Below are 57,671 nucleotides of genomic sequence, written 5' to 3'. Positions count from 1 at the left end.
AGCTGGCCACCACGCTGAACTTCGTGCTGGACCTGCTCAAGGACTACGGCCTGGACGACTTCTACCTGGAGCTCTCCACCAAGGACCCCGAGAAGTACGTGGGCTCCGACGAGGTCTGGGACGAGGCGACCCGCACGCTGGAGGAGGTCGCGACCGCCTCCGGCCTGGAGCTGGTCCCGGACCCGGGCGGGGCGGCGTTCTACGGGCCCAAGATCTCCGTGCAGGCCCGGGACGCGATCGGCCGGACCTGGCAGATGTCCACCATCCAGCTGGACTTCAACCTGCCGGAGCGCTTCGAGCTCGAGTACCAGGCCGCCGACGGCTCCCGGCAGCGCCCGGTGATGATCCACCGGGCCCTGTTCGGCTCCGTCGAGCGCTTCATGGGCGTGCTGATCGAGCACTACGCCGGCGCGTTCCCGGCCTGGCTGGCCCCCGTGCAGGTGCGCGCCGTGCCGGTCGCGGAGGCGTTCAACGACTACGTGGCCGACGTCGTGGCGCAGCTGCGCGCGCGGGGCATCCGCGCGGAGGCCGACCTGGGCACCGACCGGTTCCCGAAGAAGATCCGCAACGCATCGAAGGACAAGATCCCGTTCACCCTCATCGCGGGCGGCGAGGACGCGGAGGCCGGCGCCGTCTCCTTCCGCTTCCGGGACGGCAGCCAGGACAACGGGATCCCCGTGGAGAAGGCGATCGCGCGGATCGTCGCGGCCGTCGAGAACCGGGAGTCCTAGGCGTGGCGGACGCGGGAGGCGGCGCCGCCTGGGGCGGCCCGGCGGGGGAGGGCCCGGCCGGCGACCAGGCCGTGACCGACGACTTCGCGACCGGCGGCGTCCCGGACCACTTCCAGCGGCTCTGGACGCCGTACCGGATGGCGTACATCAAGCGCGGCCAGGGCCAGGTGACGGGCGAGGACGACTGCCCGTTCTGCGTGGGCCCCACCCGCAGCGACGAGGACGCCCTGATCGTGCACCGCGGCCGGACGGCGTTCGTGGTGCTCAACCTCTTCCCGTACAACTCGGGGCACCTGCTCGTCTGCCCGTACCGGCACGTGCCGGACTACACCGACATCACGGAGGAGGAGACGGCGGAGATGGCCGCGCTCGCCCAGCACTCGATGCGGGTGCTGCGCGCCGTGGCCAACCCGTCCGGCTTCAACCTGGGCATGAACCAGGGGGTCGCCGGCGGCGCCGGCATCGCCGCCCACCTGCACCAGCACATCGTCCCGCGCTGGAGCGGCGACGGGAACTTCTTCCCGATCATCGCCCAGACCAAGGCGATCCCGGCCACCCTGGGGGCGGTCCGCGACGACATCGCGGACGCCTGGGACAGCGTCTGAGCCCATGCTCAACCGGCACGCCCGCGGGCTCTTCACCGCCCTGCTGACGCCCCTGGCCCGCTGGCTGCTGCGCCGGGGCGTGACCCCGGACGCGGTGACCGTCGGCGGGACGGCGGGCACGGTCGCCGCGGCCCTCGTGCTCTATCCGGCGGGCCAGCTGTTCTGGGGCACCGTGGCGATCACGGTGCTCGTGTTCGCCGACCTGCTCGACGGCATCATGGCCCGCTTGCCCGAGGCCCCCGAGCGCGGCGACGGCCGCTGGGGCTCGTTCCTGGACTCGACGCTGGACCGGATCGCTGATGCCGCGGTCTTCGGCGGGCTGGCCGTGTGGGGCTTCGTGACGGCCGGCAGGGACGACGTCGGCGTCGCCGCGCTCGCCTGCCTGGCCACGGGCTCCCTGGTCTCCTACGCGCGCGCCAAGGCCGAATCGCTCGGCTTCGACGCGAACACGGGCATCGCGGAGCGCGCGGAGCGACTCATCGTGGCCCTGGTCTTCGCTGGCCTCGTCGGGCTCGGCCTGCCCCCGGGGGCGCTCTCGGTCGCCCTCGCCCTGCTCGCCGCGGCGAGCGTCGTGACGGTGGGGCAGCGGGTCGCGGCCGTCCGGCGCCAGTCGCGCGCCTAGGCGCCCGCCGCGGCTGCGGGCGTCCCGGGACGTCGCGCGGGGGCGTGCGCCACGCCACGTGGCATAGGATGGGGTGGTTCCCCGAACGCCCCATACCGTTTCCCCGAAAGGATGCGCGTGTCCCAGCACGAGAACACCCCCGCCCCGACGACCGGCAGCTCGCGCGTGAAGCGCGGCATGGCGGAAATGCTCAAGGGCGGCGTCATCATGGACGTCGTCACCGCCGAGCAGGCCCGCATCGCCGAGGACGCCGGCGCCGTGGCCGTGATGGCCCTCGAGCGCGTCCCGGCCGACATCCGCGCCCAGGGCGGCGTCTCCCGCATGTCCGACCCGGACATGATCGACTCCATCATCGAGGCCGTCTCCATCCCGGTCATGGCCAAGGCCCGCATCGGCCACTTCGTCGAGGCCCAGGTGCTGCAGTCGCTCGGCGTCGACTACATCGACGAGTCCGAGGTCCTGACCCCGGCCGACTACACCAACCACATCGACAAGTGGGCCTACACGGTGCCCTTCGTCTGCGGGGCCACGAACCTCGGTGAGGCCCTGCGCCGCATCAACGAGGGCGCGGCGATGATCCGCTCCAAGGGCGAGGCCGGCACCGGCGACGTCTCCAACGCCACCACGCACATGCGCCAGATCCGCGCCGAGATCAAGCGCCTCTCCTCCATGCCCGAGGACGAGCTGTACGTGGCCGCGAAGGAGCTCCAGGCCCCGTACGAGCTCGTGCGCGAGGTCGCCGAGACCGGCAAGCTGCCGGTCGTGCTGTTCACCGCCGGCGGCATCGCGACCCCGGCCGACGCCGCCATGATGATGCAGCTCGGCGCCGACGGCGTGTTCGTCGGTTCCGGCATCTTCAAGTCCGGCAACCCGGCCCAGCGCGCCGCCGCGATCGTCCGGGCCACCACGTTCCACGACGACCCGGAGACCATCGCGAAGGTCTCCCGCGGCCTCGGCGAGGCCATGGTCGGCCTGAACGTCGACGAGATCCCGGAGCCGCACCGGCTCGCCGAGCGCGGCTGGTAGCCAGCGCCGCACCGCCGACGGCGGCCGCCCCACCCGGGGCGGCCGCCGTCGCGTTGTCCGGTCCCGGGCTCCCCGCGCGGGTGGGGGAGCCGGGCGGGCCGCCGGGGGCCGGGGACGCCTAGCCTCCGAGAACGAGCCGGCGCCCCCGGCCGAGGAGCGGCAGGCCGCAGGCGGCCAGGAACGCGGAGGCCGACGGGGGCGCGCCGGCCACCGCGCCGCCCGGATCCGTCTCGTCCGGCCCCGGGGCCACGCCGGCGCACAGCGCGGCCAGCAGGGCGCGGCCGGCGCCCCGGCGGCGCTGCTCCGGTGCGACGGCGGCCCCGTGCACGGACACCGGTCCGCCCGGCAGCCGCAGCCCGAACGCGCGTCCGGCCACCGCGCCGTCCGGGGTGCGCGCGAGCGCGTGCGCGATCCGCATCGGGTCCGTGCCGGTCCGCCGCAGGACGGCCAGCTCCTCCGCGTCGGCGCCCCGGGCCCCCGGCAGGTCGTCCTCCAGCGCCACCGTCCCGGGCCAGCCCGCCCCGCCGGCCACGGCGGGCCCGGCGTGCCAGAGGAGGGGAGGGGCGTCCGCGAAGCCGGCCGCCAGCAGCCCCCGGTCCCTGGCACCGGCGTTGGCGAGGGCGATCACGCGCGCCGCCCCGAGCCGGTGGCCCTCCGCGAGGCCGGGCCGCAGGCCGTGCGGTCCGGCGTCGGCGGGGAACAGCAGCACGAGCCGCCGCCGGGCCGGCTGCCACGCCCACTCGCAGCCGTGTGTCGTGAACACCCGTCCACCCGTGGCCGCGGCCAGGGCGCGGTGCCACGCGGCGAGCGCCTGCTCGGCCTCCCGCAGGGACGGCACGCTCAGGCGCCCAGCCCGCGCCGCGCGAGCAGCGGCCCGACGGCGGCGTCCCGCCCGCGGAACGCCCGGTAGGACTCCAGCGGGTCGCGCGTGTTGCCGCGGGACAGCAACTCGGACCGGTACGCGTCGCCGTTGGCCCGGGTCGGCCCCCCGCGTTCCCGGAACCAGTGCTCCGTGTCCGCGGCGAGCACCTCGCTCCAGATGTACGAGTAGTACCCGGCCGAATACCAGCCGGAGAACACGTGCTTGAAGTAGCCGGTGCGGTAGCGCGGCGGAACGGCTTCGGGGTCGAACCCGGCCTCCCGCAGCGCCCGGTCCTCGAACGCGGCCGGGTCGTCCACGGTCTCGCCCGGCGCCAGGCCGTGCCACGCCAGATCCAGGACCGCCGCCGCGAGGTACTCGGTGGTCGCGAACCCCTGGCCCCACGCCGCGGCGGCCGCGAGCCGTTCCAGCGTCCCGGGCGGGAGCGGCCCGCCCGTCTCGTGGTGGACGGCGTAGCGTTCGGCCAGCGACGGCCACAGGGCCCACATCTCGTTGGCCTGCGACGGGTACTCCACGAAGTCCCGTGGCACCGAGGTCCCGGACAGGGAGGCGTACCTTCCGGCGGAAAAGAGGCCGTGCAGCGCATGGCCGAACTCGTGGAAGAGCGTCCGGACCTCGTCCAGCCCCAGGAGCGCGGGCCGCCCGGGCGCCGGCCGGGCCAGATTGAGGTTGTTCGTCACGACCGGTCGCTCCCCCCACAGGGAGGCCGCGTCCCGCAGCGAGTCCATCCACGCCCCGCCGGACTTGGTGGGCCGGGTGAAGAAGTCCGCCATGAACTGCCCGAGCGGGGAGCCGTCGGCGTCGAAAACCTCCCAGGTGCGCACGTCGGGATGCCATCCCGCGACGTCCGGCCGCTCCCGGAAGGAGACCCCGTAGAGCAGGGTCGCCGCGGCGAACACCCCGTCGGCGAGGACGCGCTCCAGGTCGAACCAGCCCCTCAGCGCCTCCGTGTCGACGGCGTGCTCGTCGCGCCGCACGCGGGCCAGGCCCCGGGCGCGGTCCCACGGCGCGACGGGGGCACCGCCTCCCACCCGGGCGTCCTCGCGGGCCGCGTTGCGCACCGCGGGGGCGGCGAGGGCGGCCAGGCGTTCCCGGACCGCCGCCAGCGACGGCGCGGTCCGGTCCCCGAGGGCGTACTCGGCGTGGCTGCCGTAGCCCAGCACGCCCGCCCGTTCCGCCCGCAGGGCCGCCATCTCGGCCGCGATCGCCAGCGTCGCATGCTCGCCGTCCGCACCACGGCCGACGGACGCCTCGTGGATCCGGCGGCGGAGCGCGGGGTCCTCCAGCCGCTCCAGCACCGGCTGGGCCGACGGCAGCGCCAGCGGCAGCAGGTAGCCGTCCGGCCGGCCCGCGGCCGCCGCCGTGTCCCGTGCCGCCGCGACCTCGTCCGCGGGCAGGCCCGAAAGCCCGTCAGCGTCCCCGACCCAGACGGCCGCCGCGTTCAGCGCGGCTTCGATCCGGCGGGTGTAATCGGCCTCGAGTTCGGCGAGGCGCCCGTTCAGCTCCCGCAGGCGGCCCCGGTCCGGCGCCGACAGGCCCGCGCCCGCGCGGCGGAAGCGCCGCAGCGTCTCCTCGGCCAGGCGGGCGTCCTCGCCACGGAGACCGGCGGTGTCCACGGCCTCCAGCCGCGCATGGAGGCCGGCATCGAAGTGGACGGCGTCCTCGTGCGCCGCCAGCAGGGACTGGATGGCGGGGTCCACGGCCAGGATCCCCCCGGTCGCGTGTGACGCGCGGACCGTGGAGTAGGCGGCCCGGGCACGGCGCAGGTCCTGCCCGCTGCGCTCCAGGGCGACGAAGGTGTTCTCGAAGCTGGCCGGCCCCGGGTCGGCGGCGATCGCCGCCACCTCGGCCGCATGCCGCTGCGCCACCCCGACCGTGATCGCCTCCAGGTAGTCGTCCGCGTCGAGCGCGGCGAAGTCGGGCACCCCGTAGGGCAGCGGGCTGGGCTCCAGCAGCGGGTTCACCATGGACCCCAGTCTGCACCAACGGGCCCCGTCCCATTAGGCTCGGGCCATGCGCGTGCCCGTCCGCCGACTCCCGGCCTGCCTGCTCGCCGGCGCCCTGGCGCTGGGCCTGACGTCGTGCCTGCAGCCCCCGGCCGGGGACCCCGGCCCGACGCCGGAGCGGGCCTCCCCGGTTCCCGGGGCGCCGTCGTCCGCCACCCGCCCGCCGTCGTCCGGCGCCCCCGCCCCGACGTCCGGCTCGGTACCGCCGTCGGCCGGCTCCGTGCCGCCGCCGTCGGCCGGAAGCGCGCCGGCAGGCGCCGCCTGCCCGCCCTCCGACTGTGTCGACCTGGTCGTCAGCGGCGACGTGCTGCTGCACCCCGCGCTGTGGGAGCAGGCGGAGCGCGACGGCGGCGGCCGTCCGGACTTCCGGCCGCTGCTCGCCGAGCTGAAGCCCCACCTGGCTGGCGCGGAGCTGGCCGTATGCAACCTCGAGACGCCGGTCGGCCCGGCGGAGGGCCCGTGGAGCGGGTACCCGGCGTTCAGCGTGCCACCGCAGATCGTGCCAGCGCTCCGGGACACGGGATACGACGCCTGTACGACGGCCACGAACCACGCCCTCGACGCCGGCACCCCTGGGGTGGAGCGGACCCTGGACGCGCTCGACGCCGCCGGCCTCGACCATGCGGGCACGTACCGCACCCGCGCCGAGGCCGAGCGCCCGGTCGTCGTCGACGCCGGGGGAGCGCGGGTAGGGCTCGTGACGGGCACGTACGCCCTCAACGGGTACGTCCCGGACGCCCCCTGGCGCGTGGACGGGCTCGATCCCGACGGGCTGGTCGCGGACGCGCGCGCCGCCCGGGCGGCCGGCGCGGACCTCGTGGTGGCCGGGCTGCACGCGGGAGACGAGTACACGGACCGTCCCAACGACGAGCTGCTGCGCACGGCGCGCGCCCTGGCCGAGTCCGGCGAGGTCGATTTCGTCTACGCCCACCACACGCACTCCGTCCTGCCCCTGGAACGCCACGCGGGGACGTGGATCGCCTACGGGCTGGGCAACAGCGTCGCCGACCACGCCACCGACCTGGCCGTGAACCGGGAGGGGCTGACGGTGCGCCTGCGCTTCGAGCGCGGCCGCGACGGCTGGACGGCCGCGGCCCCCGTCTGGACCGCCCACATCATGGCCAGGGACCCGGCCCGGTGGTGCGCCCTGCCGGCAGCGTCCCCGTGCACCGACACGGCGGAGGACGCCGCCTCGCTGGCGCGGACGACGCGCACCGTCAACGCCTACGGCGCCGACGACGACGGCGCCCGCCCGTGGCGCCGCGCCGCGGGATGACGCCACGCGAGGACGCGGTGCTGTGGGGCGGGGCACGCCGGGGGTTTATGCTGGACTGTCCCCACTTCCATGCCCCGGTCGGACCGGGGCCCGTCCCCGACCGCCGGGGGAAAGCGAGACGCACGTGTCCACCATCGGTGTCCTGGCCCTACAGGGCGACGTCCGCGAACACGCGGCCGCACTCGAGGCCGGGGGCGCGCGCGCCGTGCCGGTCCGCCGCCCCGAGGAGCTCGCCGGCCTGGAGGGGCTGGTCCTGCCCGGCGGGGAGTCCACGACCATCGACAAGTTGGCCCGCGCCTTCGGGATCGCCGGACCGATCCGCGAGGCGATCGCCGACGGGCTGCCCGTCTACGGCTCGTGCGCCGGCCTGATCCTGCTCGCCGACCGGTTGGCCGACCCGGCCGCCGACCTGCGGGGGGAGCCCCAGCAGACGTTTGGCGGGATCGACATGGTCGTGCGGCGCAACGCGTTCGGGCGGCAGGTCGACTCGTTCGAGACGGACTTGGACTTCAAGGGCCTCGAGACCGTCACCGCGCCGGGAGAGACCCCGACACTGCGCGCCGTGTTCATCCGTGCGCCATGGGTCGAGTCCGTGGGCCACGGCGTGGAGCCGCTCGCGCAGGTCGACCTGCCCGGCGGGGACCCCGACGGCGGCGGGCCCGGGAACGCTAGAATCGTCGCAGTCCGATCCGGGAACCTCCTGGCCACGGCCTTCCACCCGGAGGTCACGGGCGAGCGGCGCGTCCACCGTCTTTTCATCCAGATGATCCGAGGAGAAGCGTAAGCATGTCAGGCCACTCCAAATGGGCGACCACCAAGCACAAGAAGGCGGTCATCGACGCGAAGCGCGCCAAGTCCTTCGCGAAGCTGATTAAGAACATCGAGGTCGCGGCCCGCGCCGGCGGCGCCGACATCGCGGGCAACCCCGCCCTCGAACTCGCCGTGCAGAAGGCGAAGAAGACCTCGGTGCCCAACGACAACATCGACCGCGCCATCAAGCGCGGCGCCGGGCTCACCGGCGAGGCCATCGACTACCAGGAGATCATCTACGAGGCGCGCGGCCCGCAGGGGTCGGCGCTGCTCGTCGAGTGCCTGACGGACAACAAGAACCGGGCCGCCTCCGAGGTCCGCGTCGCCATCACCCGCAACGGCGGCACCGTGGCCGACCCCGGCTCGGTCAGCTACCTGTTCTCGCGCAAGGGCGTCGTCTCGCTGCCCAAGAAGGAGCTGTCCGAGGACGACGTGCTCCTGGCGGTCCTCGACGCGGGCGCCGAGGAGGTGCAGGAATCGGGCGAATCGTTCGAGGTCCACTCCGAGCCCACCGACCTGCGCGCCGTCGTGGCCGGCCTCGAGGAGGCCGGGATCGAATACGAGTCCGACGAGGTCGAGTTCGTCCCGTCCATGAAGGTCGAGCTCGAGGCCGACGCCGCCCGCAAGTTCCTCAAGCTCGCGGACGCCCTCGAGGACCTGGACGACGTGCAGAACGTCTACTCCAACGCCGACATCAGCGAGGCCGTCCAGGCCGAGCTCGAGGCCGACGACTAGGTGGCGCTGCGGGTCGTCGGCGTCGACCCCGGCCTGACCCGCTGCGGGCTGGCCGTGGTCGACGTCGGCGCCAACCGGCGCGCCGCCCTCGTCGACGTCGCCGTCCTCGGCACCGCGCCCGACCGCCCGCTCGACGAGCGCCTGCTGGCGATCGCCGACGGCATCGACGCCTGGCTGGACCGCCACACGCCCGACGCCCTGGCGATCGAGCGGGTCTTCAGCCAGCTCAACGTGAGCACGGTGATGGGAACCGCCCAGGCCTCCGGAATCGTGATCGCCTCCGCCGCCCGCCGCGGGATCCCCGTCGCCCTGCACACGCCCACCGAGGTCAAGGCCGCCGTGACCGGCAGCGGCCAGGCGGACAAGGCCGCCGTCGGGCGGATGGTCGCCCGCATCCTCGGCCTGGACTCCCCGCCCCGTCCCGCCGACGCGGCCGACGCCGTCGCCATCGCCATCACCCACGGGTGGCGCGGAGCCGCCCCCGGCTCGCACGCCTCCGCGTCCGCTCCCGGCGGGGGTTCGGCGCTCACGCCCGCGCAGCGGGCCTGGGCCGCCGCCGAGGCGAAGTCCCGGAGGACACGCCGCTGACGGCGTTCCCGCGGCAGGGCCACTAGGCTGTTCGTAGATGTGTTCGGTTCGCCCGCCGCGGACCGGAGGAACCCGCCGGAGGAAACACCATGATCAGCTCCCTGCACGGCACCGTGCGCCATGTGGGCCTGGGCAGCGCCGTCGTCGACGTCAACGGCTTCGGCATGCTCGTGCAGGCCACGCCCCAGACACTGGGGGCGCTGCGGACGGGCGAGGACGCCCTCGTGCACACCTCGATGGTGGTCCGCGAGGAGTCCATGACCCTGTTCGGCTTCGCGGACACCGACGAGCGGGACGTGTTCGAGACGCTGCTCGGTGTCGCGGGCGTCGGGCCGCGCCTGGCGCTGGCCGTCCTGGCGGTGCACTCGCCCGAGGACGTGCGCGTCGCCGCGTCCGCGGGCGACGCCAAGGCGTTCACGCGGGTTCCCGGCATCGGCCCCAAGGGCGCCCAGCGGATCGTCCTGGAGCTGGCCGGCAAGCTCGTGCCCACGGGGCGGGACGCCGCGCCGGCCGGCGGCAGCGCGCCGCAGGCGTGGCGGGGCGACGTGCTGGAGGCCCTGGTCTCGCTCGGCTGGTCCGAGAAGGACGCGGGCAAGGCCATCGACGCGACGGCCGAGGCGGAGCCCGACGCCGTCGCCGGCGGCGACGTCCCCTCCATCCTGCGCCACGTGCTGCGGGACCTCGGCCGCGGCGCGGCGGCGCGGGCGCGGTAGCCGGTGGCCGCGGAGCACACGCCGTTGACGGCGTCCACGAGCGAACCGGAGGAGCGGGCCCTCGAGGCGGCCCTGCGCCCCAAGAACCTGCACGACTTCGTCGGCCAGGAGCGGGTGCGGCGCCAGCTCTCCCTTGTCCTGGAGGCGGCGCGCATCCGCGAGCGCCCCGCGGACCACGTGCTGATGTCCGGGCCGCCGGGGCTGGGCAAGACCACGCTGGCGATGATCATCGCCGCGGAGATGAACTCGTCGCTGCGCATCAGCTCCGGCCCGGCCATCCAGCACGCGGGCGACCTGGCCGCGATCCTCTCCTCGCTCACGGAGGGCGAGGTCCTCTTCCTCGACGAGATCCACCGCATGAGCCGCCCCGCCGAGGAAATGCTCTACATGGCGATGGAGGACTTCCGGGTCGACATCGTCGTCGGCAAGGGCGCCGGCGCCACGGCCATCCCGCTCGAGCTGCCCCCGTTCACACTCGTCGGCGCCACGACGCGGGCCGGCCTGCTGCCCGGACCGCTGCGGGACCGCTTCGGGTTCACCGGGCACCTGGAGTTCTATTCGACGGCCGAACTGGAGTTGGTCCTGCGCCGCTCGGCGATGCTGATCGACCTGCGCGCGACGTCGGCGGCCTTCACGGAGATCGCCTCCCGGTCCCGCGGCACCCCCCGGATCGCCAACCGGCTCCTGCGCCGCGTGCGCGACTGGGCGCTGGTGCACGGCCTCGAGCAGGTGGACGCGGAGACGGCCGGCGCGGCCCTGGACATGTACGAGGTCGACGGCCGCGGGCTCGACCGCCTGGACCGGGCGGTGCTGCGCGCGCTGTGCACCAAGTTCGGCGGCGGCCCCGTGGGGCTGTCCACCCTGGCCATCGCCGTGGGGGAGGAGACGGAGACCGTCGAGGAGGTCGCGGAGCCCTACCTGGTGCGCGAGGGGCTGCTCGGGCGGACGCCCCGCGGACGGATCGCGATGCCCGCGGCGTGGGACCACCTCGGGCTGGCCATCCCGCAGGGTGCGCCGGTGCAGCAGCCCGAGCTGGACCTCGACGCCCCGGAGTAGGCTCCCGCTGGCCGGTCCTCAGCGCCCGCACAGCCCGCGTGTCTAGAATGGACTGCGGCCGCCCTGCCGGGGCGCGCCCCCACCCACCACTAAGGAGCAGGTAGCGCACGTGACCCCCATGGTTCTGGCCCAGGCCCCCGCCCCCGCCAACGGCGGCGGATTCGATCCGATGTCCCTGATCCTGTTGGCGGCCTTCGCGTTCCTGATCATCATGATGTTCCGGGGCCGCAGGAAGGCCAAGACGCAGCAGGAGAAGCTGCAGTCGAGCCTGGCGCCCGGGGCCGAGGTCATGACGCAGTTCGGGCTGTTCGGCACCGTTGTCGCCATCGACAAGGACGAGAACAAGGTCGTCCTCGAGCTCTCGCCGGGCCACCGCGCCACGGTGCACTCGCAGGCAATCGCCCGTGTGGTGGAGCCCACCCCCGCCGCGGCGGAGCCGGCCGCAGCGGAGCCGGCGGACGCCGACCGCGCGCTGGACGACGCGGACCGCCGCGCGGACGGCACGGGCAGCCCGGCCGACGGGACGGACGGTCCGGAGCACCCCCGCCCGTAGCCTCCGGCCCGCAGCGCGCCGGGGACGGCACCGACCGCCCGGCGGACCGAACCGCCCAGCAGAAAGCGTCCACATGTCTACATCCGCCCCCGTGCGCCACGCACGCCGCGCCCTGCTTTGGCTGGGCGTGCTGTGCATCGTGTTCAGCGGCCTCCTCGTCACCGGCGTCGCCACCGGGAACACCACGTGGGGCCCCAAGCTCGCCCTTGACCTGGAGGGCGGGACGCAGATGATCCTGGCGCCGGAGGTCGCGGGCGGCGCCGCGCCGACGCAGGAGCAGCTCGAGCAGGCGGTCCAGATCATCCGCCAGCGCGTCGACGGCTCCGGCGTCTCGGAGGCAGAGATCACGACACAGTCCGGGCGCAACGTCGTCGTGTCCATGCCGGGTGTCCCGGACAGCGAGCAGCGCGAACTCATCCAGGCCTCCGCCGCCATGGAGTTCCGGCCCGTGATCATGGCGGGGCCGTTCGCGGCCGTCCCGCAGGAGAGCCGGACGCCCGCCAGCCAGCTGCCGAAGCCGACGGCGGAGCCGGAGCACGGCTCCGACACGAACTGGGTCGACGCCGACCTGCTGAAGCAGTTCGAGGCCTACGACTGCCCGACCGAACTGGCCGGGCGGACCGACTCCACCCATGCTCCGGGCGAGCCGATGATCGCCTGCGACCCCGGCACCCAGGCCAAGTACATCCTCGGCCCGGTCGCCATCCCGGGCGACGACATCTCGGACGCCTCGTTCGGCATGCAGCGCAGCTCCCAGGGGTTCACAACAGGCCAGTGGGCCGTCCAGCTGGAGTTCAACTCCGAGGGCGCGGCCGCGTTCCGCGACGTCACCCAGCGCCTCGTGGGCCTCCAGGGGGCCCAGAACCAGTTCGCCATCGTCCTCGACGGGGTGATCGTCTCGGCGCCCACGACCAACGCCGTGATCGGCGACGGCCGGGCCGAGATCACCGGCAACTTCACCGAGGAGAGCGCGCAGGCCCTGGCCGAGCAGTTGAAGTACGGCGCGCTGCCGATCAGCTTCGAGATCCAGTCCGAGCAGCAGATCTCCGCCACCCTCGGCGAGGACCAGCTGCGGATGGGCCTCATCGCCGGGATCATCGGCCTGGCCCTGGTCGCCGCCTACTCGTTCTTCCAGTACCGGCTGCTCGGGCTCGTCACCATCGCGTCGCTGATCGTGGCGGGGTTCCTGACGTACCTGGCGCTCGTGCTGCTCGGGTGGGCGCAGAACTACCGCCTGTCCCTGGCCGGCATCGCGGGCATCATCGTCGCGATCGGCCTGACGGCGGACTCGTTCATCATCTACTTCGAGCGCATCCGCGACGAGCTGCGCGACGGCCGGAGCCTGCCGTCCGCCGTCGAGACCGGGTGGAGCCGCGCGAAGCGCACCATCCTCGCGGCCAAGGCCGTGAACCTGCTGGCCGCCGTCGTGCTCTACATCGTCGCCGTCGGCGGCGTGAAGGGCTTCGCGTTCACGCTCGGCCTCACGGCGATCGCCGACCTGATCGTCGTCTTCCTGTTTACGCACCCGGTGCTGCAGCTGCTCGCGCAGACCAGGTTCTTCGGCGAGGGCCACCGGCTGTCGGGCCTGGACCCGTCCCTGCTCGGGGCGGAGCCCCTGTACCGGGGGGCCGGCCGCCTCCGCCAGTTCAATCCGGCCCCGACGGGGGCCAGGAAGTCCAAGGGCGCCGCGGCCGAGGCCGCCCGGCGCCAGACCATCGCGGAGCGCCGACGCGCCGCGGCCGCCGACGGCGACGGGGACCGCGCCGAGGCCACGAAGGGAAGCGACCATGCCTAGCAAACTCGCCACATGGGGCAACGAGCTCTACACGGGCAAGCGGTCCTACGGCTTCATCCGGCGGCGCAACCTCTGGTTCGCGATCGCCGCGGCCCTGGTCGTCCTCTCCATCCTGGTCCCCGTGGCGAAGGGCGGGTTCAACCTGGGCATCGACTTCCGCGGCGGGTCCGAGTTCACCGTGTCGGACGTCCAGAACACCGACGTCGAAGCCGGCGAGCAGGCCGTGGCGGCCGTGGCCCCCGAGCAGGATCCCCGCGTCACGAACATCGCCCCGGGCACCATGCGGATCCAGACGGACCGGCTCAGCGACGACCAGACCCTGCAGGTGGCCGAGGGGCTGCAGGAGGCCTACGCCGTGGGGCCCGAGCAGGTCACGTCCACGTTCATCGGCCCCACGTGGGGCCAGGACGTCTCGCAGCAGGCCCTGGTCGGGCTCATCGCCTTCATCGTGCTCGTCGGGTTGCTGATGGCCCTGTACTTCCGGACCTGGAAGATGTCCCTCGCCGCCGTGGTCGGGCTGCTCGTCGTCGTGGTGATCACGGCCGGCATCTACGCGCTGTCCGACTTCGAGGTGACGCCCAGCGCGATCATCGGCTTCCTCACCATTCTCAGCTACTGCCTGTACGACACGGTCGTCGTCTTCGACAAGGTCCGCGAGAACACGGAGCACCTGGCCGAGCGGACGTTCGACGAGGAGGTCAACCTGGCCGTCAACCAGACGCTGGTCCGCTCCATCAACACGTCCGTTGTCGCCGTGCTGCCCGTGGCGGCGATCCTCTTCATCGGCGCGTACCTGCTGGGTGCCGGCACGCTGAAGGACCTCTCGCTGGCCCTGTTCGTCGGCATCATCGTGAGCACCCTGTCGACCCTGTTCGTGCAGGCACCGTTGTACTCGTGGCTGCGCCGGCGCGAGCCGGCCCTGGTCGAGCACGCAGAGTCGGTCGAGCACCGGCGGAAGGCGGCCGTCGCGGTCTAGGGCCACCCGTCGCCCGCCGTCCCTCCGGGGCGGCGGGCGACGCCATGGAGGGCCGCGGGCCACGCGCCGGACCCCGGGGTCCGGCGCGTGCTATACCCTTGTCCATACGTCGACCGGTCCGTTGCCCCGGTCGGCGCCGTCGCCGTTCCGGAAAGGGGGATGCCCATGGCCCACCATCCCACCGGCACGCCCCACGACGCCCCGGCGGGTCCCCCGCAGCCGCCGGCGGGCCGCCGCGAGCGCCCGTTCTCCCGCCTGGTCCGCCTCGCCGGACGCAGTGGCTCGGGGCAGCCGCCGATCCTGGAGCCGCTGCTGCGCACGGTGAGGGCGAACAGCCCCAAGGAGCAGCTGGACCTGATCACGCGGGCGTACCACGTGGCGGAGCGCCACCACGAGGGCCAGAAGCGCAAGAGCGGCGACCCCTACATCACCCACCCGGTCGCCGTCGCGACGATCCTGGCCGAGATGGGGATGACCGGAACGACCCTGGCGGCGGCGCTCCTGCACGACACGGTCGAGGACACGGACTACTCGCTCGGCGAGCTGCGCCGCGAATTCGGCGACGAGGTCGCCATGCTCGTCGACGGCGTCACGAAGCTGGACAAGGTCCAGTTCGGCGACGCCGCACAGGCCGAGACCGTCCGCAAGATGGTCATCGCCATGGCCCGGGACATCCGCGTGCTGCTGATCAAGCTCGCCGACCGGCTGCACAACGCCCGCACGTGGCGGTACGTCTCCCCGGAGTCGAGCGCCAAAAAGGCCCGCGAGACCCTCGAGATCTTCGCGCCGCTGGCCCACCGGCTGGGCATGAACACGATCAAGTGGGAGCTTGAGGACCTCTCGTTCGCGGCGCTGCACCCGAAGGTCTACGAGGAGATCGTCCGCATGGTGGGGGAGCGGACCCCCGAGCGGGAGAAGTACCTCGCCACGGTCCGCGAGCGCATCGGCGAGGACCTGCACCAGTCGCGCATCAGGGCGACGATCACGGGCCGCCCGAAGCACTACTACTCGATCTACCAGAAGATGATCGTGCGCGGGAAGGACTTCGACGACATCCACGACCTGATCGGCGTGCGCGTGCTCGTCGACTCGGTCCGGGACTGCTACGCCGCCCTGGGCGCGCTGCACGCGCGGTGGAACCCCCTGCCAGGGCGGTTCAAGGACTACATCGCGATGCCGAAGTTCAACATGTACCAGTCCCTGCACACCACGGTGATCGGACCCGGCGGAAAGCCGGTGGAGATCCAGATCCGCACCCACGACATGCACCGGCGCGCCGAGTACGGCGTCGCGGCCCACTGGAAGTACAAGAACCCGGGCGCCAAGGCGGCGCAGGGCGGCCCCGACGGGACGGACATGGGCTGGCTGCGGAGCCTCCTGGACTGGCAGCAGGAGACCCGGGACCCGGGCGAGTTCCTGGACTCGCTGCGGTTCGAGATCAACGCCGCCGAGGTCTTCGTGTTCACGCCCAAGGGCGAGGTGATGGCGCTTCCGGCCGGTTCGACCCCGGTCGACTTCGCCTACGCCGTGCACACGGAGGTCGGCCACCGGACCATCGGGGCGCGCGTGAACGGGAAGCTCGTGCCGCTCAACAGCGAGCTGCACCACGGGGACTGGGTCGAGATCTTCACGTCCAAGGCGGAGGGCGCCGGGCCCAGCCAGGACTGGCAGGGCTTCGTCAAGAGCGCCCGGGCGCGGAACAAGATCCGCCAGTGGTTCACGAAGGAGCGCCGCGAGGAGGCGATCGAGAAGGGCAAGGAGCAGCTCACCCGAGCCCTGCGGAAGAACAACCTCCCGCTCCAGAAGCTGATGACGCACGACACGCTCACGGCGGTCGCGCACGAGCTGCGGCACGCGGACATCACGGCACTGTACGCCGCGGTGGGGGACGGGCACACCTCCGCGCAGAACGTGATCGAGCACCTCACCGCGCTCGTCGGCCCGGCGCACGAGGCCGACTCCGAGCTCGAGGACGCCCCGATCGTCTCCCCGCCGCGGCCGCGCACCGGCAGCGAGTCCGGCGTCGTGGTCAAGGGCGCCGGCGAAGTCCTCGCCAAGCTGGCCCGGTGCTGCACGCCCGTTCCACCGGACGAGATCCGCGGCTTCGTCACGCGGGGATCCGGGGTGTCGGTCCACCGGGCCGACTGCCCGAACCTGCAGTCGCTCGAGGGCCAGGCGGACCGGCTCGTCGACGTCGAGTGGGCGCCCACGAAGTCGAGCGTGTTCCTCGTGGAGATCCAGGTGGAGGCGCTCGACCGCAAGTCCCTGCTCTCGGACGTGACGCGCGTACTCTCCGACAGCCACGTGAACATCCTCGCCGCGAACGTCACCACCTCCCGGAACCGGGTCGCCCTGTCCCGGTTCGCCTTCGAGATGGCGGATCCCAAGTACCTGCACCACGTCCTCAATGCGGTCCGCCGCATCGACGGTGTCTACGACGTCTACCGCACCGCCTCGGGCCGCCGCAGGCAGTAGCCGGGCCCGGCGGACGGCGCTCGGCCACTACGCCGCGACCTGCGCGAGGAGCCGCTCCGCGCGCGCCTTCCCCGGGTGGCGGGGCATCCGCGCCAGCCGCTCGGCCACCGCTGCAGGGGTGCACCCGTCCACGCCCGAGAGCAGCCGCGCCAGGACGTCCAGGGCCTCCGGCTCGGCCGCGTGCCGGGCGAGGTCCGCCGCCGTGCGCACGGCGCTGGTCACGCCGATGCCACCCAGTTCGACGACATCGTCAGGCTGCAGCCGGGCCTCGTACACGTGCACCGGCAGCACCGGCCGCACCAGGGGCCGGCGCACGAAGCGCGGGGCGAGCAACTCCAGCTCGGCCGGCTCCCCGGCGCACCCCAGCACCCAGGCGGCGCTGCGCCGTCCCACGACGACCGGTGCGCCCGGCCGGGGCCCCGCCACCGCACCGGCGGCAGCGGCGCGGACGGTCGCGTCCACGGTCCTGTCGCGGGCCACGTAGGCCCCGGGAAGCACCGCGCGGACGATCCCCTCGGACTCCATCGCGCACAGTTCCGACCCCGTGAACGGCCTCCCGGCGCAGAGTATGCCCCCCGGCGGCCCCTCCTCGTCCATCCACTCCATGCCCACAGCCTGCCAGCCCCGGCCCCGCGCGGGGGCGGCGACGGGCGGATTGTGGATATCCCGCCCCGGACGCGCCGCGGGGCGGGCCCGGGACCTGGGTGGTCCGGACCCGCCCCGCGGGCGGTCGGTGCCGCTAGCTGAAGTCCGCGGCCGAGCGGCGCAGCGTCTCGAGCCACGTCCGGCGCGCGTCCAGCGCCTCCTGGGCCTTCTCGATCCTGCGCGCGTCGCCGGCGGCGCGCGCCTGTTCCAGGTCGGACTCCAGCTGGCCGATCGTGTCCTCCAGCTGCTCGAGCATGCTGTTGGTGCGGGCCTTGGTCTCCGGGTTCGTCCGGCGCCACTGCTCGTCCTCGGCGGCCTTGACGGCGTCCTCGATCTGCCGCATGCCCTGCTCCATGCGCTGCATGGCGGAGCGCGGAACCTTGCCGGCGGCCTCCCAGCGGTCGCGGAGCGGGGCCAGAGCCTTGCGCGCGGCCGCGGGGTCCGTGACCGGCAGGAGGGCACGCGCCTCCTCGAGGATGCCCTCCTTGACCTTGAGGTTCTGCCCGAACTCCTCGTCCATGGCGTGGTGCGCCTCGTTGCGGGCGTTGAAGAACACGTCCTGGGCGGCACGGAACCGCGCCCACAGGGCATCGTCGTCCTTGCGCGACGCCCGCTTGGACGCCTTCCACTCGTCCATCAGGCGGCGGTACTCGCTGGACGTCCGCCCCCAGTCGGTCGAGGTGGAGAGCGCCTCGGCGCGGGCGATGAGTTCCTCCTTGGCGGCCTTCGCCTCGGCGTTGTCCGCGTCCAGCTGGGAGAAGAACGCCCGGCGGTGCCGGTCGAAGGTCGTGCGCGCCGCGCGGAAGCGCTTCCAGAGGGCGTCCTCAGTGGACTTTCCGAGCCGCACGCCGGCCTTCTGGGAGGCCTTCCACGCCTCGAACAGCTCGTTCATGCGCGTGCTGCCCTGCTTCCACTGCATGGAGCCCGGGTCGCGGCCGGCGAGCTCCTCGGCCTCGGCGACGATCGCCTCGCGGGAGGCGAGGTCCTCGGCCCGCCGGGCGTCCGCAAGCTTGCGCTCGACCCGCTGGAGCTCGGCGACGTCCTGGCGCGCCGACTCGAGACGGTCCTGCAGCGCCGGGATGTCGCCGACCATGGAGCGCTCGTCCACCAGCGCCTGCAGGTGGTCCAGGGCCTTGCCCATGTCGGCGGTCGGCGCCTTGGCGAGCACGCGCTGCTCGAGCAGCATCAGCTGGCTGACGACGTCGTCGTACTTCCGCACGAAGTACGCCAGCGCTTCGTCCTTGGTGGCGTCCGGGTATTGCCCGACCGCGTGCTCCTCGCCATGGATCAGGACGAAGACGTGGCCGTCGTCGGCGACCCGCGCGAAGCGCGCGGCTTCCTCCAGCGGCGTGGTGTGGGTCGGGGGAGCGGCAACCGGGGCCGGCGTGCCCGAGGTCTGCGGGGCGCCGGCCGGGCGCGGCCCGCCGGGCTTGGGGCGTCCGGGCTTCGGGCCGCCCGCCCGCTTGCCCCCGCCCGGCCTCGCGGGGCCGGGAGCCGGTGCCGGGGCCGGCTCCGACGCGGCACCCGACTCCTCGGGCACCGGGGGCGCGGCGGCGGGAGCGGCCTCCTCGGCGGCGCCGTCGGAACCGTCCGCCTGCTGGGCGTGCTCCGCGGGCGCCGCAGGGACGGAGGCCTCGGCAGGATCGGCCGCCGGGGCGGCGGCCTGCCCCTCCGGCGCGGCGGCGGCGTCGGCCGGCTGGCCCGGCGTTTCGGCCGTCTGGGACCCGGCCGCGGCCTGGTCCTGCGGCTCGGTCGGCTGGCCCTCGGCCGGGGCCGTGCCTTGGGCCTGCTCGGCCTCGGGTCGGGCGCCCTGCTCGGTGGACTGGGAACGGTCGTCGGATTGCTGACTGGTGGTCACCGCTGGAACTCTTTCGCGTCGTGGATGCCCCGGGCTCTCCGGGGTGGCCTGTCCCACGCCACTTTACCCAGACGGCGGCGGGCGGCAGTAGTCCGCGGCGCGGGCCGCGTCGCCCGCGCCGCGCGCGCCCGCTGGGGCGCGGTGCGGGGCGGCGCCTAGAATGGAGCGGTTGACGGCCGCCCGGCCGCCCGCCGACCCGAAGGAGAACACCCCGCATGGCACGCAAGGCCTCCCTGTCCGGATTCCCCGAGTGGCTGCCCCAGGAGCGGCTCGTGGAGCTCCATGTCCTGGACCTGCTGCGGGAGACCTTCGAGCTGCACGGCTTCACCAACATCGAGACCCGTGCGGTGGAGACGGTGGGACAGCTCCTGCGCAAGGGCGAGATCGACAAGGAGGTCTACGGGCTCTCCCGGCTGCAGGCCGAGGACGGGGAAGCGGCCCGGACCGACCCGAACGCGCTGGCCCTGCACTTCGACCTCACCGTCCCGTTCGCCCGCTACGTGGTGGAGAACGCGGGGCACCTGGCCTTCCCGTTCCGCCGCTACCAGATCCAGAAGGTCTGGCGCGGGGAGCGCCCGCAGGACGGCCGCTTCCGCGAGTTCACGCAGGCGGACATCGACGTGGTCGGCGACGGGTCGCTGCCGTTCCGCTACGACGTCGAGCTGGCCCTGGTCATCGCAGAGGCCCTCGGCCGGCTGCCCATCGGCGACTTCACCCTGCGCGTGAACAACCGCAAGCTCGCCGAGGGCTTCTACCTCGGACTGGGCCTCGAGGACACCGCCGGGGTCCTGCGCAACATCGACAAGCTGGAGAAGATCGGTCCCGAGAAGGTCGCCCAGCTGCTCGCCGAGGAGGTCGGCGCCTCACCCGAACAGGCGCGGGCGGCGCTCGAGCTGGCCGCCATCCGGACTCCGGACACGTCGTTCGTAGAGCGCGTGCGGGCCCTCGGGGTGCGGCACCCGCTCCTGGACCAGGGCCTCGACGAGCTCGCCCAGGTCGTGGGCGAGGCGGCCGAGCGGGCCCCGGGCCGCGTCGTCGCGGACCTGAGCATCGCCCGCGGCCTCGACTACTACACGGGCACCGTCTACGAGACCGTCCTGGCTGGCCGGGAGCAGCTGGGGTCCATCTGCTCGGGCGGGCGCTACGAGTCCCTGGCCGCGAAGGGCAACCGCACGTTCCCCGGCGTCGGTCTGTCGATCGGCGTCAGCCGTCTCGTCTCCCGCATCCTCGCGGAGGGCTCAGTCGTCGCCAGCCGGTCGGTCCCGTCCGCGGTGCTCGTGGCCCTGGCGAACGACGACTCATGGTCCGCCGCCCAGGACACCGCCGCCGCCCTGCGCGCCCGCGGCATCGCCGTCGAGGTGGCGGCCAGCGCGGAGAAGTTCGGCAAGCAGATCAAGTACGCCGACCGGCGCGGGATCCCCTTCGTCTGGTTCATGGCGGCGGACGGGACCCACGAGGTCAAGGACATCCGCAGCGGCGAGCAGGTCCCCGCGGACCCCGCCACGTGGACGCCGCCGGCCGTGGACCTCGTCCCCGCCGTTGCCCCGGAGCCGGCCGCCGAGCCCGCCACCGCCGACCGGTAGACTCGGACGCAATCCACCCCAAGCCGCCGGCCCCTCGGGGCCGGCGCGACCCCCTCCGAAAGGACCGCAGTGCTGCGCACCCACGACCTGGGATCCCTCAGGGCCGAGCACATTGGACAGACCGTCACTCTCGCCGGATGGGTGGCCCGACGCCGCGACCACGGCGGCGTGGCCTTCCTCGACCTGCGGGACGCGTCCGGCGTCGCCCAGATCGTCGTGCGCGACGAGGCCGACTTCCACCACCTGCGCAACGAGTACGTCCTGCAGGTGACCGGCAGCGTCGAGCGCCGCCCCGAGGGCAACGAGAACCCGGCGCTGGCCACGGGCGAGGTCGAGGTCATCGCCGAGACCGTCACCGTGCTCAACACCGCCGCCCCGCTGCCGTTCCAGGTCGACGAGCACGTCGAGGTCGGCGAGGAGGCGCGCCTGCGCCACCGCTACCTGGACCTGCGCCGGCCGGCGCCGCACCGGAACCTGGTCCTGCGTTCCGAGGCCAATCGCGTGGCCCGCGAACTGCTGCACGGCGAGGGCTTCACCGAGATCGAGACGCCGACCCTGACCCGTTCGACGCCCGAGGGCGCGCGCGACTTCCTGGTCCCCGCGCGCCTGGCCCCCGGCTCCTGGTACGCCCTGCCGCAGTCCCCGCAGCTGTTCAAGCAGCTCCTGCAGGTCGGCGGGTTCGAGAAGTACTACCAGATCGCCCGCTGCTACCGCGACGAGGACTTCCGCGCCGACCGCCAGCCCGAGTTCACACAGCTGGACATCGAGGCCTCGTTCGTCGAGCAGGACGACGTCATCCGCCTCGGCGAGGAGATCGTCAAGGCCCTGTGGAAGCTCATCGACGTCGAGATCCCCACGCCGATCCAGCGCATGACCTACGCCGACGCGATGGCCCGGTACGGCACCGACAAGCCGGACCTGCGCTTCGGCCTGGAGCTCACCGAGCTCACCGGGTTCTTCAAGGACACGACGTTCCGGGTGTTCCAGGCGCCCTACGTCGGCGCCGTCGTCATGCCGGGTGGCGCGTCGCAGCCGCGCCGCACGCTGGACGCCTGGCAGGAGTGGGCCAAGCAGCGCGGCGCCAAGGGCCTCGCCTACGTCCTCGTCCAGGAGGACGGGACGCTGGCCGGCCCGGTCGCCAAGAACCTCACGGACCATGAGCGCGAGCACCTCGCCGGCACGGTCGGGGCCAACCCCGGCGACTGCATCTTCTTCGCCGCCGGCACCGCCGCCGAGTCCCGGGCCCTGCTCGGGGCGGCGCGTGTCGAGATCGGCCACCGCACCGGCCAGGTCAAGGACGGCGACTGGGCCTTCGTGTGGGTGGTCGACGCCCCGATGTTCGAGTCCGCCGCCGCGGCCGAGGCCTCGGGCGACGTCGCCGTCGGCGGCGGGCAGTGGACCGCCGTGCACCACGCGTTCACCTCGCCCAAGCCCGAATTCATGGACACGTTCGACCAGGACCCGGAGAACGCGCTGTCCTACGCGTACGACATCGTCTGCAACGGCAACGAGATCGGCGGCGGATCCATCCGTATACACGAGCGCGACGTGCAGGAGCGGGTCTTCAAGGTCATGGGCCTTGACCGGGAGTCCGCGGCCACGAAGTTCGGGTTCCTGCTTGAGGGCTTCAAGTACGGCGCCCCGCCGCACGGCGGCATCGCCTTCGGCTGGGACCGCGTCGTGGCGCTGCTGGCGGGCGAGGACTCCATCCGCGAGGTCATCGCGTTCCCCAAGACCGGCGGCGGCTACGACCCGCTGACTGCCGCGCCGGCGCCGATCACGGCGCAGCAGCGCAAGGAGGCCGGCGTCGACGCGAAGCCGGAGCCGAAGCAGGCCCAGCCCGCCCCCGAGGCGGCCCAGGCCGCGGCCCAGTAGCCGCGGCAGGCGCGACGGCGGGCACCCACCCCGGGTGGGCGCCCGCCGTCGGCGTGTCCGGGCCGGTGACCGGGCCGCACGACGGCGGCGCGCCGGGGCACCCCCGGTCAGCCCGGGAGGTCGTCCGTGTCGACGAGCAGCGTGAAGGGTCCGCTGTTGACCAGGCAGACGTCCATCAGCGCCCCGAAGACGCCGGTCTCGACGGTCGCCCCCAGCGCGCGCAGGTGCGCCACGAACGCCTCGTACAGCGGCTCGGACAGGTCCCGCCCGGCCGCGCGGGTCCAGGAGGGCCGGCGGCCCTTGCGGACGTCCCCGTAGAGCGTGAACTGGCTGACCACCAGCAGCGGCGCCCCGGCCGACGCGCAGGAGGCCTCGCCGTCGAGCATCCTTAGGTGCCAGAGCTTCTCGGCCAACCGGCGGGCCTCGGCGTCGCCGTCGTCCACGCACACGCCCAGCAGCACGACCAGCCCCGGGCCGTCGATCTTGCCCACCGTGCGCCCGTCGACGTCGACCGACGCCCGCGACACCCGCTGCGCCACCGCCCTCATCCGCTCTCCCTCGCCCGGCAGGGCGCGGCCGGTCCGGGCCCTGGTACCGTCCGACCCTACCGGCCGCCGGCGCACTAGGCTGGACGGATGAACGATCTGCTGAGCCCCGACGAGGACGGGGAGCCGGACGCCGCGCCGGGGCGGCCGCGCCCCCCGCTGGCCGTGCGCATGCGCCCCCGGTCCGTGGAGGAGCTGGTCGGCCAGGGGCACCTGCTCGGGCCGGGGTCCCCGCTGCGGCAACTCGCCGGCGCCGACGGCTCCGGCCCCTCGGGGCCGTCCAGCGTCGTGCTCTGGGGCCCGCCGGGCACCGGCAAGACGACGATCGCGCACGTCATTGCCCGCGCCCCCGGCCGACGGTTCGTGGAGCTGTCGGCGATCACGGCCGGCGTCAAGGACGTCCGCAGGGTCATGGACCAGGCCCTGCACGACCGCGACCTCAACGGGATCACCACGGTGCTGTTCCTGGACGAGATCCACCGCTTCACCAAGGCGCAGCAGGACGCGCTGCTGCCCGGGGTCGAGAACCGCTGGGTCGTGCTGATCGCCGCGACGACGGAGAACCCCTCGTTTTCCGTGATCTCCCCGCTCCTGTCGCGGTCGCTGCTGCTGACGCTCAAGCCGCTGCAGGACTCCGACATCAGGGCACTGATCGGGCGCGCGGTCGACGACGAGCGGGGGCTGGCCGGCACCGTGCGGGTCGAGGACGAGGCGCTGGACCACCTGGTGCGGATGGCCGGCGGCGACGCGCGCCGGGCCCTGACGGCCCTCGAGGCCGCCGCCGGCGTCGCCTACAGCGAGGCGCGCGGGGAGCCGGGGGAGGGGGACGACGACGGCGCCGCCGTGCCCGTGCTGGCCGCGCACGCGGAGCGGGCCATGGACGCGGCGGTGCAGCGCTACGACAAGGCCGGGGACCAGCACTACGACGTGGTCAGCGCGTTCATCAAGTCCATCCGGGGTTCGGACGTGGACGCTGCCGTGCACTATCTGGCGAAGATGCTCGAAGCGGGCGAGGACCCGCGGTTCATTTCGCGCCGGCTGATCATCAGCGCCAGCGAGGACATCGGCCTGGCGGACCCGACCGCCCTGCAGGCGGCCGTGGCCGCCGCGCAGGCGGTGCAGCTGATCGGGATGCCCGAGGGCCGGATCGTCCTGGCCCAGGCCACCGTGCACCTGGCGACGGCGCCGAAGTCCAACGCGTCCTACAACGCGGTCAACGCCGCGATCGCCGACGTCCGTGCCGGGCGGGGCCAGGGCGTGCCGGCGCACCTGCGCGACTCGCACTACCCGGGGGCCCGGCAGCTCGGCCACGGCAAGGGCTACGTGTACTCCCACGACGCGCCGCACTCGGTCGCGCGCCAGCAGTATCCGCCGGACGACCTCGTCGGGCGGGACTACTACGCCCCGACACAGAACGGGGCCGAGCGCGGAATCGCGGAGCGGCTCGCGCGCCTCCGGGGCATCGTCCGCGGGACGTAGGCGCCGCCGGCGGTGCGCCGCCGGAGCGCTGTTGGCCCCGGCGGGCCCGGGGGAGTGGAGAGCCCCGGCGCCGCCGCCGGACGCGGCCGCCCCCGGTGGTAGGATGGATCCTTGGCTGGCAAGCCGGTGCCCGCGTGCGCGCGGGACCGGTTGCAGTGCGTCGGGCGGCGGCATTCCCGACCCTCTCCCTCCTGGAGGCCAGTGCAAACCAAGCCGCCCATCAGTGAAAAGGACACCACGTGGCGAACAACACCCGTGCCCGCCGCAAGGTGCGCATCTCGCGCGCCCTCGGCATTGCCCTGACCCCCAAGGCCGAAAAGTACATGGAGCGCCGCCCGTACGGGCCCGGCCAGCACGGCCGTGCCCGGAAGAAGCAGGACTCCGACTACGCGGTGCGTCTGCGCGAGAAGCAGCGCCTGCGCGCCCAGTACGGCATCCGCGAGGCGCAGATGACCCGCGTCTTCGAGGAGGCCCGCCGCACCGCCGGCCTGACGGGCGAGAACCTCATCGAGCTGCTCGAGATGCGTCTCGACGCCCTGGTGCTGCGTGCAGGCTTCGCCCGCACCATCTCCCAAGCGCGCCAGCTCGTCGTGCACCGCCACGTCATGGTGGACGGCCAGCGCGTGGACCGCCCGTCCTTCCGCGTTGCGGAGGGCCAGCTGATCCACATTCACGAGCGCTCGGAGAAGATGGTGCCGTTCCAGGTGGCCGCCGCCGGCGCCCACCGCGACGTCCTGCCGGCCGTGCCGGGCTACCTGGACGTGGCGCTGGAGAAGCTGCAGGCGCGCCTGGTGCGCCGCCCGAAGCGCTCCGAGGTTCCGGTCACCTGCGAAGAGAACCTGGTCGTGGAGTACTACGCCCGCTGATCCTTCCGGAGACCGAGCGCCGGCCCCCCGGGGCCGGTGCCGCCCCACAGAGCCCGCGGCTTCGGCCGCGGGCTCTGTGTCTGTCCGGGCCCTTCCGGCCGTGCGTCCGCACGCCGCGGCGGGCGGGCCCGGCGCGGCCCGAGGGGCGCGCGTTGGTAGGCTTGGTGAGCGTTGGTGCCGCCAAACCCCGAGGAGCAATACGAACATGACGTGGTCCGATATCGCCGGCCTGATCGCCGCGGGCGTCTTCGCGGTGCTGGTCGCGCTGCTGGCCGTGCCGATCTGGAAGCTGGGCAGGGTCTTCGACGAGCTGCGGCTCGCGGTCCGGGAGATCTCCGACGGCACGTCCCCGCTGCTCCAGGAGGTGACCACCACGGTCTCGACGACCAACAGGCAACTCGAGAAGGTCGACGGGATCACCAGCAACGTCTCGGACGCCTCGGCGAACCTCACGGCCCTGTCGTCGCTGCTCGCCGCCACCGTCGGGCGGCCGCTGATCAAGGTCGCCGCCTTCTCCGGCGGGGTTCGCGCCGTCCTGTCCACCACCCCGAGCGGCAGCGGCCGCCGCAGCCGCTAGGAGGCCCCCTTGCTCACCAGGATCGTCTACACCGGCATCGGCGTCGGCATCGGCGTGTTGGCCATGCGGAAGGTCGGCCAGGTCCGCAGGGCCGCGAGCGCCGAGGGCCTGAACCGCACGCTCGCGCGCGTTGCCGACGCCTTCAGCGAGTCCGCCGAGGCCTTCCGCGCCGGGATGAGCGCCCGCGAGACCGAGCTGCGCGGGCAGCTGGGCGTCGATGCGACCGCCGGCCCCGCCCGCCGGCACTGAACCACCCAGTCACGAAGGGAACCACCCGAACATCATGAAATCGCAGGACATCGCCCGCCGGTGGCTGGAATTCTTCTCCGCGAAGGGCCACACCCCGGTGCCCAGCGCGTCCCTGGTGTCCAGCGACCCGTCGCTGCTCTTCACGGTCGCTGGCATGGTGCCGTTCATCCCGTACCTGACGGCCCGCGAGCAGCCGCCGTACACCCGCGCCGCGAGCGTCCAGAAGTGCATCCGCACCGGGGACATCGACGAGGTCGGCAAGACGGTGCGCCACGGCACGTTCTTCCAGATGTGCGGCAACTTCTCCTTCGGCGACTACTTCAAGGAGGACGCCATCACGTTCGCCTGGGAGCTGCTGACCTCGCCGGTGGCGGACGGCGGCTACGGGCTGGACGCGGAGCGCCTGTGGGTCACCGTCTACGAGGAGGGCGACGAGCGCGACGACGAGGCGCGGCGGATCTGGCGCGACAAGATCGGCCTGCCCGAGGAGCGCATCCAGGGCACCGGCAAGGAGGACAACTACTGGCACACGGGGCAGGCCGGCCCCGGCGGCCCCTGCTCGGAGATCTACTACGACCGCGGCCCGGAGTACGGCTCCGAGGGAGGCCCCGTGGTCGACGAGACCCGGTACATCGAGATCTGGAACCTCGTGTTCATGCAGTACCGCCTCGAGGCCGTCCGCTCGAAGACCGACTTCGACGTCGCCGGCGAGCTGCCCAAGCGCAACATCGACACCGGCCTCGGGCTGGAGCGCCTCGCCATGATCCTGCAGGGCGTCGAGAACATGTACGAGACGGACCAGGTGCGGCCCGTCCTGGACAAGGCGGCCGAGCTGTCCGGCAAGACGTACACGTCCACCGAGGACCCGGCCGACCCGCGCCACGCGGACGACGTGCGCATGCGCGTCGTGGCCGACCACGTGCGCTCGGCGCTCATGCTGATCTCCGACGGCGTCACCCCCTCCAACGAGGGCCGCGGCTACGTCCTGCGCCGGCTGATCCGCCGCGCGGTCCGGGCCATGCGCCTGCTCGGGGTCGAGACGGCCGTCCTGCCTGAGCTCCTGCCCGCCTCGCGGGACGCGATGAAGGGCGTCTACCCGGAGGTCGACGCCGACTTCGGCCGGATCTCGCGGATCGCCTACGCCGAGGAGAAGGCGTTCCTGCGCACCATCGCGTCGGGCACCGCCCGGCTGGACGAGGCCCTCGGCGCCTCGAAGGCCGCCGGCGCGCCCCTCTCCGGCGAGGACGCGTTCGCGCTGCACGACACCTACGGATTCCCGATCGACCTCACGCTCGAAATCGCCTCCGAGGCCGGGCTCGCGGTCGACGAGCCGACCTTCCGCAAGCTCATGGGGGAGCAGCGGGACCGGGCCAAGAAGGACGCCAAGGCCAAGAAGGCCGGGCACGCGGACGTCGCGGTGTTCAACCGCCTGCACGCCGCCGGCGAGACGGTCTTCACCGGCTACGACGAGCTGGCCACCGAATCCTCGGTGCGCGGGATCGTGCGCGGCGGGGACCTGGTGGACTACGCCGCGCAGGGCGAGGAGGTCGACGTCGTCCTCGACGCCACCCCGTTCTACGCCGAGGCCGGCGGCCAGGCCGGCGACGTGGGCCTGCTCACCGGCGACGGCTTCGTGCTCGAGGTCCTCGACACCCAGGCCCCGGTCAAGGGCCTGAACGTGCACCGCGCCATCGTCCGGGAGGGCGAATTGCCGGCCGAGGCCCGGGTCCTCGCCGAGGTCGACCGCCAGCGCCGCCACGCGGGGGAGCAGGCCCACTCCGGCACGCACATCGTGCACGCGGCCCTGCACCAGGTGCTGGGCCCGGAGGCCCTGCAGTCCGGCTCCTTCAACAAGGCCGGCTACCTCCGCTTCGACTTCACGTGGGGCGACGCGATGAGCGCCGCGGCCCGCAGCGAGGTCGAGGAGGTGGCGAACCTGGCCATCCGCAACAACCACGGCGTCTCCACGACCGTGATGCCGCTGGCCGAGGCCAAGGCCCTCGGGGCGACCGGCCTGTTCGGCGAGAAGTACGGCAACACGGTCCGGGTCGTCGAGATCGACGGCGCCTGGTCGCGCGAGCTCTGCGGCGGCACGCACGTCGGCCAGACGGCGCAGATCGGCACCCTCACCCTGCTCGGCGAGCAGTCCGTCGGCTCCGGCAACCGGCGGGTCGAGGCCCTGGTCGGCATGGAGGCGTTCCGCCACGGCGCCGCCGAGCGCGCGCTCGTCGCGGAACTGTCGGAGCTGTTCCGGGTCCCTTCGAACCAACTCTCGGACCGCGTCCAGGCCACCGTCGCGCGCCTGCGTGCGGCCGAGAAGGAGATCGAGCGGCTCCGCCGCGAACAGCTCGCGGCCCAGGCCGGCCAGCTCGTCGCCCGGGCGGCCGACGTGGCCGGCGTGCGCGTCCTGGCCCACGACGCCGGGCAGGTCGGCTCTGCCGACGAGCTCCGCGCGCTCGCCCTGGACCTGAGGGGCCGGCTCGGCTCCGGCGCCGCCGCCGTCGCACTGGTGGGCGTCGCCAACTCGCGCCCGCTCGTCCTGGTGGCCACGAACGAGGCCGCGCGCGCCGCCGGCGTCAAGGCGGGCGCCCTCGTGCGCACCGCCGCCACGGTGCTTGGTGGCGGTGGCGGCGGCAAGGACGACATCGCCCAGGGCGGCGGCCAGGACGCCTCCAAGACCGGGGACGCCCTCGCGGCCGTGCTGCGCCAGCTCGGGGAGCGGGCCTGAGCGCGGCGGGTGGCGGGCGCCGCGGGGTCGCGCTCGGCGTCGATGTGGGCATGGTCCGCGTGGGCGTCGCGGCGAGCGATCCCGACGGGCTGCTCGCCACCCCCGTCAAGACGCTGCAGCGGGACGCGCGCAAGGGCTCCGACCTGCGTGTCCTGGCCCGGCTGGCGGCCGAGCGCGGTGCGGTGCGGGTGTACGTCGGCCTGCCGCGTTCCCTGCGGGGAGGGGAGACCGAATCGACGCGCATGGCGCGCTCGTACGCGGAGGACCTGGTGCGCGTGCTCGCGCAGGAGGACGTCGCGGCGGAGGTCCGCCTCGTCGACGAGCGGCTGACCACCGTGACAGCCCACCGGGCCCTGAGCGAGGCCGGAATGGACCGCCGCAGCCACCGTGCCGTGGTTGACCAGGCCGCGGCAACAGATATCCTGCAACATGCGTTGAATATGCAAGCATCGCGGGGGGACGACGTAGGCAGCCCCGTGCCCAGTGCCGGCACCCAGGCCGCCACGGAACCGAAGGACAGCAGCACGTGAACGAAGACCAGTCGCGCCAGGGTGCCACCGGGGTTTCCGGCAGCCACGGGTCGCTGCCGGAGGGCCCGCCGTTCCGCCGGCTGCGCAGCGGCCGCCGCCGGAGCGAGCCGACGGCGCCCTACGACGACGCGCGCCCGGCCGCTCCGACGACGCCGTCCGGAACGGAGGGGCACGCGCCCGCGGCTGCCGCCGGCCCCGGGGGCACGCCGGACGGCACCGAACCCCGTGGCCCGGAAGCCGCCGCCGAACCCACCCCGACGGCCGGGACCGGGGACGGCGACGCCGTGGCAGGCCGCGAGCACGCCGGCGACGCCGGAGCGGGCCGCGGGCACGCCGGCGACGCCGAAGCAGGCCACCGCGACGCCGACGAAGCCGGGGGCGAGCCCGCCCCCGCCGAGGCAGCCGGACGCGACCGCGCCTCCCGCGACGGCGACGACGCCGCCGCGACGCCCACGGACGGCGCCCCGGGTGGGGACCCGGAGCCGCAACCGGCCAGCGACGCCCCGCCCTGGGGGCCCCAGCGGAAGGTGTCCGTGCGGGCCCGGCGGCGCCGGCGCCGCAACATCGTCATGGCCGTCCTGTTGACGGTCTTCGCCGTCGCGGTCGCGGGCATCGTCGCGTTCCTGCAGGGCTTGCTTCCGGCCCAGCCCGAGGACTTCCCCGGCCCCGGCGAGGGTTCCCTGACGTTCACCGTCGAACAGGGGTGGGGGCCGATCCAGATCGGCTCGTCGCTCGAGGAGCAGGGCGTCATCGCCAGCACCGACCTGTTCCTCGAGGGGATGCAGTCCGTCAACGACGAGGGGCGGGCCATCCAGCCGGGCGAGTACGAGCTGAAGTACCGCATGCCGGCCGTGGAGGCCGCCCGCGTCCTTCTCGACGCCGACGCCGCGAAGGTCCACTACATCGCCATCCGCGAGAACATGCGCGCCACCGACGCCTACCAGGCCATCGCCGACGGGACGGGCCTCGCCCGGGCCGACCTCGAGGAGCTCGGCGCCCAGCCGGGGAAGTTCGGCCTGAAGGAGCCCGTCACGAGCCTGGAGGGCTTCCTGCACCCCGGCGAGTACCGCGTCCCGGTGGACATGAACGCCCAGGAGGTGCTGCAGACGATGGTCGACGCGACCACGAAGAGCCTCACGAGCCACGGCGTGACCGACCCGGCCGAGCAGTACCGGACGCTGAAGATCGCCAGCATCCTGCAGGCCGAGGCGCGCCCCAAGGACTACCGCACGGTGGCCGGGGCCCTCGAGAACCGCCTGTCGCCGGACAACCGCGAGACGGGCGGCCTGCTCCAGATCGACTCCTCCGTGATCTACGGGCTGGACCGCTACACCCTGCAGATCTCCGAGACGGAGAAGCGCGATCCGGCCAACAAGTACAACACGTACGTCCACCAGGGGCTGCCCCCGACGCCGATCGGATCGCCGGGCGACCAGGCGATCGAGGCCGCCGCCAACCCGGACGAGAACGCCTACTACTACTGGGTCACCGTCAACACGAAGACCGGCGAGACGAAGTTCGCGGAGACCTACCCGGAGCACCAGCGCAACCAAAACGAGTTCCGCCGGTGGTGCGCCGACAACCAGGACATCTGCCAGTGACCGGCCGACAGGCGGCCGTCTTCGGCAGCCCGATCGGCCACTCCAGGTCCCCGCAGCTGCACCGTGCGGCGTACGCCGCGCTCGGGGCGGACATCGGGTACCGGGCGATCGAGGCCGACGCCGCGGGCGCGGCGGACGTCGCCGACCTGCTCCGGAACGGTCCCGGGTGGGCGGGGGCCTCCGTGACCATGCCGCTGAAGCAGGCGCTCGTCCCGCACATGGACCGGCTGTCCCGGCGCGTGCGGACGCTCGGCGCCCTCAACACCGTCGTGGTCGTGCCGGGCGACGCCGGCACGACCCTCGCCGGCGAGAACACCGACGTCGACGGGATCGTCCGCGCGCTGGGCGGCGCAGGCCTCGGCTCCTGTTCCGCGGTGCTCGTCGTCGGCGCCGGGGGCACCGCGGCGGCCGCCGCGGCCGCCGCCGGCGAACTCGGCGCCGACCGGGTCGACTTCGCCGTGCGCTCGGCCGCCCGGGCCGGGGACGCGCTCGGCGTCGCCGCCGCGCTGGGGCTCCATGCCTCGGCGGTGGATCTCGGCGCCGCCGGAGGGCGCCTGGGCGCGTACGACGCCGTCGTCTCCACGCTGCCGTCCGGCGCCGCCGACGGGTTCGCCGCCACGCTGCCCGCCCGCCTGCCGCGTCCGGGCGCGGTCCTGCTCGACGTCGTCTACGACCCCTGGCCCACGACCCTGGCCGGGGCATGGGAGCGCGCGGGGGGAGTGGTCGTCTCCGGGCTGTCGATGCTGGTCCACCAGGCCGTGGAACAGGCCCTCCTGTTCACCGGAGCCGGACCCGAGCGGCGCGGTGAGGTCACAAACGTGATGTGTGACGCAGTGGGGCTGGCGCGCCCACGCTCCTAGGGGCGCCGCGTGGCAGTATGGAGGTCATGTTGCGTTGGTTGACCGCGGGCGAATCGCACGGCCCCGCTCTCGTTGGAATCCTTGAGGGCCTCCCGGCCGGTGTCCCCCTGACCACGGAGGACGTCCGGGACGCCCTGGCCCGCCGCCGCCTCGGCTACGGCCGCGGCGCCCGCATGAAGTTCGAGCGCGACGAGGTCACGTTCGTCGGCGGCGTCCGCCACGGCGTGACCCAGGGGGGCCCGGTGGCGATCCAGGTCGCCAACACCGAGTGGCCCAAGTGGGAGCAGGTCATGGCCGCCGACCCCGTCGGCTCGGAGATCCTCGACGGGCTGGCGCGCAATGCCCCGCTGACCCGCCCCCGGCCCGGCCACGCGGACTTCACCGGGATGCAGAAGTACGGCTTCGACGAGGCGCGCCCCGTGCTCGAGCGGGCGAGCGCCCGCGAGACCGCCACGCGCGTCGCCCTCGGCACCGCCGCCGCGCGGTTCCTCGGCGAGCTCGGCATCCGCCTCGTCAGCCACACCACGGCCGTCGGCACCGTCTCCGTCCCGGAGGGCGCCGTCCTGCCGACCCCCGGCGACGTCGTGGCCCTCGACAACGACCCGCTGCGGTGCCTGGACAAGGACACGTCGGACGCGATGGTCGCCGAGGTGGACGCCGCCCACAAGGAGGGCGAGACCCTCGGCGGCGTCGTCGAGGTCCTCGCCTACGGCCTGCCGCCGGGACTGGGCTCCTACGTGCACTGGGACCGCCGGTTGGATGCCCGCCTGGCCGCCGCCCTGATGGGCATCCAGGCCATCAAGGGCGTGGAGGTGGGCGACGGCTTCCTCACGGCCTCGCGCCGGGGTTCTGCGGCCCACGACGAGATCGTCCGCGGCGGGGACGGCGTGATCGAGCGCTCCAGCAACCGCGCCGGCGGAATCGAGGGCGGCATGAGCATCGGCGACGTGCTGCGCGTCCGGGCGGGCATGAAGCCCATCGCCACCGTGCCGCGCGCCCTGCGCACCATCGACACGGCCACGGGCGAGGACGCCACCGCCCACCACCAGCGCTCGGACGTCTGCGCCGTGCCGGCCGCCGGGGTCGTCGCCGAGGCCATGGTCGCGCTCGTGCTGGCCCAGGCGGTCCTGGAGAAGTTCGGGGGCGACTCGGTCGAGGAGACCCGGCGCAACCTGGCCGCCTACGTCGAGGCCATCCCGGAAGCCCTGGGGACGGTCCGCTAGGCATGTCGCGCGGGATCTTCCTGATCGGGCCGATGGCCGCCGGCAAGTCCGCCGTCGGCCGCCGGCTCGCGGAGCAGCTCGGCGTGCCCTTCATCGACACCGACGCGGAGGTCGAGTCCGCCCACGGCCCGATCCCCGCGATCTTCACGGAGCTGGGCGAGGCCGGCTTCCGCGCCTACGAGTCGGAGGCCCTCGCCCGCGCGGCGTCCGCCGCCGAGGAGGCCGACGCCGTCGTCGCCACCGGTGGCGGCGCCGTCCTGGACGCGGCGAACCGCAGCCTGCTGGCCTCGCGCTTCACCGTGTACCTGGAAACCGACCTCGACACCGTGCGGCCGCGCATCGCGGCCGCGTCCGGGCGCCCGCTGCTGGCGGGCGACGCGATCGACCGCTGGGTCCGGCTCCTGGCCGCCCGCGAGGACCATTACCGCTCCTGCGCCGCGCTCACGGTGGACGCACGCCGCGGCACCGCGGCCGAGCTGGCCGCCCGCATCCGCGCCGCACGCGCCGGGCTGCAGGACAACCACGAAGGATCACAGGCATGAACACGCAAGCCACCACCATCCCGGTCACCGGCAGCGGCCCGGGGGAGAACTACGACGTCGTCGTCGGCCGCGGTCTGCTCCCGCAGCTGCCGGGGATCCTGGGGGAGCGGGTCCGGAAGGTGCTCGTCATCCACCCCCGCGCCCTGCGCACGACGGGCGACCTCGTCAAGGAGGACCTCGACTCCGCGGGCTTCACGGCGATGACGGCCGAGATCCCGGACGCCGAGGAGGGCAAGCACATCCAGGTCGCGTCGTTCTGCTGGCAGGTCCTGGGGCAGAACGACTTCACGCGCTCGGACGCCATCGTGGCCGTCGGCGGGGGAGCGGTGACCGACCTGGCCGGCTTCGTCGCCGCGACGTGGCTGCGTGGCACCAAGGTCGTGCACCTGCCCACGAGCCTGCTCGGCATGGTCGACGCGGCCGTGGGCGGCAAGACCGGCATCAACACGGCCGAGGGCAAGAACCTCGTCGGCGCGTTCCACCCTCCGGCGGCCGTGCTGGCCGACCTCGACACGCTGGCCACGCTGCCCCGGAACGAGCTCGTCACCGGTCTGGCCGAGTCCGTCAAGTGCGGTTTCATCGCCGACCCGGCCATCCTGGACCTCATCGAGGCCGACCCGGCCGCGGCGACCGACCCGGAGTCGCCGGCCCTGCGCGAGATCATCGAGCGCAGCATCCGCGTCAAGGCCGAGATCGTCTCCGCGGACCTGCGCGAGTCCGGGCGCCGCGAGTTCCTCAACTACGGGCACACCCTCGGCCACGCCATCGAGCTCGCCGAGCGGTACCAGATGCGCCACGGCGCCGCCGTCTCGATCGGCATGGCCTTCGCCGCCGAGCTGTCCCGGTCCGTGGGCCGCCTGCCCGAGGACGTCGCGGACCGGCACCTGTCGGTCCTGGGCGCGCTCGGGCTGCCCACCACGTACCGGCGCGACCGCTGGGCCTCCCTGCTGGACGGGATGCGCCGGGACAAGAAGGCGCGCGGGGACCTCCTGCGCTTCGTCGTCCTCGACGGGCTGGCGAAGCCGGCCATCCTCGACGTGCCCGACACCTCCCTGCTCTTTGCCGCCTACCAGGACATCGCCTCATGACGGACTGGATCGAGACCGGGATGCCGGGCATCCTGCGCGACCCGGACACCCTGCTGCCCACCGTCGTCGACGACGCGGCGGCCGACGCGCTGCTCACGGGGGACGACCCGTGCGACGCCGTCGTCGTGCTCATCGCCCGCGGCGAGCACCATGCGGCGGCCGAGGTGGTCGCCGAGACGCGGCTGTCCGACCCGCAGAACATGCGCATGCGCATGCTCGACGCCGACCTGCTCCGGGCGGCCGGTGAACCGCAGCGCGCCATCCGCAGGCTGCGGAACCTGCTCGAGGAGTTCGCGGGCACGGGCCACGAGGCCATGCTGCACCAGTACCTGGGCATCCTGTACTACTCCCTGTCCGACTACCGGGCGGCGGCGACGCGGTTCCGCAAGGCCATGGAACTGCACGCGGCCGCCGGCGCCCTGCCGCGCCGCGTGGAGCTGGCGCGCCGCTCCCTCGAGGCGGCGGAGGCCCGCATCCCGGCCGAGCGCGCCGCCGACGCCTAGCCCGCCCCGCCCGGGCGCGCCGGACTGCCGACGCCTAGCCCGCCCCGGGCGGTCGCGCCGGGGCGGGTGGCGTACGGTAGAATCGACCGTGGTTTTTTGACAGTCCAGCCGCCCCGCCCGTCCCGGGCGGGACCGTGCGCCGGTCCCGCAGCGGGGGCGGCGGCAGCAGAGAGGAAGCGCGTGGCCACCAGCAACGACATCAAGAACGGCACCGTCCTGAAGATCGACGGCCAGCTGTGGAGCATCGTGGAGTTCCAGCACGTCAAGCCCGGCAAGGGTGGCGCGTTCGTCCGGACGAAGATGCGCAACGTCGTTTCCGGCAAGGTGGTCGACAAGACCTACAACGCCGGCGCGAAGGTCGAGACCGCCACGGTCGACCGCCGCGACTACGAGTACCTGTACCAGGACGGCGCCGACTACGTCTTCATGGACACCTCCGACTTCGACCAGCTGACCGTCTCGGGCGACACCGTGGGCGACGCCGCCCACTTCATGCTGGAGAACCAGAAGGTCGTCATCGCGCTGCACGAGGGTTCGCCCCTCTACGTGGAGATGCCGCCGTCCGTGGTCCTGCAGATCACCTACACGGAGCCCGGCCTCCAGGGCGACCGCTCCTCGGCCGGCACGAAGCCCGCCACGCTCGAGACCGGCTACGAGATCCAGGTCCCGCTGTTCGTCGAGAACAACACCAAGGTCAAGGTCGACACCCGCACGGGCGACTACCTCGGCCGAGTCAACGAGTGAGCGCTCGCGGCAAGGCCCGGCAACGGGCCGTCGAGGTGCTCTTCGAGGCGGAGCAGCGGGACGTCGCCCCGCTCGAGGCCCTGCGCCAGCGGCGCGAGGCCACCGAGTCCGCGACCAACGCGTACGTCGCCACCCTGGTTGAGGGCGTGGCCGCCCACAGGGAGCGCATCGACGAGATCCTGTCCACGTACTCCCGCGGCTGGACGCTCGAGCGGATGCCCGCGGTCGACCGGGCCGTGCTGCGGCTCGGTGCGTGGGAGCTGCTCTACAACGACGACGTGCCGGACGGCGTCGCCGTGGCCGAGGCCGTCGCCCTGGCCCGGACGTTCTCCACGGAGCAGTCCCCGGAGTTCGTCAACGGGCTGCTGGGCCGGATCCAGCAGCTGAAGCCGACGCTCCTCGCCTGACGCGGACGCCCCGCGTGGCCCGGTCCCCACGGACCGGGCCACGGGCGTCTCCGGGCGGCCCGACGGGTGTGAGCAAGTGCTCACGCCCCGCGCGGGGGCGCGTGCGGAGGCCGGACGGGCCGCGTGGTAGCTTGGGAGCCGACAGTCACCCTTTAAGTTCCGTCCCGTGAGGCGGGGAAGGAGGCGGCTGGAGTGGAAACCACCCCGGCTGGCGCGCGTCCGGAAGCGGACGCCGCCAAGACGGCCCGGACCGTGTTGTCCGAAGCCGACATCGAGCGCGTGCTCACGCGCATCGCCCACGAGATCATCGAGGCCAACAAGGGCACCGAGAACCTGGTGCTGCTCGGCATCCCGACCCGCGGCTACCCCCTCGCCCAGCGCCTGGCCGCCCGCATCGCCGCCACCGCCGAGGGCCTCGACGCCGCCGCCCTGGCCGGCCAGCTCGACGTCACGATGTACCGCGACGACCTGCGCCACGGCACCACCCGGACCCCGGCCCGCACGGTCGTGCCCGGCGGGGGCATCGACGGCAAGACGGTCGTCCTGGTCGACGACGTCCTCTACTCGGGCCGGACCATCCGCGCCGCCCTGGACGCGCTGGCCGACCTCGGCCGCCCCGACAACGTCCGCCTGGCCGTGCTCGTGGACCGCGGCCACCGCCAGCTGCCGATCCGCGCCGACCACGTCGGCAAGAACCTGCCCACGGCCACCAGCGAAAAGGTCCGCGTCCGCCTGGGCGAGGTCGACCAGGTCGACGGCCGTCCCGTCAACGCCGTCGTGATCGAGGCCGGCGCATGAGGCACCTGCTCTCCACCCGGGACCTGTCCCGCGCCGACGCGATCCGCATCCTCGACACCGCCGAGGAAATGGCGACCGTCGGCACGCGCGAGGTCAAGAAGCTGCCCGCCCTGCGCGGGCGGACCGTGGTGAACCTCTTCTTCGAGGACTCCACCCGCACCCGCATCTCCTTCGAGGCCGCGGCCAAGCGCCTCTCCGCCGACGTCATCAACTTCGCCGCCAAGGGCTCCTCCGTCTCCAAGGGCGAGTCCCTGAAGGACACGGTCCAGACGCTCGAGGCGATCGGCGCGGACGCCGTCGTCATCCGCCACTGGGCCTCCGGCGCGCCGGCCCGGCTCGCGGCGACCGACTGGATCGACGCCGCCGTCGTCAACGCCGGGGACGGCACCCACGAGCACCCCACCCAGGCCCTCCTCGACGCGTTCACGCTCCGCCGGCACCGCGCCCGCACCGCCGGCACCGACCCCACCGGGACGGACCTGTCGGGGATGCGCGTGGTGATCGTCGGGGACATCCTGCACTCGCGCGTGGCCCGGTCGAACCTCTGGCTGCTGCGCACGCTCGGGGCGGAGACCACCCTGGTCGCGCCGCCGACCCTGCTGCCCTTCGGCTCCGACGCCTGGCCCTGCCGGATCACGTACGACCTCGACGAGGCCCTCGCCGATCGCCCGGACGCCGTCATGATGCTGCGCGTGCAGGGCGAGCGGATGAACGCCGCGTTCTTCCCCAACACGCGCGAATACTCGCGGCGCTGGGGCCTGGACGACGCCCGGCTCGCGGCGCTGGACGCGTCCGGCGCCGAGCACACGGCCATCCTGCACCCGGGCCCGATGAACCGCGGGCTCGAGATCTCGTCGGCGGCCGCGGACTCCCCGCGGGCCACCGTCCTCGACCAGGTCAGCAACGGCGTGTCCGTGCGCATGGCGGCCCTCTACCTCCTCCTCTCCGGCGACCACCAGCGCGGCGAGCGCTAGACAAGGACCCCCCATGACCACGACCGGGACCACCCACCTGCTGCGCGGCGCCACCCTGCCCGGCGGCGGCACCGCCGACCTGCTGCTCGCCGACGGGGTCATCGCCGCCGTCGGCGCCGACGCGGCCGGGCACCCCCGCGCCGCCGGCGCAGCCGTCGTCGAGGCCGCCGGCCTCGTCGCCCTGCCGGGGCTCGTCGACCTGCACACGCACCTGCGCGAGCCGGGCCGCGAGGACGCCGAGACCGTCGAGACCGGCACCCGCGCCGCGGCGCTCGGCGGCTTCACCGCCGTGCACGCCATGGCGAACTCCAACCCGGTGGCCGACACCGCGGGCGTCGTCGAACAGGTCTGGAGCCTGGGCCGGCGCAGCGGCTGGGTGGATGTCCGCCCCGTCGGCGCCGTCACGGTCGGGCTCGGCGGCGAGCGGCTCGCCGAACTCGGCGCCATGGCCGACTCGCGGGCCGCCGTGCGCGTCTTCTCCGACGACGGCATCTGCGTGCACGATCCCGTGCTCATGCGCCGCGCCCTGGAGTACGTCAAGGCGTTCGACGGCGTCGTCGCCCAGCATGCGCAGGAACCGCGCCTGACCGAGGGCGCCCAGATGAACGAGGGCGAGGTCTCCGCGGTGCTCGGGCTGACCGGCTGGCCGGCCGTCGCCGAGGAGAGCATCATCGCCCGCGACGTGCTCCTGGCCGAGCACACCGGTTCGCGCCTGCACGTCTGCCACGTCTCGACGGCCGGCTCCGTGGAGATCGTCCGCTGGGCCAAGTCCCGCGGCATCGACGTCACGGCGGAGGTCACCCCGCACCACCTGATCCTCACGGACGAGCTGGTCCGCTCCTACGACCCCGTCTACAAGGTCAACCCGCCGCTGCGCCGCGAGGCCGACACGCACGCGCTGCGCGAGGCCCTGGCGGACGGCACGATCGACATCGTGGGCACCGACCACGCCCCCCACCCCTCCGAGTCCAAGGAGTGCGAGTGGGCCCAGGCGGCCATGGGCATGACCGGCCTCGAGACCGCGCTGTCCGTCGTGCAGCACACCATGGTCGAGACCGGCCTGCTGGACTGGGCCGGCGTGGCGCGGGCCATGTCCACGGCGCCCGCCCGCATCGGCCGCGTCGCGGACCAGGGCCGGCCGCTGGAGGCCGGGGCCCCCGCTAACGTCGCGCTCGTCGACCCGGCCGCCCGCTGGACCGTGGACCCGCACGCCATGGCCACGAAGGGCCGGAACTCCCCGTTCGCCGGGATGGAGCTGCCCGGCCGGGTCGCGGCGGTCTTCCACCGCGGCCACCCCACCGTCCTCGGCGGGGCGCTGAACACGCCGAGGCCGGCGGAGGCCGGCCTCTGATGGAGAACCTGCCCACCATCCTGGCCACGCTGGCCGTGTGCCTGGCCGCGGTCGCGCTCATCGGGCTCGGCTGGCGCAACCGGCTCCGCCGCCAGACGGGCGTGGCCGCCCCGGCGCCCGCCCCGGCGGGGCTCGGCGAGCCCGCCGCCGCGGCCGAGGGCCAGTACGTGTCCACGACGACGGCGGGGGACTGGCTGGACCGCATCGCCGTCCACTCCCTGGGCGTGCGCTGCGACGCCCTGGCCGAGGTGCACGCGGCCGGCGTGCTGTTCCGCCGCGCCGGCACCACCGACCTCTACATCCCGCGGACCGACCTCGTGGGCGTGCGCCGCAGCTCCGGGCAGGCCGGCAAGTTCGTCGAGCGCGACGGCCTGCTGGTGTTCACCTGGACGCTCGGCGACCGCCACGTCGACACCGCCTTCCGGCCGCGGGCCGCCGCGGACATGCGACGACTCGAGGCCGCCCTGGCCGCCCCCGCGCCGGCGACCCCCGGCACCGATACCTCCCCCCAGAACCCCGGACCAGAAAGGGACACCCCGTGAGCCCGACCCGCACCACCGAACCCGCCGTGCTCGTCCTCGAAGACGGGCGCGCCTTCCGCGGCACCGCCTACGGGGCCGTCGGCACCGCCCTCGGCGAGGCGGTCTTCGCCACCGGCATGACCGGCTACCAGGAGACCATCACCGACCCCTCCTACGCCCGCCAGCTCGTGGTGCAGACCGCGCCGCACATCGGCAACACCGGCGTGAACCGCGCCGACGCCGAGTCCCGCCGCATCTGGGTGGCCGGCTACATCGTGCGCGACGCCGCCCGCCGCCCGTCCAACTGGCGCTCCGAGCGCCCGCTCGACGACGAGCTCGCCGAGCAGGGCGTCGTGGGCATCCAGGGCGTCGACACGCGCGCCATCACCCGGCACCTGCGCGAGCGCGGGGCCATGAAGGCCGGCATCTTCTCCGGGGACGCGGCCCGCCGCCCCGAGGCCGAGCTGCTCGCCGAGGTCGCCGCCCAGCCGGCGATGGCCGGCGCGCGCCTCGCCGAGGAGGTCAGCGTGGACGAGGCCTACACGGTCGAGCCGGCGGACCACGGGTACGCCGGCGAGCCGGTGGCCACGGTCGCCGCCGTCGACCTCGGCCTCAAGGCGATGACGCCCCGGCGCATGGCCGAACGCGGGATCCGCGTGCACGTCCTGCCCGCCACGTCGACGCTCGAGGACGTGCTCGCCGTCGACCCGGACGGGTTCTTCATGTCCAACGGTCCCGGCGACCCCGCCACCGCCGACGCGCAGGTGGGCCTGCTGCGCGACGTCCTGGACCGCCGGCTGCCGTACTTCGGCATCTGCTTCGGCAACCAGATCCTGGGCCGCGCCCTCGGCTTCGGGACGTACAAGCTCCGCTACGGGCACCGCGGGATCAACCAGCCGGTCATGGACCGCACCACGGGCAAGGTGGAGATCACGAGCCAGAACCACGGCTTCGCCGTCGACGCGCCCCTCGACGGCGCGGTCGAGGCGCCCGAGGCCCGGTTCGGGCGCGTCGCGGTCTCCCACATCAGCCTCAACGACAACGTCGTCGAGGGCCTGCGGTGCCTCGACATCCCCGCGTTCTCCGTCCAGTACCACCCGGAGGCGGCGGCCGGCCCCCACGACGCCGCCTACCTGTTCGACCGCTTTATCGACGTGATGGCACAGGCCAAGGCCGACGCCGCGACCGAGGAAGAGAAGTAGATGCCCAAGCGTGAAGACCTCAAGTCCGTCCTGGTGATCGGCTCCGGGCCGATCGTCATCGGCCAGGCCGCGGAGTTCGACTACTCCGGCACGCAGGCCCTGCGCGTGCTGAAGGAGGAGGGCCTGCGGGTCATCCTCGTGAACTCGAACCCGGCCACCATCATGACCGACCCGGAGTTCGCCGACGCGACCTACGTCGAGCCGATCACGCCCGAGGTCGTCGAGAAGATCATCGCCAAGGAGCGGCCCGACGCCGTCCTGCCGACCCTGGGCGGGCAGACCGCGCTGAACGCGGCGATCGCCCTGGACAAGAACGGCGTGCTGTCCAAGTACGGCGTCGAGCTGATCGGCGCGAACATCGAGGCCATCGAGCTGGGCGAGGACCGCGAGAAGTTCAAGGGCGTCGTCGAGCGCTGCGGCGCCGAGTCCGCGCGCTCCGAGATCGTCCACAGCATGGACGAGGCCCTGGCCGCCGCGGGCCGGCTCGGGTACCCGATGGTCGTCCGCCCGTCCTTCACCATGGGCGGCCTCGGCTCCGGCATGGCGTACAACGAGAAGGACCTGCGCCGCATCGCCGGCGCCGGCATCCAGTACTCGCCCACCTCCGAGGTGCTCCTGGAGGAGTCCATCCTCGGCTGGAAGGAGTACGAGCTGGAGATGATGCGCGACAAGAACGACAACGTCGTGGTCGTCTGCTCCATCGAGAACTTCGACCCGGTCGGCGTCCACACGGGCGACTCCATCACCGTCGCGCCCGCCATGACGCTCACCGACCGCGAGTACCAGAAGCTGCGCGACATCGCGATCGCGGTCATCCGCGAGGTCGGCGTCGACACGGGCGGCTGCAACATCCAGTTCGCCATCGAGCCGGACACGGGCCGCGTCGTCGTCATCGAGATGAACCCGCGCGTCTCCCGCTCCTCCGCGCTCGCTTCGAAGGCCACCGGCTTCGCGATCGCGAAGATCGCCACGAAGCTGTCCCTGGGCTACACGCTGGACGAGATCCCGAACGACATCACGCGCAAGACGCCGGCCAGCTTCGAGCCGACGCTCGACTACGTCGTCGTGAAGGTCCCGCGCTTCGCGTTCGAGAAGTTCCCGGCCGCCGACCCGACGCTGACGACGACCATGAAGTCCGTCGGCGAGGCCATGGCGATCGGGCGCAACTTCACGGAGGCGCTGCAGAAGGCGCTGCGCTCCCTCGAGCAGAAGGGCGCCCAGCTCACGTTCGACGCCCCCGACGCGGCCGAGATCGACCGCCTCGTGGAGGAGAGCCGCGTCGGCAGCACCGGGCGCCTGGCCATGGTCCAGCGCGCGCTGCTCGGCGGGGCTCCGATCGAGCGGCTCTACGAGGCCACGGGCATCGACCCGTGGTACCTGGACCAGCTGCAGCTGATCAACGAGACCGCCGAGGCCATCCGCTCCGCCGGGGTCCTGACCGAGGAGACGCTGCGCCTGGCGAAGCGGCACGGCTTCTCCGACGAGCAGATCGGCGCCCTCACCCACACCCCCGAGGCCGTCGTGCGCGGCGTGCGCCACGCCCTGGGCGTCCGCCCGGTGTTCAAGACCGTGGACACGTGCGCGGCCGAGTTCGCGGCCTACACCCCGTACCACTACTCGTCCTACGACGAGGAGACCGAGGTCGAGACCCACGCGAAGCCCAGCGTCATCATCCTGGGCTCGGGCCCGAACCGCATCGGCCAGGGCATCGAGTTCGACTACTCGTGCGTGCACGCCACCATGGCGCTGCGCGAGGCCGGGCACGAGACCGTCATGGTCAACTGCAACCCGGAGACCGTCTCCACGGACTACGACGTCTCGGACCGCCTGTACTTCGAGCCGCTCACGCTCGAGGACGTCCTGGAGGTCATCGCGGCGGAGGAGGCCACGGGCGGCGTCCTGGGCGTGTACGTCCAGCTCGGCGGCCAGACGCCGCTGAAGCTGGCCCAGGCGCTGGCCGACGCCGGCGTGCCGATCCTGGGCACGTCCCCGGAGGCCATCGACCTCGCCGAGCACCGCGGCGCGTTCGCCCGCGTCCTGGAGTCCTCCGGCCTCGTGTCCCCGAAGAACGGCACGGCCGTGTCCTTCGAGGAGGCCAAGCGGATCGCCGACGAGATCGGCTACCCGGTCCTGGTCCGCCCGTCCTACGTCCTGGGCGGCCGCGGCATGGAGATCGTCTACGACGAGGCCAACCTGGCGCGCTACATCGCGAACGCCACCGAGATCACCGAGGACCACCCGGTGCTCGTGGACCGCTTCCTCGAGGACGCCATCGAGATCGACGTCGACGCCCTCTACGACGGCACCGACCTGTACGTCGGCGGCATCATGGAGCACATCGAGGAGGCCGGCATCCACTCCGGCGACTCCGCGTGCGTGCTGCCGCCGATCACGCTGGGCGCCGACGTCCAGGCGCGCGTCGCCACGGCCACCCGCGCGATCGCCGAGGGCGTGGGCGTGCGCGGGCTGATCAACATCCAGTTCGCCCTGGCCTCCGACGTCCTCTACGTCATCGAGGCCAACCCGCGCGCCTCGCGCACCGTGCCGTACGTGTCCAAGGCCACCGGCGTGCAGCTGGCCAAGGCGGCCGCGCTGATCGGCACGGGCGAGACCATCGCGGGCCTGCGCGCCTCGGGCCTGCTGCCCGCCAGCGGCGACGGCTCGGAGCTGCCGGCGGACGCTCCGGTCGCCGTGAAGGAGGCCGTGCTGCCCTTCGCCCGCTTCCGCACCCCCGAGGGCACCGTGGTCGATTCCCTCCTCGGCCCGGAGATGCGCTCCACGGGCGAGGTCATGGGCATCGACAAGCACTTCGACACGGCCTTCGCGAAGAGCCAGGCCGGCGCCAACAACCCGCTGCCCGTCTCCGGGCGCGTGTTCGTCTCGGTCGCCAACCGGGACAAGCGCTCCATCGTCCTTCCCGTGAAGCACCTGGCGGACCTCGGGTTCGAGATCGTCTCCACGGGCGGCACCGCCGACGTGCTGCGCCGCAACGGGATCGCTGCGACCGTGGTCCGCAAGGTCCGCGAGGGCAGCGCCGACGGCGAGGAGAACATCGTCGACCTCATCACGGACGGCAGGATCGACATGATCCTCAACACCCCCTCCGGCGGGGACGCGCGCGGCGACGGCTACGAGATCCGCGCGGCCGCGACCAGCGTCGGCACACCCGTCATCACGACGGTCGCGGAGTTCGGGGCGGCCATCCAGGCCATCGAGGCCATGCGCCAGTACGAGTGGTCGGTCACGAGCCTGCAGGAGCACGCGGCCCGGCTCAAGGCGTCCGCGCATGCCTGAGCCGCGCACCGCGCCGGCCGGCCGGGCCCCGTTCGGGGCCCGGCTGGCCGCGGCCATGGGCGAGCACGGGCCGCTGTGCGTCGGCATCGACCCCCACCCGGGCCTGCTCCGCGACTGGGGCCTGGAGGACTCGGCGGAGGGGCTGCGCGCCTTCTCGCAGCGCGCCCTCGAGGCCGCGGCAGGGAGGTCCGCGGCCGTGAAGCCGCAGGTCGCCCTGTACGAGCGCCACGGCTCGCGCGGGCTGGCCGCCCTGGAGGAGCTGCTGGCGGCGGCCGCCGACGCCGGGGTCCTCACCATCGCCGACGCGAAGCGGGGGGACATCGGCTCCACGATGGCGGCCTACGCGGACGCGTGGCTCGCCGAGGGCAGCCCGCTGGCGGCGGACGCGGTGACGCTGAGCCCGTACCTCGGCTTCGGATCGCTGCGGCCGGCGCTGGACCTGGCGGCCGGCACGGGCCGCGGCGTGTTCGTCCTGGCGCTGACCTCCAACCCGGAGGGCGCCCGCGTCCAGCACGCCGGGGGAGACGACTCCGCGGCGGCCCGCGTGACCGCGGACGCCGCGGCCGAGAACGCCGGCGCCGACCCGTTCGGTTCCGTCGGCCTCGTCGTCGGCGCCACCGTCGGCGACGCGCTGGAGCGCCTCGGGATCGACCTGGCCGCGGCGAACGCCCCGATCCTGGCGCCCGGCCTGGGCGCCCAGGGCGCCACGGCGGCCGATCTTCGCCGCACGTTCGCCGGGTGCTGGGGCCGGGTCCTGGCGACGAGCAGCCGGGGCATCCTCCGGGCCGGGCCGGACGCCGGGGCGCTGCGCGAGGCCGTGCTGCGCACCCGCGACGGGCTGGCCTGAGGCCCCGATCCATTGCGTCCTGGCCACCGGTTCGCTACTTTCGGTGAACGGCCACCGGAACCTTCGGGGTTCCTAGTCAACCGGGGGTTCACGCTATGGTACTGAAGTCACTGTCGGACGAGGACCGGGCCCGGGCCCGCGCCAAGGCCCTCGCCTCGCGGACGCGCCGGGCCGAGGTGAAGGCGCAGTTCGGCGCGGGCCGGCTCCCGATCACCGAGCTGCTGGCCGCCGCCGAGTCCGACGACGCGGTCGGCCGGCTCCGCGTGGTCGACCTCCTCGAGAGCGTGCCCGGCGTCGGAGCGATCCGCGCGGCCGCCCTCATGGAGCGCCTCGGCATCTCGCCCAACCGCCGCCTGCGCGGCCTGGGCCGCAAACAGCGCGAGGCGCTGACCCGGCACTTCGCCGAGTCGCCGCCCGCCAAACACTAGGGAAGGACCCCATGCCGGCCGAGAGCCAACCCCACGTCACCGTCCTCGCCGGGCCCACCGCCGTCGGCAAGGGCACGGTTTCCACCTACATCCGGGACAACTACCCGGAGGTGTGGCTCTCGGTCTCCGCGACCACGCGCGACCCGCGGCCGGGCGAGGAGGACGGGATCCACTACTTCTTCGTCGGCCCGGAGGAGTTCGAGCGGCTCGTCGACGCCGGGGAGATGCTCGAGTGGGCGGTCGTGCACGGGCGCAACCGCTACGGAACCGTCCGCGCGAAGGTGGAGGAGGCCGTGGCCGCCGGCAAGCGGGTCCTGCTCGAGATCGACCTGCAGGGGGCGCGCCAGGTGAAGGCCGCCATGCCGGAGGCGCGCTTCGTGTTCCTGGCGCCGCCCTCGTGGGAGGAACTGGTGCGCCGGCTCGTCGGCCGGGGCACCGAGAGCGAGGAGGAGCAACAGCGCCGCCTCGAAACCGCTAGAATGGAACTCGCGGCCGAGCGGGAGTTCGACCTGACCATCGTGAACGACGACGTGCGGCGCGCCGCCGACGAACTCGTCTCGGTCATGGGACTCGTCCCGCACCGCCGGTAGGCCGCGCCGGCCATTCGACCACACCGACAACCATGGAGGCTTCGTGTCCACGGACCTTGAGGGCATCATCCACCCGCCCATCGACGAGCTGCTGACCACCACCGATTCCAAGTACGCGCTGGTGATCAACGCCGCCAAGCGGGCGCGCCAGATCAACGCCTACTACTCGCAGCTGCACGAGGGGCTGTTCGAGTACGTGGGCCCGCTCGTGGACACCCGCCTCAACGAGAAGCCGCTCTCCATCGCCCTGCGCGAGCTCAACGACGGCCTGCTCGAGGTCGCCCCGGTCGCCGCTCCCGCCGACGACGCCGAGTAGCGCCCCATGGCGACGGCCCGGCGCATCGTTCTCGGCGTGGGCGGCGGGATCGCCGCCTACAAGGTGGCGTCCCTGCTGCGCCTGCTCCGCCGGGACGGGCACCGGGTCGATGTCGTGCCGACCTCCAACGCACTGCGCTTCGTGGGGCGCCCGACCTGGGAGGCGCTCTCCGGGCGCCCGGTCACGGACGACGTCTTCGACGCCGTCGACCAGGTCAACCACGTCCGGCTCGGCCAGGAGGCCGACCTCGTCGTCGTCGCCCCGGCCACGGCCGACCTGTTGGCCCGCGCGGCGGCGGGCCTCGCCGACGACCTGCTGACCGGGACCCTCCTGGCCACCCGGGCCCCGGTGGTCTTCGTGCCCGCCATGCACACCGAGATGTGGGAGCACGCGGCGACGCGGGCGAACGTCGCGACGCTGCGCGGGCGCGGGTGCACCGTCCTGGAACCCGCCGTCGGGCGCCTCACCGGACCGGACTCCGGTCCCGGCCGCCTGCCCGAGCCCGAGGACATCCACGCCGCCCTGGCCGGGCACCTCGACGGGGCCGCCCCCGCCCCCGCCGCCGCGCCGCTGGCCGGGCGTACCGTCGTCGTCACCGCGGGCGGCACCCGCGAACCCCTGGATCCCGTCCGCTTCCTCGGCAACCGCTCCTCCGGGAAGCAGGGCGCCGCCATCGCGCGCGCGGCCGCCGCGGCCGGAGCGCGCGTCCGCTTCGTCGCCGCCCACCTGGAGGTCCCCGTCCCCGAGGGGGTCGAACTGTCCACCGCGTCCACCGCGCTGGAGCTGCGCGACGCCGTCGACGCGGCCGCCGAGGGCGCGGACGCGCTCGTCATGGCCGCCGCTGTCGCCGACTTCCGCCCCGCCACGTACGCCGGGAGCAAGATCAAGAAGGGCGACGACGGCGGCGCCCCCACCATCGAACTCGTCCGCAACCCGGACATCCTCGCCGAGCTCGTCGCCCGCCGCGCCGACGAGGGCCAGGCCACGCGCCTGCCGCGCCTGATCGCCGGCTTCGCCGCCGAGACCGGCGACGACTCCGGCACCGTCGCCGAGCACGGGGCGGCCAAGCTGGCCCGCAAGGGCTGCGAGCTGCTCTTCGTCAACGAGGTGGGGGAGCGGCTCGGGTTCGGCCAGGACACCAACGCCGTGGCGGTGCTCGCCGCCGACGGTACCCCCGCGCGCCACGTCTCCGGCACCAAGGACGAGGTCGCGGCCGGGATCGTCGCCGCGCTGGCCGAGGCCCTGAACCGGTAGAGTGGACGGGTGAGCGAGACCAACACCTCCCTGCGCCTGTTCAGCTCGGAATCCGTCACCGAGGGCCACCCCGACAAGATCTGCGACCAGATCAGCGACGCGATCCTGGACGCCATGCTCGCGCAGGACCCCGATTCCCGCGTGGCCGTGGAGACCCTGACCACCACGGGGCTCGTCCACGTCGCCGGCGAGGTCACCACGGATGGCTACGTGGAGATCCCGCAGCTGGTCCGCGAGACCATCCTCGGCATCGGCTACGACTCCTCCGCCAACGGGTTCGACGGCGCGCGCTGCGGGGTGTCCGTCTCGATCGGCCAGCAGTCGCAGGAGATCGCGGACGGGGTCTTCAACTCGCTCGAGGCGCGCCAGGGGATCCAGCACGACCCGCGGGACCTGCAGGGCGCGGGCGACCAGGGCATCATGTTCGGCTTCGCCACCGACGAGACCGACGTGCTGATGCCGGCCCCCATCCACCTGGCCCACCGGCTCTCCGAGCGCCTCACCGAGGTCCGGAAGAACGGCCTGCAGCCGCTGCTGCGCCCGGACGGCAAGACGCAGGTGACCATCGGCTACGACGGCGACAAGCCCGTCTCCGTGGAGACCGTCGTCGTCAGCTCCCAGCACGCCCGCGAGCTGTTGCTGCCCCAGCTGCAGGAGGAGCTGCTCGACCTGGTCGTCAAGCCGGTCCTCGCCGGGACCGGCCTGGACACCTCCGGCACGCGCATCATCCTGAACCCCTCCGGCCCGTTCATCATCGGCGGCCCCGTCGGGGACGCGGGGCTGACCGGCCGCAAGATCATCGTCGACACGTACGGCGGCTACGCCCGCCACGGCGGGGGCGCGTTCAGCGGCAAGGACCCCTCGAAGGTCGACCGCTCCGCCGCCTACGCCATGCGCTGGGTGGCCAAGAACGTCGTCGCCGCGGGCCTCGCCCGGCGCGCGGAGGTCCAGGTCGCCTACGCGATCGGCATGGCGCACCCCGTCGGGCTGTACGTGGAGACCTTCGGCACCGAGCAGGTCGACCCGCTGCGGATCGCCGAGGCCATCCGCGAGGTGTTCGACCTGCGCCCCCTGGGCATCATCGAGGACCTGGACCTCAAGCGCCCCATCTACCAGCGCACCGCCGCCCACGGCCACTTCGGCCGCGAGGAGCCCGACTTCACCTGGGAGCGCACGGACCGCGCGGCGGCCCTGCGCGCCTACTTCAACGCGTAGGGACGTGGACGGGGCCCGCCAGCCGAGCCTGCTCTCCGGCTTCGACTCGACGCGGCCGCTGCCGGGCACGCCGCGCGCGGCCGCCCGGCAGCCCGTGGCGCGCGTGGTCCTGGAGACCCAGGTGCCCCACCTCGACCGTCCCTACGACTACCTGGTCCCGGCCGAGCTGGACGCCGACGCGCGGCCCGGCGTGAGGGTGCGGGCGCGGTTCGGAGGCCAGGAACTGCCGGGCTTCCTCGTCGAGCGGCGCGAAGAGGCGGAACCGGGCGTCCGGCTGCAGGCCCTGGGCAAGGTCGTCTCGCCCGAGCCCGTGCTGACCGCGGCCGTCCTCGAGCTGTGCCGCGCGGTCGCGGCCCGCGGCGCCGGCACCGTCCCGGACGTCCTGCGCGCGGCCGTGCCGCCGCGCATGGCGCGCGTCGAAAAGGAGCCCGCCGCCGAGCCGCGCCCGCCCCGGCCCCCCGCGGGGGAGTCTCCGGGCTGGGCGGAGTACGACGGCGGCGCCGCGTTCCTGTCCGCCCTCGCCGCCGGCGGCAGCCCGCGCGCCGTGGCCACGGCCGCCCCGAACCTGCCCGGCGGCTGGCCCGGCCTCGTGGCCGACGCCGTCGCCGCCGCGTGCGCCTCCGGACGCGGCGCCGTCGTCGTCGTCCCGGACGGGCGCGACCTCGACCGGGCCTGTGCGGCCCTGGCCGACGCCCTCGGGGCCGACGCGTTCGCGCGGCTGAGCGCGGACGACGGCGCGACGCCGCGCTACCGCGCGTTCCTCGCGGCCGCGCGGGGCACCGTGCGCGTCGCGGTGGGCACCCGCAACGCCGCCTTCGCCCCGATCGCGGACGCCGGCCTGCTCGTGCTCTGGGACGACGAGGACACCTCCCACGCCGAGCCGCGCGCCCCCTACCACCACGCGCGCGAGACCCTCCTGCTGCGGGCCGGACTGGCCGGCGCGGGCCTGCTGCTGCTTGGCCCCGGACGGAGCCTGCCGGCGCAGCGGCTCGTCGCGTCCGGCTGGGCGGCCGAGCTCGCCGTTCCGCGTCCGCGGCTGCGCGGGCTGGCGCCGCGCGTGGTCTCGAGCTCCGACTCGTTCGAGCGCGAGCGCGACCCCCTGCTGCACGCCGCCCGGCTGCCCGCGCTCGCGTGGCGCACCGCCGCGGACGCGCTGGAGCGCGGGCCCGTCCTGGTCCAGGTGGCCCGCACCGGGTTCGTCCCCGCCCTGCGGTGCGAGCGCTGCCGCCAGCCCGCCCGCTGCCCGGACTGCACCGGGCCGCTGGGCTACCGGGATGCCCGCTCGGCCCCGGAGTGCCGCTGGTGCGGGGAGCGCCAGCCGTCGTGGCGGTGCCCCGAATGCGGAGGCGTCCGCCTCCGGGCCGGCTCCGTCGGCGCGGACCGGACGGCGGAGGAGCTGGGCCGGGCGTTCCCGGGCACCAGCGTCGTCGCGGCGACCGGCGCGCACCCCCGCGAGTCCGTGCCGGACGCCCCGGCGCTCGTCGTGGCCACGCCCGGGGCGGAGCCGGTGGCGGAGGGCGGCTACGCCGCCGTGCTGCTGCTCGACGGCGACCGGATGCTCGCCCGGGACGCCCTGGATACGGACGCCCAGGTGCTGCACCGGTGGCTGTCCGCGGCCAGGCTCGCGCGCCCGGCGTCCGCAGGGGGGACGGTCGTCGTTGCGGCCGGGCAGTCCCTGCCGCAGGCGGCGCTCGTGCGCTGGGACCCGGCCGGCTTCGCGACCCGCCTCCTGGCCGAGCGCCGGGCGCTGGGGCTGCCGCCGGCCGTCCGCTCCGCCGTCCTGACCGGGCCGGCGGAGGCCGCCGACCGCTTCGTGGAGCGGCTCGAGCTGCCCGAATCCGTCCGCACCACGGGGCCCGTGCTCGAGGACGACGGAACGCACCGCTGGCTGCTGTTCTTCCCGCTCGCCGACGGGGACGCCGCGACGGCCGAACTGCGGCGGCTGCGGGCCGTCGCGTCCGCGCAGCGGGAGCCGCTGGTCTCGGTGCGGGTCGACCCGCTCGGCGAGCTGTAGCGCGCCTACCGCGCGAGGAACCGCGTGATGTGCCCGGCCGCCGTCGCCGGGGCCTCGTAGTGGATCAGGTGGCCCACGCCGGGCACGACCGCCAGCTCCGCGTCCGGGAACGCGTCCGCGAGGGTGCGCTGGTCCTCCACCGGGCCGAGCGCGTCCCGCTCGCCGACGACGAGCAGCGTCGGGCAGGACACGGCCGGGGCGACCTGCCGGACGGTGGAGGAGACCGAGCACGCGAACGTCTGGGCCAGCGACTCACGGGACGCGAACCCGCCGAAGTACCGCCGGTGCTGCTCGCGCACGTGGGCGCGCATGCCGGGGTCCTTCGAGGTGCCCATCGCTGCGCTCATCGCGTCGGTGACGAGCCGGCTGCGCAGCAGGGCCAGCCCGGCGCGCTCCGGAAGGACGCGGCCCAGCGCGTAGTACGCCCCGGCCAGCAGCGACAGCGTCCGCTGCGGTCCCTCGAGGGCGGGGTCGCAAATGGGGTTGACCAGCACGAGTGCGGCGAAGTCGCCGGGGTGCGCGGCGGCGTAGCGGGCGGCGACGCTCGAGCCGTAGCTGTGCCCGAGCAGGATCGCGTCCGGCCCGATCCCCAGCGCCGCGCGCAGGGCGCCGATGACCCGGCCGTAGGAGGAGGCGTCGTGCGGCAGGGCCGCGAACGGCGTCGACGCGCCGAACCCGGGCAGGTCCGGGACGACGACGGTGTGGCGCGGCAGCGCCGCCACGAGCTGGGCCAGGCCGTGCCGGTCGCCGCGGAACCCGTGGACGGCCAGCACCACGCCGGCGGCTGGGCCCCCCACGGCGGGGTAGGTCCACACCCGGACCTCCGATCCGTCCACCGGGACGGTCGTGGCCAGGCTCGGGCGGGGCGGGGCGGCGGGCGTCGCGGTGCTCATGCAGCCAGCCTAGCGGCGGGGCGGAGGGCCGCCGCTGTGTAGAATAAGCCCCATGAAGGCGACCGTGTCCCTAGCGTAGCCGCGCGCAGCAGCGCGCGGCGGCCCCTTGCGTGCAAGGGGCTTTTTCGTGCCCGCGGAGCCGCGGGCGGGACCGCCGGCGACCCGCCGGACCGCAGAGCCAAGGCCGCACCAGAAGAGGCGAATCGACAGTGAGCACCGACGCAACCGGGACGGACACCGGGTACGTTTTCCAGGATCTCGAGGCCAAGTGGGCCCCCGTGTGGGAGGAGCTGGGGGTGTTCTCGCCCCGGGACGACGGGTCGGCCGAGCGCCGCTACGTCCTGGACATGTTCCCGTACCCCTCCGGCGACCTGCACATGGGCCACGCCGAGGCGTTCGCGATGGGGGACGTCGTCGCCCGCTACTGGCGCCAGCTCGGCTACGACGTGATGCATCCCATCGGATGGGACTCGTTCGGCCTGCCCGCCGAGAACGCCGCCATCAAGCGCAACGCCCACCCCGCCGAGTGGACCTACGCCAACATCGAGACCCAGGCCGCCTCCTTCAAGCGCTACGCGATCAGCGCCGACTGGGACCGCCGCCTGCACACCTCCGACCCGGAGTACTACCGCTGGACCCAGTGGCTCTTCAACCGCTTCTACGAGAAGGGCCTGGCGTACCGCAAGAACTCGCCGGTGAACTGGTGCCCGAAGGACCTGACGGTCCTGGCCAACGAGCAGGTCGTCAACGGCGCGTGTGAACGCTGTGGCACGCCCGTGACGAAGAAGGCCCTGAACCAGTGGTACTTCAAGATCACGGACTACGCGGACCGGCTGCTCGACGACATGGAGCAGCTCAAGGGGCACTGGCCGGAGCGCGTGCTGGCCATGCAGCGCAACTGGATCGGGCGCTCCGAAGGGGCGCACGTCCGCTTCGGGATCGAGGCCACCGACTCGCGCGAGGCCCGCGACGTCACCGTCTTCACGACCCGCCCGGACACGCTGCACGGGGCGACGTTCTTCGTCGTCGCCGCCGATGCGCACCTCGCACTGGACCTGGTCGCCCCCGAGCGGCACGACGCCCTCATGGACTACCGCGAGCAGGTCAAGGCCCTCTCCGACATCGAGCGCCAGTCCACCGAGCGCGAGAAGACGGGCGTGTTCCTGGGCCGCTACGCCGTGAACCCGCTCAACGGCGAGAAGCTGCCGGTCTGGGCCGCCGACTACGTGCTGGCCGACTACGGGACCGGGGCGATCATGGCCGTCCCGGCCCACGACCAGCGCGACCTCGACTTCGCCCGGGCCTTCGACCTGCCCGTGCGCATGGTCGTCGACACGGGCGAGGAGGACCCGGCGGAGACCGGCGTCGCCACGAGCGGCGACGGCACGCTCGTGAACTCCGGCGAGCTCGATGGGCTGCCCAAGGCGGAGGCCATCGCCCGCGCGACCGGCATCGTCGAGGCCGCCGGCACCGGCGAGCACACGGTGAACTACCGGCTGCGCGACTGGCTGCTCTCGCGCCAGCGCTTCTGGGGCGCACCGATCCCCATCATCCACTGCGACGAGTGCGGCGAGGTGCCGGTCCCGGACGACCAGCTGCCGGTGCGCCTGCCGGACGACCTGCGCGGCGAGGCGCTCGCCCCGAAGGGGACGTCCCCGCTGGCCGCGGCGGCCGACTGGGTCAACGTCGACTGCCCGAGCTGCGGGCAGGCGGCCCTGCGCGACACCGACACGATGGACACGTTCGTCGACTCGTCCTGGTACTACCTGCGCTTCGCGTCCCCGCAGTACACGGAGGGCCCGTTCGACGTCGAGGCCGTGCGCCGGTGGCTCCCCGTCGGGCAGTACGTGGGCGGCGTCGAGCACGCCATCCTGCACCTGCTCTACTCGCGGTTCTTCACGAAGGTCCTGAACGACCTCGGCCTCGTGGACTTCAACGAGCCGTTCTCGGCGCTGCTGAACCAGGGCCAGGTGCTCAACGGCGGCAAGGCGATGAGCAAGTCGCTGGGGAACGGCGTGGACCTGGGCGAGCAGCTCGACCGCTTCGGCGTCGATGCCGTGCGCCTGACGATGGTCTTCGCCTCGCCGCCCGAGGACGACGTCGACTGGGCCGAGGTGTCCCCGTCCGGCTCCGCGAAGTTCCTGGCGCGCGCCTGGCGCCTCGCCGGCGATGTCGCCTCCGCGCCGGGCTCCGCGCCGGAGTCGGGCGACAAGGGCCTGCGCCAGGCCACCCACCGCACGGTCGCCGAGGCGGCCACGCTGCTGGACTCGGGGAAGTTCAACGTCGTCATCGCCAAGACGATGGAGCTGGTCAACGCGACCCGCAAGGCGATCGACGCGGGCTGCGGCGCGGCCGACCCCGCGGTGCGCGAGGCCGCCGAGGCGGTCGCCGTGCTGCTGAGCCTGTTCGCCCCCTACACGGCCGAGGACATGTGGGCGCGGCTGGGCCACGAGCCGTCCGTGGCCAACGCCGGCTGGCCGGCGGTCGACCCGGCCCTCGTCGTCCAGGACACGGTCACGGCGGTGGTCCAGGTCAAGGGCAAGGTCCGCGACCGGTTGGAGGTCCCGGCGGACATCGGCGAGGACGAGCTCCGCGAGGCCGCGCTGGCGTCCCCGGCCGTCCAGCGCTCCCTGGACGGCGCGGAGATCCGCACCGTCGTCGTCCGGGCGCCGAAGCTCGTCAACATCGTCCCGGCCTAGGCCAGGCGATGGCGCAGGGACGTCCCCGCGAGGGCGAGCCGAACGGCGCGGGGACCCCCGGGTGGCTCCCGCGCTGGCGGGGCTTCGGCCGCGCCCCGGGGACCGCCCAGCGCACCGCCGTCGTCACCGACACCGCGGCAGCCCTGCCGGACGACTGGGTCGCGGCGCACGCCGGTAGCCTCGCCGTCGTCCCGCTCCCCGTGATGGTGGACGGCCAGATCTACACGGAGGGGCTGGACGACGTCGAGTCGGCCCTCGCGATGGCGCTGGCCACGGGGCGGCCCGTGCAGACCTCCCGGCCGGCCCCGGGCCTGCTGCTGCGCACGTACCGCGAGCTTGCGGCCGCCGGCGCCACCGAGATCGTCTCCGTGCACCTCTCCGCGCACCTCTCGGGCACCGTCGAGGCGGCCCGCTGGGCCGCCGGGGAGAGCCCCGTCCCGGTCACCGTCGTCGACTCGGGGACCGTGGGCATGGCCCAGGGCTTCGCCGTCATGGACGCCGTCGCCGCCGCCGTCGCCGGCAGGCCCGGACCCGCGGTGGCCGGCATCGCCTCGACCGCGCACCGGAACGGCATCGCGTTCGCCGTCCCGGGCCTCGAGCAGCTGCGCCGCGGCGGCCGCATCGGCACCGCCGCCGGCATGATCGGGACCCTGCTGGCGGTCAAGCCGATCCTCGGCATCGAGGGCGGCAGGATCGTGCTGCGCGAGAAGGTGCGCACCTTCCCCCGCGCCGTGGCCCGGCTCGGCGAATGGGGCCGCGACCAGGCCGGCCTGCACCCCGGTGGGGCCCGCCTCGCCGTCCACCACTTCGGTTCCGCCGACCAGGCCCGCGAGTTGGTGGACTTCCTTGCCCCGGCCACCGACCTGCCGGTCCTGGAGGTCGCGCTGCCCACCGTGCTGGCCGCGCACACCGGAGCGGGCGTGCTCGGCGTCGTGGCGGCCCCCGCCGCGTCGCTGCCCGGTCCGCCCTCCTAGTACGAAAGTAGGTGGGTCATGCTGCGACGGTGGGGCTGAGGGTGACGTTGTAGCCGAGGGCCTTCAGGTGCCTGATCGCGTTGTTCTTGGCCCTGGCGGGATCCATCCTGGTGAGGGAGTCCGATCCGGGGTCTTGGTAGCACTCGCCTTGGGCGAGCATGTGCCAGGCGGCCTCGAGGATGGCGTGCTCGGTCGCGACGAGGGCCTTGGTCCGGCCGCGGCGGGCGGCGATCCGCTTGTAGCGGGCGCCGAGGTAGGTGTTTTTGGGGTGTCGGGCGATCGAGAGCGCGGCGGTGCCGAGGGCGCCCTTGAGGTAGCGGTTCCCGGGCCGGGTCTTGCTGGACTTGACCCGTCCGGCGGATTCGTTGTGGCCTGGGACGAGCCCGGCCCAGGAGCAGAGCCGGCCCGGGGTCTGGAAGCGGCTCATGTCGGCCCCGGTTTCCGCGACGACGGTGTCGGCGACGGTGGTGGAGACCCCGGGGATGGTGGCGAGGAAGTCCCTCGCGGCGCGAAAGGGGGACATCGCCTCCTCGATGCGGGCGGTGAGCTGGTCGATCCATTCCGTCATCGAATCGATCCGCTCCAGGTGCATCCGGCAGATGAACGCGTGGTGGTCCGTGAAGCGGCCGGTGAGGGCCTCGACGAGTTCGGGGAGCCGCCGGCGAAGGGTGCCCCGGGCCAGGTCCGCCAGGACCTGCGGGTCGCGTTCGCCGGCGACGAGCGCCTCGAGCATCGCGCGGGCCGAGACCCCGGTCAGCTCCGAGGCGGTCGAGGAGAGCTTGATTCCGGTGGACTCGAGGAACTTCTCCAGCCTGTGGATCTCCCGGGTGCGGTCCTGGGTCGCCAGCGTCCGTGCCCGGGTCAGGTCCCGCAGCTGCCGGACCGGCTCGGGCGGGACGAAGCAGGCGCGCAGCAGCCCGTGCGCGCCGAGCTGGGCCAGCCATGCGGCGTCGGAGACATCCGTTTTGCGGCCCGGGATGTTCCGGGCGGCCTTGGCGTTGACCAGCATCACCGGCAGCACGTCCTCGAAGAGGTAGTAGAAGGGCTTCCAGTAGTCGCTGGTCGCCTCCATCACCACCGTCGTGACCCGCTCGGCCAGCAGCATCTCGCGCAGGGCCAGGATCTCGTTCGTGGTCGCTCCCCAGGTGGTGACTGTGGTGGTGAAGGTCCCGGGCCGTTTGCCCGGGGCGCGGATGGCGACCTTCGCGTCGCGCTTGGAGATGTCGATCCCCGCGGACCTCTCGTGGATCAAATCCATGATGGCGAACCTCCCCTGACAGCAGTGGTCTTCGGTTGTGCGCCTGCCGTGGAGAGGGCTGTTGGGATTCAGGAATCTAGTACTCGTGCTCGAGGCAACAATCCACGGTGCCCGTGGGGGCCCTCCGCGCCACGCTAGCCCACGGGCCAAACCGATGCACCAAGGACGGACCGGCGTCACCGCGGCAGACACCACCATCATCGGTCCCAAACCGGCCCCGGCGATACGCCACGGGCGAGCCGAACCGGAACTTTCGACCGCCACGGCGCGCAGCGGCGCTGGCTCGCTAGCCC

General features: G+C 73.8%; 51 protein-coding genes and 1 pseudogene (1 of these 52 running past the window's edge). 45 read left to right on the top strand and 7 right to left on the bottom strand.

Annotation, left to right across the window (positions count from 1 at the left end; all coding sequences use genetic code 11):
- The 4 genes from thrS to pdxS all read left to right on the top strand — a co-directional run.
- Positions 1 to 731, top strand: partial view of a threonine--tRNA ligase gene (thrS, locus tag AC1Q5D_RS12295; protein ID WP_481738748.1) — the 3' portion only. Its footprint begins 1,273 nt before the window's first position; 731 of the gene's 2,004 nt are visible here — the last part of the coding sequence; its start codon lies beyond the left edge, outside the window; it ends in the stop codon at positions 729 to 731.
- A 2-nt stretch (positions 732 to 733) separates the two neighbouring features.
- On the top strand, positions 734 to 1,336 hold the full coding sequence (locus tag AC1Q5D_RS12290) for an HIT family protein (RefSeq protein WP_481738747.1): 603 nt from the start codon (positions 734 to 736) through the stop codon (positions 1,334 to 1,336).
- A 4-nt stretch (positions 1,337 to 1,340) separates the two neighbouring features.
- Positions 1,341 to 1,958, top strand: a complete 618-nt coding sequence (gene pgsA, locus AC1Q5D_RS12285; protein WP_481738746.1) for a phosphatidylinositol phosphate synthase — start codon at positions 1,341 to 1,343, stop codon at positions 1,956 to 1,958.
- A 117-nt stretch (positions 1,959 to 2,075) separates the two neighbouring features.
- Entirely contained in the window at positions 2,076 to 2,984 is a 909-nt protein-coding gene (gene pdxS, locus AC1Q5D_RS12280; protein WP_481738745.1) for a pyridoxal 5'-phosphate synthase lyase subunit PdxS, read from the top strand.
- A 118-nt stretch (positions 2,985 to 3,102) separates the two neighbouring features.
- On the opposite strand, the gene AC1Q5D_RS12275 is transcribed toward pdxS, so the two are convergent.
- Entirely contained in the window at positions 3,103 to 3,822 is a 720-nt protein-coding gene (locus AC1Q5D_RS12275; RefSeq protein ID WP_481738744.1) for a GNAT family N-acetyltransferase, read from the bottom strand.
- Positions 3,823 to 3,824: 2 nt separating this feature from the next.
- Complete coding sequence (locus AC1Q5D_RS12270; RefSeq protein WP_481738743.1) at positions 3,825 to 5,831, bottom strand: M3 family metallopeptidase; 2,007 nt, start codon at positions 5,829 to 5,831, stop codon at positions 3,825 to 3,827.
- A 46-nt stretch (positions 5,832 to 5,877) separates the two neighbouring features.
- Here AC1Q5D_RS12270 and AC1Q5D_RS12265 point away from each other — a divergent pair, with 46 nt between their 5' ends.
- The 10 genes and pseudogenes from AC1Q5D_RS12265 to AC1Q5D_RS12220 all read left to right on the top strand — a co-directional run bounded on the left by AC1Q5D_RS12265 (position 5,878) and on the right by AC1Q5D_RS12220 (position 16,847).
- Complete coding sequence (locus tag AC1Q5D_RS12265) at positions 5,878 to 7,146, top strand: CapA family protein (RefSeq protein WP_481738742.1); 1,269 nt, start codon at positions 5,878 to 5,880, stop codon at positions 7,144 to 7,146.
- 124 nt (positions 7,147 to 7,270) lie between these two features.
- Complete coding sequence (gene pdxT, locus AC1Q5D_RS12260; protein WP_481738741.1) at positions 7,271 to 7,930, top strand: pyridoxal 5'-phosphate synthase glutaminase subunit PdxT; 660 nt, start codon at positions 7,271 to 7,273, stop codon at positions 7,928 to 7,930.
- Between the two features lie 2 nt (positions 7,931 to 7,932).
- Positions 7,933 to 8,691 (top strand): YebC/PmpR family DNA-binding transcriptional regulator, encoded by a 759-nt coding sequence (locus tag AC1Q5D_RS12255; protein ID WP_481738740.1) that lies wholly within the window; start codon positions 7,933 to 7,935, stop codon positions 8,689 to 8,691.
- Positions 8,692 to 9,279, top strand: a complete 588-nt coding sequence (gene ruvC, locus AC1Q5D_RS12250; RefSeq protein WP_481738739.1) for a crossover junction endodeoxyribonuclease RuvC — start codon at positions 8,692 to 8,694, stop codon at positions 9,277 to 9,279.
- 89 nt (positions 9,280 to 9,368) lie between these two features.
- Positions 9,369 to 10,006 (top strand): annotated as a pseudogene (ruvA, locus tag AC1Q5D_RS12245) (Holliday junction branch migration protein RuvA); the annotation flags it as partial.
- A 10-nt stretch (positions 10,007 to 10,016) separates the two neighbouring features.
- Positions 10,017 to 11,048: a Holliday junction branch migration DNA helicase RuvB gene (ruvB, locus tag AC1Q5D_RS12240; RefSeq protein ID WP_481738815.1), complete on the top strand. Its 1,032-nt coding sequence runs from the start codon at positions 10,017 to 10,019 to the stop codon at positions 11,046 to 11,048.
- Positions 11,049 to 11,166: 118 nt separating this feature from the next.
- On the top strand, positions 11,167 to 11,601 hold the full coding sequence (gene yajC / locus AC1Q5D_RS12235; protein ID WP_481738814.1) for a preprotein translocase subunit YajC: 435 nt from the start codon (positions 11,167 to 11,169) through the stop codon (positions 11,599 to 11,601).
- Positions 11,602 to 11,674: 73 nt separating this feature from the next.
- A complete protein-coding gene (gene secD, locus AC1Q5D_RS12230) occupies positions 11,675 to 13,396 on the top strand; it encodes a protein translocase subunit SecD (protein ID WP_481738738.1) in 1,722 nt (573 codons plus the stop codon).
- Positions 13,389 to 14,372 carry a protein translocase subunit SecF gene (secF, locus tag AC1Q5D_RS12225; RefSeq protein WP_481738737.1) on the top strand — a complete coding sequence of 328 codons (984 nt, stop codon included), beginning with the start codon at positions 13,389 to 13,391 and terminating at the stop codon, positions 14,370 to 14,372. The genes secD and secF overlap by 8 nt, the downstream gene beginning before the upstream one ends.
- 165 nt (positions 14,373 to 14,537) lie before the next feature.
- Positions 14,538 to 16,847, top strand: coding sequence for a RelA/SpoT family protein (locus AC1Q5D_RS12220; RefSeq protein WP_481738736.1), 2,310 nt, complete (start codon positions 14,538 to 14,540; stop codon positions 16,845 to 16,847).
- A gap of 27 nt (positions 16,848 to 16,874) precedes the next feature.
- Here the strand turns inward: AC1Q5D_RS12220 and AC1Q5D_RS12215 are convergent, their stop codons facing one another.
- Positions 16,875 to 17,453, bottom strand: a complete 579-nt coding sequence (locus AC1Q5D_RS12215; RefSeq protein WP_481738735.1) for a hypothetical protein — start codon at positions 17,451 to 17,453, stop codon at positions 16,875 to 16,877.
- A 133-nt stretch (positions 17,454 to 17,586) separates the two neighbouring features.
- Positions 17,587 to 19,350, bottom strand: a complete 1,764-nt coding sequence (locus AC1Q5D_RS12210) for a DUF349 domain-containing protein (protein ID WP_481738734.1) — start codon at positions 19,348 to 19,350, stop codon at positions 17,587 to 17,589.
- A gap of 215 nt (positions 19,351 to 19,565) precedes the next feature.
- Here AC1Q5D_RS12210 and hisS point away from each other — a divergent pair, with 215 nt between their 5' ends.
- Entirely contained in the window at positions 19,566 to 20,933 is a 1,368-nt protein-coding gene (gene hisS, locus AC1Q5D_RS12205; protein ID WP_481738733.1) for a histidine--tRNA ligase, read from the top strand.
- A 69-nt stretch (positions 20,934 to 21,002) separates the two neighbouring features.
- Positions 21,003 to 22,808: an aspartate--tRNA ligase gene (aspS, locus tag AC1Q5D_RS12200; RefSeq protein WP_481738732.1), complete on the top strand. Its 1,806-nt coding sequence runs from the start codon at positions 21,003 to 21,005 to the stop codon at positions 22,806 to 22,808.
- Between the two features lie 107 nt (positions 22,809 to 22,915).
- Here aspS and dtd read toward each other — a convergent pair whose 3' ends face one another.
- On the bottom strand, positions 22,916 to 23,356 hold the full coding sequence (gene dtd, locus AC1Q5D_RS12195) for a D-aminoacyl-tRNA deacylase (RefSeq protein ID WP_481738731.1): 441 nt from the start codon (positions 23,354 to 23,356) through the stop codon (positions 22,916 to 22,918).
- 87 nt (positions 23,357 to 23,443) lie between these two features.
- Between dtd and AC1Q5D_RS12190 the strand changes: the two genes are divergently transcribed.
- From AC1Q5D_RS12190 to AC1Q5D_RS12060, 27 genes are all read left to right on the top strand, one after another.
- Complete coding sequence (locus tag AC1Q5D_RS12190) at positions 23,444 to 24,832, top strand: replication-associated recombination protein A (protein ID WP_481738730.1); 1,389 nt, start codon at positions 23,444 to 23,446, stop codon at positions 24,830 to 24,832.
- A 239-nt stretch (positions 24,833 to 25,071) separates the two neighbouring features.
- The gene (gene rpsD, locus AC1Q5D_RS12185; protein WP_481738729.1) at positions 25,072 to 25,698 is read left to right on the top strand and encodes a 30S ribosomal protein S4; all 627 of its coding nucleotides are present in this window, start codon (positions 25,072 to 25,074) and stop codon (positions 25,696 to 25,698) included.
- A gap of 205 nt (positions 25,699 to 25,903) precedes the next feature.
- A complete protein-coding gene (locus AC1Q5D_RS12180) occupies positions 25,904 to 26,275 on the top strand; it encodes a DUF948 domain-containing protein (protein WP_481738728.1) in 372 nt (123 codons plus the stop codon).
- A gap of 9 nt (positions 26,276 to 26,284) precedes the next feature.
- A complete protein-coding gene (locus tag AC1Q5D_RS12175; RefSeq protein WP_481738727.1) occupies positions 26,285 to 26,524 on the top strand; it encodes a hypothetical protein in 240 nt (79 codons plus the stop codon).
- Positions 26,525 to 26,558: 34 nt separating this feature from the next.
- Entirely contained in the window at positions 26,559 to 29,252 is a 2,694-nt protein-coding gene (gene alaS, locus AC1Q5D_RS12170; RefSeq protein ID WP_481738726.1) for an alanine--tRNA ligase, read from the top strand.
- Between the two features lie 50 nt (positions 29,253 to 29,302).
- Positions 29,303 to 29,782, top strand: coding sequence for a Holliday junction resolvase RuvX (ruvX, locus tag AC1Q5D_RS12165; RefSeq protein ID WP_481738725.1), 480 nt, complete (start codon positions 29,303 to 29,305; stop codon positions 29,780 to 29,782).
- Complete coding sequence (mltG, locus tag AC1Q5D_RS12160; protein WP_481738724.1) at positions 29,779 to 31,383, top strand: endolytic transglycosylase MltG; 1,605 nt, start codon at positions 29,779 to 29,781, stop codon at positions 31,381 to 31,383. Before ruvX ends, mltG begins: the two co-directional genes overlap by 4 nt.
- Positions 31,380 to 32,243, top strand: coding sequence for a shikimate dehydrogenase family protein (locus AC1Q5D_RS12155; RefSeq protein WP_481738723.1), 864 nt, complete (start codon positions 31,380 to 31,382; stop codon positions 32,241 to 32,243). The genes mltG and AC1Q5D_RS12155 overlap by 4 nt, the downstream gene beginning before the upstream one ends.
- Before the next feature lie 26 nt (positions 32,244 to 32,269).
- Complete coding sequence (gene aroC, locus AC1Q5D_RS12150; RefSeq protein WP_481738722.1) at positions 32,270 to 33,466, top strand: chorismate synthase; 1,197 nt, start codon at positions 32,270 to 32,272, stop codon at positions 33,464 to 33,466.
- Positions 33,467 to 33,468: 2 nt separating this feature from the next.
- On the top strand, positions 33,469 to 34,008 hold the full coding sequence (locus tag AC1Q5D_RS12145) for a shikimate kinase (protein WP_481738721.1): 540 nt from the start codon (positions 33,469 to 33,471) through the stop codon (positions 34,006 to 34,008).
- Complete coding sequence (gene aroB, locus AC1Q5D_RS12140; RefSeq protein ID WP_481738720.1) at positions 34,005 to 35,096, top strand: 3-dehydroquinate synthase; 1,092 nt, start codon at positions 34,005 to 34,007, stop codon at positions 35,094 to 35,096. The genes AC1Q5D_RS12145 and aroB overlap by 4 nt, the downstream gene beginning before the upstream one ends.
- Positions 35,093 to 35,599, top strand: coding sequence for a tetratricopeptide repeat protein (locus AC1Q5D_RS12135; RefSeq protein WP_481738719.1), 507 nt, complete (start codon positions 35,093 to 35,095; stop codon positions 35,597 to 35,599). Before aroB ends, AC1Q5D_RS12135 begins: the two co-directional genes overlap by 4 nt.
- Before the next feature lie 180 nt (positions 35,600 to 35,779).
- On the top strand, positions 35,780 to 36,343 hold the full coding sequence (gene efp, locus AC1Q5D_RS12130) for an elongation factor P (RefSeq protein ID WP_481738718.1): 564 nt from the start codon (positions 35,780 to 35,782) through the stop codon (positions 36,341 to 36,343).
- The gene (nusB, locus tag AC1Q5D_RS12125) at positions 36,340 to 36,750 is read left to right on the top strand and encodes a transcription antitermination factor NusB (RefSeq protein WP_481738717.1); all 411 of its coding nucleotides are present in this window, start codon (positions 36,340 to 36,342) and stop codon (positions 36,748 to 36,750) included. The genes efp and nusB overlap by 4 nt, the downstream gene beginning before the upstream one ends.
- Before the next feature lie 192 nt (positions 36,751 to 36,942).
- A complete protein-coding gene (gene pyrR / locus AC1Q5D_RS12120) occupies positions 36,943 to 37,548 on the top strand; it encodes a bifunctional pyr operon transcriptional regulator/uracil phosphoribosyltransferase PyrR (RefSeq protein WP_481738716.1) in 606 nt (201 codons plus the stop codon).
- Positions 37,545 to 38,522 carry an aspartate carbamoyltransferase catalytic subunit gene (locus AC1Q5D_RS12115; protein WP_481738715.1) on the top strand — a complete coding sequence of 326 codons (978 nt, stop codon included), beginning with the start codon at positions 37,545 to 37,547 and terminating at the stop codon, positions 38,520 to 38,522. Before pyrR ends, AC1Q5D_RS12115 begins: the two co-directional genes overlap by 4 nt.
- Before the next feature lie 13 nt (positions 38,523 to 38,535).
- Positions 38,536 to 39,873 (top strand): dihydroorotase, encoded by a 1,338-nt coding sequence (locus AC1Q5D_RS12110; protein WP_481738714.1) that lies wholly within the window; start codon positions 38,536 to 38,538, stop codon positions 39,871 to 39,873.
- Positions 39,873 to 40,415, top strand: a complete 543-nt coding sequence (locus AC1Q5D_RS12105; protein ID WP_481738713.1) for a PH-like domain-containing protein — start codon at positions 39,873 to 39,875, stop codon at positions 40,413 to 40,415. Before AC1Q5D_RS12110 ends, AC1Q5D_RS12105 begins: the two co-directional genes overlap by 1 nt.
- Positions 40,412 to 41,596 (top strand): glutamine-hydrolyzing carbamoyl-phosphate synthase small subunit, encoded by a 1,185-nt coding sequence (carA, locus tag AC1Q5D_RS12100; RefSeq protein ID WP_481738712.1) that lies wholly within the window; start codon positions 40,412 to 40,414, stop codon positions 41,594 to 41,596. Before AC1Q5D_RS12105 ends, carA begins: the two co-directional genes overlap by 4 nt.
- Positions 41,597 to 44,890 (top strand): carbamoyl-phosphate synthase large subunit, encoded by a 3,294-nt coding sequence (gene carB / locus AC1Q5D_RS12095; protein WP_481738711.1) that lies wholly within the window; start codon positions 41,597 to 41,599, stop codon positions 44,888 to 44,890.
- Positions 44,883 to 45,737, top strand: a complete 855-nt coding sequence (gene pyrF, locus AC1Q5D_RS12090) for an orotidine-5'-phosphate decarboxylase (RefSeq protein WP_481738710.1) — start codon at positions 44,883 to 44,885, stop codon at positions 45,735 to 45,737. Before carB ends, pyrF begins: the two co-directional genes overlap by 8 nt.
- A gap of 95 nt (positions 45,738 to 45,832) precedes the next feature.
- Entirely contained in the window at positions 45,833 to 46,165 is a 333-nt protein-coding gene (mihF, locus tag AC1Q5D_RS12085; protein WP_481738709.1) for an integration host factor, actinobacterial type, read from the top strand.
- Between the two features lie 11 nt (positions 46,166 to 46,176).
- Entirely contained in the window at positions 46,177 to 46,755 is a 579-nt protein-coding gene (gene gmk, locus AC1Q5D_RS12080; protein WP_481738708.1) for a guanylate kinase, read from the top strand.
- 43 nt (positions 46,756 to 46,798) lie between these two features.
- Positions 46,799 to 47,071, top strand: coding sequence for a DNA-directed RNA polymerase subunit omega (gene rpoZ / locus AC1Q5D_RS12075; protein WP_481738707.1), 273 nt, complete (start codon positions 46,799 to 46,801; stop codon positions 47,069 to 47,071).
- Positions 47,072 to 47,077: 6 nt separating this feature from the next.
- Entirely contained in the window at positions 47,078 to 48,325 is a 1,248-nt protein-coding gene (gene coaBC, locus AC1Q5D_RS12070) for a bifunctional phosphopantothenoylcysteine decarboxylase/phosphopantothenate--cysteine ligase CoaBC (protein WP_481738706.1), read from the top strand.
- A gap of 9 nt (positions 48,326 to 48,334) precedes the next feature.
- Positions 48,335 to 49,540 (top strand): methionine adenosyltransferase, encoded by a 1,206-nt coding sequence (metK, locus tag AC1Q5D_RS12065; RefSeq protein ID WP_481738705.1) that lies wholly within the window; start codon positions 48,335 to 48,337, stop codon positions 49,538 to 49,540.
- A 4-nt stretch (positions 49,541 to 49,544) separates the two neighbouring features.
- Positions 49,545 to 51,554 carry a primosomal protein N' family DNA-binding protein gene (locus AC1Q5D_RS12060; RefSeq protein ID WP_481738704.1) on the top strand — a complete coding sequence of 670 codons (2,010 nt, stop codon included), beginning with the start codon at positions 49,545 to 49,547 and terminating at the stop codon, positions 51,552 to 51,554.
- A 5-nt stretch (positions 51,555 to 51,559) separates the two neighbouring features.
- Here AC1Q5D_RS12060 and AC1Q5D_RS12055 read toward each other — a convergent pair whose 3' ends face one another.
- Positions 51,560 to 52,447 (bottom strand): alpha/beta fold hydrolase, encoded by an 888-nt coding sequence (locus tag AC1Q5D_RS12055; RefSeq protein ID WP_481738703.1) that lies wholly within the window; start codon positions 52,445 to 52,447, stop codon positions 51,560 to 51,562.
- Between the two features lie 209 nt (positions 52,448 to 52,656).
- On the opposite strand from AC1Q5D_RS12055, the gene leuS reads away from it, so the two are divergent.
- Positions 52,657 to 55,146 carry a leucine--tRNA ligase gene (gene leuS / locus AC1Q5D_RS12050; protein WP_481738702.1) on the top strand — a complete coding sequence of 830 codons (2,490 nt, stop codon included), beginning with the start codon at positions 52,657 to 52,659 and terminating at the stop codon, positions 55,144 to 55,146.
- Positions 55,147 to 55,154: 8 nt separating this feature from the next.
- Positions 55,155 to 56,120, top strand: coding sequence for a DegV family protein (locus tag AC1Q5D_RS12045; RefSeq protein WP_481738701.1), 966 nt, complete (start codon positions 55,155 to 55,157; stop codon positions 56,118 to 56,120).
- A gap of 16 nt (positions 56,121 to 56,136) precedes the next feature.
- On the opposite strand, the gene AC1Q5D_RS12040 is transcribed toward AC1Q5D_RS12045, so the two are convergent.
- Positions 56,137 to 57,378 carry an IS110 family RNA-guided transposase gene (locus AC1Q5D_RS12040; RefSeq protein WP_481737057.1) on the bottom strand — a complete coding sequence of 414 codons (1,242 nt, stop codon included), beginning with the start codon at positions 57,376 to 57,378 and terminating at the stop codon, positions 56,137 to 56,139.
- Positions 57,379 to 57,671: the final 293 nt, after the last annotated feature.

The organism is Arthrobacter paludis (assembly GCF_056782315.1).
This window is presented reverse-complemented; position numbering and strand designations above follow the sequence as displayed.

What these genes read in the sequence shown, in the direction of transcription:
- pgsA (WP_481738746.1), top strand. Translation starts at nt 1,341, where the DNA reads ATGCTCAACCGGCACGCCCGCGGGCTCTTCACCGCCCTGCTGACGCCC.
- AC1Q5D_RS12270 (WP_481738743.1), bottom strand. Translation starts at nt 5,831, where the DNA reads ATGGTGAACCCGCTGCTGGAGCCCAGCCCGCTGCCCTACGGGGTGCCC.
- AC1Q5D_RS12265 (WP_481738742.1), top strand. Translation starts at nt 5,878, where the DNA reads ATGCGCGTGCCCGTCCGCCGACTCCCGGCCTGCCTGCTCGCCGGCGCC.
- AC1Q5D_RS12255 (WP_481738740.1), top strand. Translation starts at nt 7,933, where the DNA reads ATGTCAGGCCACTCCAAATGGGCGACCACCAAGCACAAGAAGGCGGTC.
- yajC (WP_481738814.1), top strand. Translation starts at nt 11,167, where the DNA reads ATGGTTCTGGCCCAGGCCCCCGCCCCCGCCAACGGCGGCGGATTCGAT.
- secD (WP_481738738.1), top strand. Translation starts at nt 11,675, where the DNA reads ATGTCTACATCCGCCCCCGTGCGCCACGCACGCCGCGCCCTGCTTTGG.
- secF (WP_481738737.1), top strand. Translation starts at nt 13,389, where the DNA reads ATGCCTAGCAAACTCGCCACATGGGGCAACGAGCTCTACACGGGCAAG.
- AC1Q5D_RS12220 (WP_481738736.1), top strand. Translation starts at nt 14,538, where the DNA reads ATGGCCCACCATCCCACCGGCACGCCCCACGACGCCCCGGCGGGTCCC.
- AC1Q5D_RS12215 (WP_481738735.1), bottom strand. Translation starts at nt 17,453, where the DNA reads ATGGAGTGGATGGACGAGGAGGGGCCGCCGGGGGGCATACTCTGCGCC.
- hisS (WP_481738733.1), top strand. Translation starts at nt 19,566, where the DNA reads ATGGCACGCAAGGCCTCCCTGTCCGGATTCCCCGAGTGGCTGCCCCAG.
- dtd (WP_481738731.1), bottom strand. Translation starts at nt 23,356, where the DNA reads ATGAGGGCGGTGGCGCAGCGGGTGTCGCGGGCGTCGGTCGACGTCGAC.
- AC1Q5D_RS12190 (WP_481738730.1), top strand. Translation starts at nt 23,444, where the DNA reads ATGAACGATCTGCTGAGCCCCGACGAGGACGGGGAGCCGGACGCCGCG.
- AC1Q5D_RS12180 (WP_481738728.1), top strand. Translation starts at nt 25,904, where the DNA reads ATGACGTGGTCCGATATCGCCGGCCTGATCGCCGCGGGCGTCTTCGCG.
- alaS (WP_481738726.1), top strand. Translation starts at nt 26,559, where the DNA reads ATGAAATCGCAGGACATCGCCCGCCGGTGGCTGGAATTCTTCTCCGCG.
- ruvX (WP_481738725.1), top strand. Translation starts at nt 29,303, where the DNA reads ATGGTCCGCGTGGGCGTCGCGGCGAGCGATCCCGACGGGCTGCTCGCC.
- aroC (WP_481738722.1), top strand. Translation starts at nt 32,270, where the DNA reads ATGTTGCGTTGGTTGACCGCGGGCGAATCGCACGGCCCCGCTCTCGTT.
- AC1Q5D_RS12145 (WP_481738721.1), top strand. Translation starts at nt 33,469, where the DNA reads ATGTCGCGCGGGATCTTCCTGATCGGGCCGATGGCCGCCGGCAAGTCC.
- aroB (WP_481738720.1), top strand. Translation starts at nt 34,005, where the DNA reads ATGAACACGCAAGCCACCACCATCCCGGTCACCGGCAGCGGCCCGGGG.
- AC1Q5D_RS12135 (WP_481738719.1), top strand. Translation starts at nt 35,093, where the DNA reads ATGACGGACTGGATCGAGACCGGGATGCCGGGCATCCTGCGCGACCCG.
- AC1Q5D_RS12115 (WP_481738715.1), top strand. Translation starts at nt 37,545, where the DNA reads ATGAGGCACCTGCTCTCCACCCGGGACCTGTCCCGCGCCGACGCGATC.
- AC1Q5D_RS12110 (WP_481738714.1), top strand. Translation starts at nt 38,536, where the DNA reads ATGACCACGACCGGGACCACCCACCTGCTGCGCGGCGCCACCCTGCCC.
- AC1Q5D_RS12105 (WP_481738713.1), top strand. Translation starts at nt 39,873, where the DNA reads ATGGAGAACCTGCCCACCATCCTGGCCACGCTGGCCGTGTGCCTGGCC.
- carB (WP_481738711.1), top strand. Translation starts at nt 41,597, where the DNA reads ATGCCCAAGCGTGAAGACCTCAAGTCCGTCCTGGTGATCGGCTCCGGG.
- pyrF (WP_481738710.1), top strand. Translation starts at nt 44,883, where the DNA reads ATGCCTGAGCCGCGCACCGCGCCGGCCGGCCGGGCCCCGTTCGGGGCC.
- mihF (WP_481738709.1), top strand. Translation starts at nt 45,833, where the DNA reads ATGGTACTGAAGTCACTGTCGGACGAGGACCGGGCCCGGGCCCGCGCC.
- gmk (WP_481738708.1), top strand. Translation starts at nt 46,177, where the DNA reads ATGCCGGCCGAGAGCCAACCCCACGTCACCGTCCTCGCCGGGCCCACC.
- coaBC (WP_481738706.1), top strand. Translation starts at nt 47,078, where the DNA reads ATGGCGACGGCCCGGCGCATCGTTCTCGGCGTGGGCGGCGGGATCGCC.
- AC1Q5D_RS12055 (WP_481738703.1), bottom strand. Translation starts at nt 52,447, where the DNA reads ATGAGCACCGCGACGCCCGCCGCCCCGCCCCGCCCGAGCCTGGCCACG.
- AC1Q5D_RS12045 (WP_481738701.1), top strand. Translation starts at nt 55,155, where the DNA reads ATGGCGCAGGGACGTCCCCGCGAGGGCGAGCCGAACGGCGCGGGGACC.
- AC1Q5D_RS12040 (WP_481737057.1), bottom strand. Translation starts at nt 57,378, where the DNA reads ATGGATTTGATCCACGAGAGGTCCGCGGGGATCGACATCTCCAAGCGC.